Origin of the sequence: Streptomyces sp. NPDC097617, assembly GCF_044761485.1 — a bacterium.
GTDB lineage: Bacteria > Actinomycetota > Actinomycetes > Streptomycetales > Streptomycetaceae > Streptomyces.
The window spans coordinates 178,233-234,368 of the sequence record NZ_JBIWCL010000010.1 but is presented as its reverse complement, the minus strand read 5'-3'; the positions used below and the strand labels follow the sequence as shown (position 1 = coordinate 234,368).

Sequence of the window (56,136 nt, the reverse complement as noted above, 5' to 3'; positions counted from 1 at the left end):
CCGTGTCCCGGGCGGTGTGCCGTGCCGTGTCCCGGGCGGTGTGCCGTGCCGTGTCCCGGGCGGTGTGCCGTGCCGTGTCCCGGGCGGTGTGCCGTGCCGTGTCCCGGGCGGTGTGCCGTGCCGTGTCCCGGGTGCCCGGGAGCGGGCGGGTCCTCAGACCCGTACGAGGCGCTCGCCGCCGGGTTCGGCGTGGGCCTCGGCCAGGGTCTCCGGGCCGGCCATGAGGATGGAGCGCTGCAGGCGGCGCAGTGCCACGGAGGGCTCCAGGCCGAGCTCGCGCACGAGGGTGGCGCGCAGACGCTGGTACACGTCGAGGGCTTCGCCGCGCCGTCCGGAGCGGTGCAGGGCGAGCATGAACTGCCCGTGCAGGTTCTCGTGGGTGCGGTAGCGGGTGACCAGGACGGTCAGCTCGGCGAGGAGTTCGCGGTGGCGTCCGAGTCTGAGGTCGGCCTCGATCCGCTGGTCCAGGGCGCACAGCCGGGTCTCCTCCAGCCGGCGGGTCTCCATGTCGAGCTGGACGCCGCCCTGTACGTCGGCGAAGGCGGGTCCGGACCACAGGGCCAGGGCCTCGCGCAGCAGCCGTGCGGCGCCGGGGAAGTCGCCGGCGTCCATGGCGCGGTAGCCGGTACCGGCGAGGCGGTCGAACTCGCGTACGTCGAGGGTTCCGCCGCCGCTGCTGAGGAGGTATCCGCCGGGCAGGGTGACCAGGATGTCCTTGGCGGTGCGCGCCGCCCCCGCCCCGCCCTCAACCGCACCCGTACCGGTGCTGCCGGTACCGGTGCTGCCGGTGCCGGCGCCGGTGGGGTCGGTGGTGCCGGTGGTGCCGCGTTCCAGGGCGCCGGCGATGAGGGCGCGTAACTGCAGGACGTACGTCTGGAGTGTCGTGCGGGCGCTGCGCGGCGGTTCGCCCGCCCACAGCTCCTCTATCAGTGCCGATACGGGTACCACCTGATCGGCATGGAGGGCCAGGAGGGCCAGGACCTGCCGGGGCTTGGGGGCGGTCGGCGTGATGGAGATCCCGTTCTCCCGCACGGCCAACGCGCCCAGTACATCGATGTCCACGCCGTACTCCCCTGTCCTTGGATGAGTACAGCCAGTAGAAAACAGGACCGGCGGTTTGTCAATATCAAACCGGTCGTGCTGTTTTGATGGTCGGTCATGTCTGACACATCTTCAAAACTGTGCGCTGGCCTGGGAGTTCGGGTGATCACGGGTGGCGTCGTGCGGCTCCAGGGAGACTCGATCGTCCCTCGATGAGGGTCACAGGAGTGCGGTGGACCCTACCTGAAAGAGACCGTTCAGTCTGATTCGGTGGTTCCGGTCGGCGGTGCGGGGGAAGCCCTGTGCGACCCCTGCGGCAGCAGGGCCTCCAGGGCCGGTGCGGCTGCGAGGCGCGGCAGCATCAGGGTCCAGAACCGGGTGAGGGTGTGGGGGGCGGTCCACTCCCGGTCGTAGGCGCCCAGGACCTCCAGTCCCACCGTGGCGGCCACCACCCCGCGGGCCGCGTCGCGCGGGACGAGTCCGGGGGCGAGGGCGCCCTCGCGGGCGGCGTCCGCCATGACCGCCTCGACCCACAGGCGCCACTGGCGGCGCAGGTCCACCCCGCCGCTCCAGGAGGGGTCCGCGCACAGCCCGAAGCCGGCCCGCACCACCGGCTCCCGTGCGAGCAGGGCCATCAGCGCGTGGCTGGAGTCGACCAGCACCTGCAGGGATGCGGCGCCCGCGGCGGCGGCCTCACCGGCGGCGGTGGCGGGCGGTGGTGCGGCGGCGACCGTGATGCGGCGCAGCCACTGCGCGGCGCGGTCCTCCACGGCGCGGGCGAGCGCGTCCTTGCTGGCGAAGTGGAAGTGCAGGCCCCCGGCGCTCACCCCGGCCCGGCGGCTGATCGCGGCGATCGAGGCGGTGACGAACCCCTCCTCGGCGAACACCTCCGCGGCGGCACGGACCAGCGCTTCCCGCGTACGAGCGGCACGTTCCTGCTTGACCATGGAGTCTCCACAAACCGCCAACGCGGTTTGCCCAAGGGGGAGTAAAGATCGTTTCGGTCACAGTCGGCGGCGGCGCCGGAGTCCCGCTCGCGTCCCGGTGGAGGCGTCCGGCCCCACCGGCCCCCGCCGTCCCGGCCGCCGGAGGGCCACCGGGAGGCCGCCGGGAGGCTGCCGGGAGGCTGCCGGGAGGCTGCCGGGGGGCGGGGGCGGGGCCGAAGCGGCCTCAGGACAGTGCCGGTTGGGCTTCCTGCGCCGCCCCCGGACCCGGCCCGCGCCGCATCTCCGCGCTCACCCGCTCCCCCCGGTCGGGGGCGATGTCCAGACGGGCGAGCATCGCGGGCGTCGCGATGGAGGGGCAGATGTGCTGGTAGACGGCGGCGACCCGCTGCTCGATGTCGGACCGGTCGTTCAGGGTCTGGGAGTAGATCTGCGCGCCGGTCCAGCACGCGGACAGGATCCAGGCGGTCTCGGCGGGGTCCACGTGCGGCAGCAGCTCGCCCTGCTCCTTGGCCCGGACCAGCAGGGTCCGGGTGAACTCGATCCAGCCCGGTACCGAGCCGCCGCCGAAAATGTCGCGCATGCCCGGCCCCAGGGAGAGCCGGGCACCCGCGCTGAGCATGGGCTCGCGCTTCATCCGGTACGCCAGCACCATCGCGACGTCCACGAGTTCCTGCAGCTTGCTCTCCCGGTGGGGCACCCCGCCCTCGGCGAACTGCTCGTCGAGCACGCCCTGCGCCAGCTCCTGCTTGGAGGAGAAGTGGAAGTACAGGGCGCCCTTGGTGACGCCCGCCCGGGAGAGGATGTCCGCGATGGTGGCCGCGTCGTAGCCGCGCTCGTCGAAAACCGCCGCCGCCGCTTCCAAGATCGCGCGACGCGTACGTACCGCACGCTCCTGCCGTGCCACCGGTGCCTCCGTTGTGCTCGGTCCGATAGGGCCGGATCCACCGCGCGGATCCACCGCCCCATTAAAACCAACCAGAAGGTCCGATTCTTTTCAAGCAGGCCAGGCGCCGCCCCGACGTGATCAATCAGCCACCGGCGCCGCGGCCCCCAGCACGACAGGCAACTCCCGCAGCCCGTTGGAGAGGAACGACTGCACCCGCGGCAACTCCCCGGCCCCCGCCACCGCCGCGTCGGGGAACCGCTCGAAGAACCGCCGCACCGCGACCGCGCACTCCAGCCGGGCCAGGGCCGCACCCAGGCAGTGGTGGGTGGCGAACCCGAAGGACAGGTGCTGCCCGCGCGTGCCGCGCGTGATGTCGAAGCCCCCCGCGTCCGCGCCGTGCACGGCCGGGTCCCGGCCGGCCGACCCGAAGGACACCAGGATCGGCTCGCCCGCCGGGATCACCACCCCCTCACCCATGTCGATGTCCTCCACCGCGAAACGCAGCAGCCCGTAGGAGGCCGGCGGCTCGATCCGCAGCGCCTCCTCGACCACGTCCTCCCACGAGGCCAGGCCCTCCCGCGCGAGCGCCAGCTGCGCGGGAGCGCGCAGCAGCTCGTGCAGGGCCGTGCAGATCAGGTTGACGGTGGTCTCGTACCCGGCCGTGAACAACAGGATGAGACTGTCGACGAGTTCCTTCTCACTGAGCCCCACCCCCGCCCCGCAGCCGCCCCCGCCATCGCCATCGCCATCCGTGCCGGCGCCGGTGCCGCTGTGGGCGCCGGTGTGGGCGCCGGTGTCGGTGTGGGTGCAGGCGCCGGTGTGGGTGCAGGCGCCGGTGTGGGTGTCGCGGGCGGCGATGAGCGCGCTGGTCATGTCGTCGCCGGGGTGCGCGCGGCGGTGGGCGACCAGGTCGGCCATCGTGACGTCCAGGTCGTCCGCGTTGCGCTGCGCCTCCTCGGCGGTGATGTTGGTGTCGAAGAACGCGTTGATGATCCTGTGCAGGGGCGCCCACGAGCGTTCGGGGATCCCGAACAGCTCGAAGACGATCCGGGTGGGCAGCTCGTGCGCGAACCGCGTGCGCAGGTCCACCGTGCGACCGGGCGGCAACGCGGCCAGGCCGTCCAGGAGTTCCCCGACGACCTCCTCGATCCTGGGGCGCATACCGGCCGCCCGGCGGGCGGTGAACGCGGCGGCGACGGGCCTGCGCAGCCGGGTGTGCTCGCTGCCGTAGGCGGTGATCATGTTCTGCACCGAGACCCAGATCGCGAGCGGCCACTCGGTGCCGACCTCGCCGTCGATCCAGGCCGGCCAGTGGCGGTAGGCGTCCTTGGAGACTCTCGGGTCCACCAGGAGTCTGCGTATGTCGGCGTGCCGGCCCACGGCCCAGGCGCCCACACCGCCCGGCAGCAGGACCCGTGTCGCGGGCGCCTGTTCACGGATGAGTGCTGCCTCGCCGTGCACGTCCGCACCGGAGGCGTCGATCACAAAGGGGCACTGACGGTTCATCTCAAAACTCTCCAGGATGGACGGCGGCTGGTCGACGACAGGGTGCAGCGACGTGTCCACACCCTGTATTCCAAAACCGCCCATCCGGTTTTTGTTTCACCGGCGGCGGCCCCGAGTCTGACACGGCCCGCCCCGCATGCCAATGGTTTTCGGGGTCCGGCGGGCCGCGGGCCGGCCGGCCAAGTCCCCCTGGAATCCACTTGGTTGAACGGTCGACGCCCGCACCCTGTCCGACCGGCGCATATGACCGGAAGGGCGGTTCTCACTTGGGGCGGTGGCGTGCGTGTCCCGGGTGGCCGCGCCCTGTCGGATATCCGCTGGTCGGGGTCGTGACGGGGGTCCGGAAGGGGCTCCCGCGGGCCGGTCGGGCCGGTGCGGGGGCCGCATCCTGCCCGGCTGAGCCGCTTGCAAACAAAACCGGAGAGTACGTATCTTGCGTCTCGCGAGCGCAACCCGTCCCAACCGTCGAACGGCTCTGCGGGAGAAGTCATGACCATGCTGACGATCGGAAAGAACGCGCCCGTCCTGCCGCTTCCGGGGGTGGAGCAGCCATGGATGCGCTGCAACGACGCCCGTGGACTGACCACCACGGTCCCCCGGGAGTACGTCCACCGCAGCTCACTGGCCGAGGTCTTCCTGACCGGCTGCGACCGCACCGGCGAGGACACCTTCTCCCTCACCGGGCAGTGGCCGCGCGCCCACACGTTCTTCACCAGCGCCGACGGCACCAGCCACGACCCCGTCCAGGTCGGCGAGACCGTCCGCCAGGTCGGGCTCTACCTCTGCCACGCCGCCTACGGGGTGCCGCTGGGCCACAACGTGCTGCTGTGGAACCTGGACTTCACCTCCCGGCCCGAACGCCTGCGCATCGGCCGCGGCCCCAGCGACCTCGAGATGAGCGCCGTGTGCACCGACTTCGTATGGAAGGGCAACCGGTTCTCCGGCTTCCTCCAGGTCGACATCCACCGCAGCGGCGAGCTCGCCGGCTCCGGCACCGCCCGCTTCAGCTGCGTCGCCCCCGCCACCTACCGCCGGCTGCGCGGCGACCGCGGCCTCCTGGCCTCGACCCGCCCACTGCCCCGCCGCACCCCCATGGCCGCCACCGGCGCCGGCAGACTCCTGCCCTTCGACGTGGTCCTGGCCCCCACCGACCGGACGGACCGCTGGCAGCTGAGCCCCGACCTCGACCACCCCATCCTCTTCGAACACGCCAACGACCACCACCCCGGCATGGTCCTCGTCGAAGCCGCCCGCCAGGCCGCCTGCGGCCTCCACACCCCCGGCGGCTACACCCCCCGCGCCATCGCCACCGAATTCCACCACTACGCCGAACTCGACGCCCCCTGCTGGATCGACGCCACCCTGACCGCCCCCGGCCGCGTCACCGTCACCGGCCACCAGGACAACCGCACCATCTTCCGCGCCACCGTGAACGGCACCGTGAACGGCACCGCCACAGCCGCCTGAACACACACAGCAACCCCCGGGCACCAGGCGTCCGGACCCGACCGACCGGTCTCCGCCCCGACGCCGGACATTCGGACCCCACCACCGGATACCCGCCCGGGCACAGGGTCCCCGGACCCCACCACCGGATACCCGCCCGGGCACAGAGTGTCCGAGCCCGAGCACCGGATACCCGCCCCGACCACACGGAGTCCACCCGGGCACACGGCGTCCGGGCCCGACCACCGGATACCCGCCCGGGCACAGAGTGTCCGGGCCCGGCCACCGGATACCCGCCCGGGGGCAGGATCCCGGGACCCGACCACCGGGCGTTCACCCGGACGCCGGGTGTTCACCCCGGCGGCGGGCATCCAGGCCCGACCGCCCGATGCCCGCCCCACCCCTGCGCGTTCGGGACCCGACCGGCGGGTGTTCACCCCGGCGCCCTCTGATCAGGACCGGCCGACGGGCGTTCACCCGGACGCCGGGCGTCCGCCCCGACCACCATGTGCCCGCCCGGGAGCCCGGCGCCCGGCCCGACCGCCGCATGTTCACCCCGCACCCCGGACCCCGGATGCCCGCCCCGGCGCAGGGCGACCGGACCCGACCACCGGATGCCCGCCCGGGCGCCGGGAGTTGACCCGGGCGCCGGATATCCAGGCCCGATCACTGCGCGTTCGGGACCCGCCCGACCGGCCTCCGCCCCCGCAGCGGGCTGTGGGACCCGGCCACCGCGTACCCGCCCCGGCGCCGGGAGTTGACCCGGGCGCCGGATATCCAGGCCCGATCACTGCGCGTTCGGGACCCGCCCGACCGGCCTCCGCCCCCGCAGCGGGCATTGGGACCCGGCCACCGCCCGTACCCGCCCCGACCACCGCATGCCCGCCCGGGTGCCGGGCGTCCGGCCCGACCACCCGATGCCCGCCCCACCGCTGCGCGTTCGGGACCCGACCGCCGGATGACCACCCGGGAACCGGGCGACCGGACCCGACCACCGGATGCCCGCCCCGGCGCCGGGAGTTGACCCGGGCGCCGGATATCCAGGCCCGATCACTGCGCGTTCGGGACCCGCCCGACCGGCCTCCGCCCCCGCAGCGGGCATTGGGACCCGGCCACCGCGTACCCGCCCCGACCACCGGGGCGCCCGCCAGGGGGCAGGGTCCCCGGACCCGACCGCCGCATGCCCGCCCGACTGCCCGGACCCGACCACCGGGCGCCCGCCCCACCGCCCCGTGTTCGGGACCCGCCACCGGATACCCACCCCACCGCCCCGTGTTCGGGACCCGCCGCCGGATACCCGCCCCACCGCCGTGTGTTCGGGCCCCCGGCCCGCAGGGGCAGCCCGTCGGCGTGCGCTCACCCCGCGGCCACGGACCGGTACCAGGGAGCGCAGTCGGCGAACGCATCGGCGAAACGGGGCCCGGGCGAAGCCTCCAGCCCCGCCCACAACCGCCTGCTGTCGTACCAGTGATCCACCGCCAGGAGCCGCACCCCCCGCACCAGCACCGGATCGGACCGCCCGGCACCACCCAGCAACTCCAACGCCCCCCGCAGGTCCACCTCCCCCACCGGCAGCGGCAACCCCAACTCCCGGGCAACCGTCCCCACCAACTCCCGCACCGACACCGGCTCGGGATGACCCGCATGCAGCACCCCGCCCGCCACCTCCCGCCGCACCGCCAGCTCCGCCAACGCCCCCGCCAGCGCATCCACCGACGTCAACGACACACGGGCACGCCCCCCGTCCACCCAGCACGGCAACCGCGCCAACAACTGCACCAACGAAGGCACCACCCAACGATCACCACGCCCATACACCAGATACGGACGCAACACCGTCCCCCCCGCCGCCAGCACCAGACGCTCCCCGGCCAGACGGGACTCACTGGTCACCGACCCCGGCCGCTCCACCAGTTCCCCCTCCACCACACCCCGATGCACCCCGTCCCCATACACCGCAGCCGTCCCCAACTGCACGACCCGGGCCACCCCCGCCCGCCGCGCCTCCGCCAGCAGAGCACGGGTCCCCTCCACATTCACCGCCCGGCACTCCTCCCGACTCCCCCCGATCCGCGAAGCCACATGCACCACCGTGCCCACCCCCTCACACACCCCCCGCAACGACGCCACCCGCGCAAGATCCCCCCACACACACTCCGCCCCCACCGGCACCGCCGCCCGACGAACCAACACCCGCACCCCCACACCCCACCCCAACAACCGCTCCACCACCGGAAAACCCACAAACCCCCCCGCCCCCGTCACCAGCACACCCGGTCTCCCACTGTTCACCACACACCCCAATCCACCGTGTTACCGTCGCGCCGTGACGCAGGAAACGGATAAATCTCTACTCGCCGGCAAATCAGCACTGATAACCGGCGCGAGCTCCGGCATCGGAGCCGCCGCCGCCCGCGTGTTCTGCCGCGAAGGCGCCGCCGTAACCCTCGTGGCCCGCCGCGAAAACCAACTCGCCGAACTCACCGCCGAACTACAAGCAGCCGGCCACCACGCCCAATACATCGTCGCCGACGTCACCCGAACCCAAGACGTCGCACGAGCCGTCAACGCCGCCGTCACCACCTACGGCCGCCTCGACGCCGCATTCAACAACGCCGGCACCGGCGCCACCCCCAAACCCCTCCACCTCCTCGACGAAAACACCTACGACCACATCATGGACACCAACGTCCGCGGCACATGGAACTCCATGCGCCACGAAATCCGCGCCATGCTCACCAACGGCGGCGGCGCAATCGTCAACAACAGCAGCACCGCCGGCCTCGTCGCCACCCCCGTCACCGCCCCCTACATCGCCTCCAAACACGCCGTCCTCGGCCTCACCAAAGCCGCCGCCAGCGAATACGCCACCCACAACATCCGCGTCAACGCCATCGCCCCCGGCGCCACCCGCACCGAAATGATCGACAACTGGCTCAAAGAAAACCCCACCATCGAACAAACCCTCCTCAACTCCACCCCCCTCCCCCGCATGGCCACCCCCACCGAAATCGCCGAATCCGCCGCCTGGCTCTGCAGCGACCGCGCCTCCTACATCCTCGGCACCACCCTCACCATCGACGGCGGCTGGACCACCCGCTAACACCAACCACCAACCACCCAAACACCACACCAACCAACCCACCGACACACGGAAAACCCGACGCAGCCCGGCACCAAGCACAGAGATAGGGCGTGGCACAGCTGTCGTGGAGGCCGGAAGCCGACTCGGGAACGGGCGAAGGCCGGCGCCGGACGGATGCCCGGAAGCAGGACGGAGTGGCTGGTGCTGGAGACGTAACCCGGTGAAAGAGCGTCCCCGCGCCGGGCGGGGCGCGCGCGGCCTCTAGGGTCCATCACGACGACCCGCCGGGCGGCCCGTACGGCACGGGCCGGCAACGGACACGGTAGCGAGGGGCAGTTGATGGAGTCTGCGCGGCCCGGTGACCCACTGGAGATCGGCGGCTACCGTCTCCTGGCACGGCTCGGCTCCGGAGGCATGGGCGAGGTGTTCCTGGCCCGGACCGCATCCGGACGGGCCCTGGCCCTCAAAACCGTGCACCGCGAACTGAGCGCGGACACCGACTTCGCGGAACGCTTCGACCGCGAGATACGCACCAACGACCGCGTACGATGCCCCTGGACGGTATCCGTCGTGGACTTCAACCCACCGGGCGCGACCCCGCAATGGCTCGCCACCGAGTACATACCCGCACCCTCACTCGCCGACTGGATACGCAGTCGGGGGCCACTGGAGGCACCCGCCGTGCTGCGGTTGGCGCAGGAACTGGCGGCCGCACTGGTGAACGTACGCGCGGCCGGAGCGGTCCACCGCGACATCAAACCCGCCAACATCCTCCTCGGCGCCGAACGCCCCTTCCTCATCGACTTCGGAATCGCCCGCACCGTACGCGACCCACGTCACACCCGCACCGGCACGATCATCGGCACCCCCGGCTTCCTCGCCCCGGAACAAGCGACCGGCACGACCGCCGGACCCGCCGCCGACGTGTTCTCCCTCGCCGCGGTACTCGTCTACGCCGCAACCGGACGCAGCCCCTTCCTGACCGACGACGAAGAACTCGACCTACCCGCCCTGCTCTACCGGATCGTGCACCACGACCCCCACCTCGACGGCGTCCCCCGGACACTCCTCCCACTCATCCGGGACTGCCTGGCCAAAGACCCCGGCCAACGCCCCAGCGCCTCGGACATCGCCACACAACTGGCCTCCACCCAGGCGGAAGTAGAGGACGAGGATGGCTGGCGTCAGGCGACCCCGCCGCACTGATCACTGAAACCACCCACCGGGAAGTGGCGGTGCCAGGGCAGATGCCACCGCCGTCGTCGTATTCGTTGCCACCACCGTCGGGCGGGGCGGGCGGCACCGCGCCGCGGTGGGGACCGGCAGCGCCCGCCGGAGTCGCTGCACCGCCCTACTCCCCCGCTGTCCCCGCGCCCCGAAGCCGACGGACGCTCCTGACGTCCCGCGGCGCCGGCGTGACAGCAGGTGCCCTGGCCGTCGCCACGGCTGTCACCCTCGCGATATGGCTCCCCGGCCACGGCAACGACAGAAACGGCAACCGGGCCGCAGCCCGACCGTCCTCCTCCGGACCATCCACCACACCGACGGCCGCGACGGCCGGAACGCTGCCCGCCGCATGGGCCGGTACGTGGACGGGCACCGGTCCCGGAACACCCGACGCCGACGGCATCCTGCGCGCGCGGACCGGCGAATTCACCGTAACCGTCACACTGAACAGCGCAGCAGTGGGCGAACTCGTGGGCCGACAGGTCAGCGACGTCAAGGAATCCACCACCGGCCGAAACCTGGGCTGCACCGAAGCCCTCCAACTACGACAGATCCGCGGCAACAGCGCGGTCCTCGAAGCCGCCACCACCCATCCCACCGACCGTGCAGCCGTCATCGACTGCCCGCACGGCAACCTGTACGTCCTCACCATGACCGAGACGGACCGACTGACCCTCGAAACAGAAGGCGCGCAGTCCGCGGGAGCACCGTCCACCCTGACCCGCCACCCCTGACAACCACCGCCGCCCCGTCAACAGCCACTCCCCCGGCGGGACAGGGCTTTGACCTCAAGCGCACTTGATGTTCTAAACCTGGAGGCATGAACACACCGCTACGTACCGCGCTCATCATCGCCAGCACCCGCGAGGGCCGATTCGGACCCACCATCGCCCGCTGGTTCGAAACCATCGCCGCCACTCGCACCGACATCGAACTCACCACCGCCGACCTCGCCGACGCCGACCTCCCCGCCCACTGGACTGCCCACCCCACTCCCCGCGCACGCCAGTTCACCGAGCAGCTGGCTACAGCCGACGCCTACATCATCCTTACTCCCGAGTACAACCACTCCTTCCCCGCCTCCCTCAAACAAGCCATCGACACCACCGGGGACATCTGGCACCGCAAACCCGTCGCGTTCATCTCCTACGGCGGACTCTCCGGCGGCCTCCGCGCCGTGGAACAACTACGCCCCGTCCTCGCCGAACTCCACGCCACCACCCTCCGCGAAACCCTCAGCTTCCACCAATTCCCCTTCGACCAAGACGGACAACCCCTCAACCAGCAGGCCTCCGAACAAGCCGCAACCACCCTCCTGACCGACCTTCACTGGTGGGGCAGCGCCCTACGAAACGCCCGCGAACACCACCTCACTCCCACCGCATAGCAACCACACACCCCGGCGCCGGGACTCCACCCGCAGACAAGCGGACCGAGGATCCGGCCCGCCCAGGGGGCCATACACGTGTGGGCAAGGCGGTCGGAGGGCGCTTCACGGCGTCCGGGACGATGCGCCCCCGCATGCCGATCATCAGGTTGGCGAAGGCGTCCCCACCGAGCTCCCAGTGTTTTCCACGCATGGTCGAGGACCACCCGGTCAAGCCCTCTCCATACGTCTGCGAGGGTTGCGGCGGCCGGGTGGTTTTCGTTCTGGTGAATGAATTGCGCGCAGAGGATCAGGGAGGCTCCTGCGGTGGCAGCCGAGAGTCCATGACAGCCAGTGAGAATTACGGGGACCAGGACTCCCGGGAGACCGAGGGGACCGGCCCGGCCTACTGTCCATCCGAAAGAAGAGTTCGAGGCCGCAGTCGCTCTTACTTTCGACAACGGCGGATTCGTCCGATGCATGACCATCGGTCTGAGGTGGGTCAGAAGCTGCCATCCCGGAGCATCGCAGCAGCGGACATCGGTCCACCGTCCGGCGCAGCGGAGCAGGGAATGGGGTGTGGGGGTGGTGTGACCGATTTTCGATGCGCTCCGCGGGAACAGCGTGTGTCCTCCGGCGATGACTTCGGGGCCAATAGCATGGCCGACGACCCGGGCCGCCACACCAACCACTGGAGAGACGACTCGTTGAGCATCATGAACCAGGCAAGTGTGGTCGTCGGCAAGTGCGACGACGGCGTGCACCATGGCTGACCCGTCCCGCACGGCCCGCGCCCGTGCCGCCCTCAGGGCTCTGGCCGTGACGGCCGTTATCGCGCCCCTTTCCGTACTGTCCGTGGGGTGTTCCGACGTGAAGGAACTCGGCTACACACCGGCGCGGATGGACCCCGATCCGGCCCGCGCCAAGACCAAGGCCATTTCCGCGCGTCTCCTCGAGATGACCGGTGTCAAGGGCACGGTCACCCAACCAGGCCCCACCGTCAGCCGGTGCAGCGAATACGGGGACGATTTGTTCTCCCTCTCCCACCCGTGGTCCATCTATGAAATCAGTGACGCCCAGGTCGAGACGGGCATGAGTACCCTGCGTGAAAGGCTCACCGCGAGCGGCTGGAAGATCACCAAGGACGGCAAGGCCAAGAGCCAGGCCCAAAGCCCGGAAATCTACGCCGAGGACAACGCCGAAGGCTTTGCCGTGCTTGTCACCGGCCACAAGCAATCGACAACCGGCGGCCCGATGCTGCTCTTCAAGGTCGTCTCCCACTGCTACCGCGCCGAGTCCGCCGCCAGCCTCGACGGCGTGTACTGACGACTGGGCCGGCCCCGCCGCACGGACCGTACCCACCGCACGGACCGTACCCACCGCACGGACCGCACGGACCGCACGGACCGCACGGACCGCACGGTCGGCGGGGCCCAGTCATCAACGGCCTTCACGGCAAAGTCCGCAGGGGCCCGACAGCACCACGGACCACGACGGATCCCTCGTACCCCCTCACCTGGTCTACCCTCGGTCAGATGATCGAGTACGTGAACCAGCTCGGCTCCGGTGCCCCCTCGACCGGACCGGCCCCCGTCGGCACCGACGCCCTCGTGTGGTCCCTGGACACCACCGCCCAGGTCCTCGGCGGCCACCGTGTCCAGGACGCAGACACCGTGCTCGACGCCGGTGAACGCGAGAAGGCCGCACGCATGCGCCTGCCCGGGCTTCGCCACCGCTACCTCGCCGCGCACCTCGGACTGCGCATCCTCCTCGGCGGGTACCTCGAGCTCCCCCCGCAGGCCGTCCCCCTCACCCGCGAGGACTGCCCCTGCTGCGGTGACGCCCACGGCCGCCCCGCCGTCACCGGCAATCCCCTGCATTTCTCGCTCTCCCACACGGGTGACATCGCCTACATCGCTGTCGCGGCGCTGCCCGTGGGCGTGGACATCGAGATGACGCCGAGCCCCGAGACCGTCACCGACGTCATCCGCTCCCTCCACCCCGACGAAACCACTGAGCTCAACGCCCTGACGCCGGCCGAACGCCCCGAGGCCCTCGCCCGGCTCTGGAGCCGTAAGGAAGCCTGCCTCAAAGCGAACGGCACGGGCCTCGCACTCGGTCTCGTCCACCCGTACGTCGGCACCCACCCCACTCCCCCGCCCCTCGCCGACTACACCCTCTTCGACCTCCCTGCGCCTCACGGCCACGCCGCCGCCCTCGCCCTCACTCACCCCGTTAGCGCCTCGGGGCCCGGCACCAGCTGACCAACCGCCGGCATTCCATCAGCGTCTACATCGGCGTCGGAATCGGCCGACCGAGCTCATGACGGCAGGCCGACGGCGGCAGCAACGCCGACCCCGTCGGCCACCCCTTCTGCCTTGTCACGCCACTGAAGTGAACAGCCGAGCGCCATCGGTGACCAGCGGCGACACACCAGAGCCTCGGCCAACGGTCGGCGGCTTCCAAAATATTCTGGTCGACGAGTAAACGCACAGCCCTGTCACGGGTGTTCAGCGGTGTCGGAGTCGGCAGGGGATCTGCTGACATTACGCGGTCGGCAGGGGATGTGGTCCGGTATGTGGGAATCGGTGGTGCTTGCGGGTCTGGCCGCTACGGTGAAAATCGCTCTCCAGGTAGTGGCGTGGCGACGGGAGTTGGCCCGTGAACGTGAACGGTGCCGACTGGTACTCGAAGCGGTGCGCCTGGCGGGTCACGGTGTCCAGGTGGAGGACCGCCGCTCGGACGGGGGCCTCCTGATCGTGCGGGGCGATGGATTGGCCGCCTCGAACGGCCAGGAGGGGGAAGCACAGTGAGTGGTGGGACGGGCAGTGTCCGGGCCGGTGCGCATGAGCCCGCGCGGGAGGGAGGCTCCGAGGTAGCGGAGAGCGGAGGCGCTCCCGCCGACTTCGACGTGTTCTTCACGACGCATCGCCCGGCTCTGCTGGCACGGGCGGTGATGCTGTGCGGCAGCCGTCAGGACGCGGAGGACGCCGTCCAGGACGCCTTCCTCGCCGCGCTGGAGAACTGGGACCGGATCAGCGGCTACGAGCAGCCGAACGCGTGGGTGAATCTGGTGATGCGGAGAAAACTGTGGCGCGTACTGCGGCTGCGGCTCAAGGCCAAGCGCGCGGCGCTGGACGTGTCCCTTCCCCGCCAGGCGCTGCCGGACGAGACGGCGCAGGCTCGACGGGTACTGACCGCGATGGCCGCCCTGCCGCCGCGCCAGCGGATGGTGCTGGTGATGTACAGCCTCTACGCCATGACCCATCAGGAGATCGCCGATGATCTGAACATCTCGCCCTCCACGGCACGGGGAAACCTCCGCAAGGGGCGCGACAACCTCAGGCGCATGCTCGGTCTCGACCCAGACACCAACCCCCTGGGTGAAGTGCCCTTGGTGGGTACCGGCGGCCCCGCTCCCGGGGACCGGCTCGCCGCGGCCCTGAGCGCCACCGACTCCTGGCTCTGCTCGGCCTTCGAAGAGGACGAACAGGCACAGCGGCAGGCCCGAGCGGATCTCACGGGCCGGCGAGGCGAAGGCACGGGGCGCGCATGACAAGGTCGAAGCCGACGGCGACCATGTCGCGCGCCCTGCTCGGCTGCGCCCTGCTGGTCGGAGTCCACCTGGTCGCCGTCGCCGTCCTGGCCGTCCAACTGCTGCTGGTCGTCGCCATCCTGAGTGCGCAATCCTGGCCGATCGCCCTGTTGGGCACCGTCACCCTGGTCCCCGTCACCACTCTTGCCTACGGGCTGCTCGCCGGTACGTCCGTCGTCGTGGCCGAAGGTCCCCGGATCGTGCTGACCCCGCAACAGCAGCCCGAACTGTGGGCCCTCACCGTGCAACTCGCCGACGAGCTGGGCACTGCCCCACCCGCGACTATTCGCCTGGCCGACACCGTCAACGCCTACGCGAGCGAGCGCGGCAGGCTGCTGGGCCTGATCGGGGGTCCCCGCACCCTGGACCTGGGTCTGCCCCTGCTCCTCGGGCTCACCAGGGACGAGCTGCGCGCCGTCGTGTGCCACGAGCTGGGGCACTACGCGGGCCGGCACACCCGGCTGGCTGCCGTCAGCCACCGCGGCAGCTTCGCCCTGGAACGCACGGTCCTCTATTTGGACGTCCTCAATACGGACCAGACCACCTTCAAACCGCCCGTGCGGCTCCTCCTGAAGCTCACCAAGGCGTACAACGGCTTCTATCTGCGCCGAACCCTTGCCGTGCGGCGCAGTCAGGAGCTCGAAGCGGACGCCGCCGCGGCCCGGATCGCCGGGGCGCAGACGTTCGCGCAGGCCCTGCGGACCGGACATGCCCTGGCACCGATCTGGGACGGGCTGAGCGGGAACCGGGACCGGCCGGAGGAACCGTGGGCGCCGAAGGACGCAACGATCGGCGTCGGGCCGATGCCCCGACCGGTGCTGCCCGAGGGCGTGTTCCGGGACTTCGCGGACCGGCTCGCCGATCCGGCGGGCGGTCCTTTCGTCGACGGCAGGCGAGCCACGACGTTGAACGTCGTCCCCGAGGACGGGCTCGGCAGTCACCCACCGCTGGAGATCCGGCTGGCGGCGCTGCGGCGCGACGGCGACCCGGACGGCGCCGCCGACCGGCCGACCGCGGGCCCGCGCCTTCCCGCCGCAGGTGTCCTTCTACGGGACCTCCCCCGGCTGGCCGAGGAACTGCAGGCGCTCATGCGCCCGGTCGGGGGCACGGTCCCCGATCCGGCCGGCAGCACCATGTCCATGGAACCGCCCCGGTTCAACAGGGCTTTCCTGCGCTTCAAGGTCAAGACGACACTGATCGGCATGGTGCTGGTCGTGGCGGCGAGCGCCTTCGTTCATACCGTCATCCACCCGCCCCGCACCGATCCGCCACCGTTCCGCCCGCCCACCGGCACGCAGGGCGGCTGGCCCGTGCGATCGCCCGCTCCGCCGACCCCGCCGACCCTTCCGACGTTCATGCTGCCGACTCTCCCGCCGCCCGGCCGGATCACGCCCCTGCCGCTCCTGCCCGTCGAGTAGTCCGTCGAAGCAGTCCGCATTCCGCCGCTGCGCCCGGAGCCTCCCGCAGAGGCTCCGGGCGCAGCCGGTAGGTCAGGCCCTGTCGGGTGACATGGCGCCGATCATCTCTGCCAGAACGGTCCGCCGGTCCTCCCCCGGGCGGGGGCGCAGCGGGCGGGCCAGGCGTGCGCTGTCGTAGTGCCAGCGGTGGTCGAGGTCCTGGGGTACCTCTCCGGTCACGCGGAACTCCGCCCGGGTGCCGAGCAGTTCCGTGAGGTCCTGCGCCAGGTCGTGCCAGGACACGTGGCCACTGCAGGCGTTGGCCACGCCGTGCACGGGCCGGTCCACGCATTCGACCACCGCACGGGCCAAGGCGGCCGCGTGCACCCAGGCGGCTCCGTACCAGCCGTGTCCATCGGTACCGGGACGTGGCAGGTCGATCGGGCGACCCTGGCCTGCGGCCTGGTAGAGCGTGCCGAGTGCGCCCCAGCGCAGCTGTTCGCGCAGCCGGTCGTGCGCGCCCCAGACGATCGGTGAGCGTACGGCGCTCGCGCCCCCGCGTCCGTCGGTCCCCGCGGCGCGCAGCACCATGGCCTCGCAGTCGAGCTTCGTCCTCCCGTACGGGCTCACGGGCTCGTGGGGCGGTGCCTCCTCGGCGACCCGGTCCGTCCCGGGGTGCCCGTAGGCGTCGACGCTGCTGACGAAGACGAAGGGGCCGCGCCGCCAGGCGTCGACCATCGTCTCCATCGCCGCCCGGTCCACGTCGTGCCGGGTGAAGGTGCAGGCGGCGTGGACGATCGCGTCCGACTGTGCGACGGCGTCCCGCAGTCCGGCCAGGTCGGAGAGGTCCCCCTCGATGACGTCGACACCCTCGGTGGCGATCAGATGGGCGGACTCGGGCCGGGCCAGCGCCAGCACGGGGCGGCCCTGCGCGGCGAGTTCACGTACGACGAACGCGCCCACGCCGCCCGTCGCGCCGGTGACCAACACCGTGCCCGGGCGGATGTCCCGGGTGCGGGGAGCCGGCCTGCTCGCGGCCTTCGCGGCGCTCTGCTGCGCCGCCCGTTCGTCGAGGAGCGCGGTCAGTGCCCGCGGCGTACGGGCCTGGAGCACATCGAGGCCCGTGACCGGCAGCCCGAGGTCCGTGCGCAGCCGTTCGGCGAGCTGCACGGCCTTCAGCGAGTGCCCGCCGAGGGCGAAGAAGTCTTCGTCCGGCGACGGGGCGACACCGAGCACAGCGGTGAAGGTGTCCTTGACGGCTTCGGCCCGGGGACCGGACGGGGCACTCGGCGCGGACGGCTCGGGCAGCCCGGGCAGCCCGGCGTGGTCGAGCGGACCGGCAGCCGAGCGCGGCAGCGCGTCGAGCAGTGTGACCGTGGCGGGCACGGCCTCGGGCGCGAGCGACCGGCGCAGCAGGCCCAGCAGTTCGTGGCCGGACGCGCCGACGCTGTCGTGCAGGACGGCATAGGCCAGGGGCGGTCCCTGCTCGGGCTGGACCACCGTGGCGTCGGCGACGCCCGGGTGCGCGCGCAGAGCCTGCGCGGCAGGGTGGTGGTCGCCGTTCAGGGCGCCTTTCGCCTCGGCGCTCTCCAGGGCACCTTCCCGGTCGTCTTCCGGTACGGCGCCGTCCGGTACAGCACCGTCCGGTACAGCACCGTCCCGCGGTCCGGAGCTGTTGTCGTTCGGGCCGGGGAGAAGCAGCGTGCTCAGCGGGCGTTCCGGGTCGGCCGCGACCGCGTGGAGGAGGGCCGCATAGTCCCGTAGGGCCCCCTCCGCCACGGTGTCGTCCAGCGCGTTCGGGTCGTACTGGACCAACGCCCGTGGCTGTGCGGTCCCGTCGCCCGGCACCAGGCCGTAGGACAGGGTGAACTTCGCGCCGTCGGAGGGAACATCGACGTACTCGGCCGACGTACCCGGCAGCCGTAGGACCGTCGGCTCTCCGAGGACGTCGGAGGTGACCCGGACCAGCGCGGTGCCGTCGGCGCCGCGGGCTCCGGCGCCCAGGCGTTCGAGGACCAGGTCGAAGGGGATGTGCCGGTGGCGCTGGGCTTCGAGGAGCGCGTCTCGCACGCGTCGCAGCAGCTGGGCGAAGGACGGGTCGCCGGAGGCGTCCACCCGTACGGGCAGGGTGTTGACGCACAGGCCGACCAGGCCGCGCATGGCGGTTCCGCTGCGGTGAGTGCCCGCCACGCCGATGACGAGGTCGTCGTCGCCGGTGAGGCGGTGCAGTGCGGCGAAGGCCGCGGTGAGCGACACCGCGAAGAGCGTGGCCTGCCGCTGGGCGCCCAGCGCCCGCAGGGCGTCGGGCACGGCGGGCGCCAGAGGAACGCTGCGCGCGGCCCCGGGACGCGCGGCCGTCTGCGGCGCTGCCGACGCCGGGCGGGGCAGGCGCGGTGGGACGGCGTCAGCCAGCAGATCGCTCCAGCGGTTCAGTTCCGCCTCGAAGCCGGGCAGGGCCTCGTGCTCGCGGCGCGCGTGGTCGGCGTACTGCGGCGGCGCGGCCGGCGTGTTGCGGCCGGTCCCGTCGGTGGCCGCCGTGTAGAGGACGGCGAGTTCGTCGGCCACGGTCTCCAGTGAGGCGCCGTCCACGGCGATGTGGTGGAACGTCAGCAGCAGGGTGTGGTCCTGCGGGCCGTGGCGCAGGACGAGCGCCCGTACGGCGTCGCCCGCCGCGAGGTCGAACGGCTGGGCCGTCTCGCGTCGCAGCAGCCCCGGGGCGTTCGTCGGCTCGGTGTCGACGACGTGTACGGGGACCGTCCGCGGCGTCGGGAGCACCTCCTGGTGGGGCTCGCCGTCGCGCTCCGTGTAGCGGGTACGGAGAATGGCGTGCCGGGCCACCAGCCGCGTGAGGGCGGTGGCGAACGCGGCCACATCGAACGGACCGCGCACACGGGTGGCGAACGGTACGTGATAGGAGTCGCCCGCGCCGCCGAGCCGCTCCATCAGCCACATGCGGCGCTGGGCTCGGGAAAGGGGCACCACGCCTGCGGCCGCCGGGGCGGTGGTAACGGAGCCGGCGGTGTCCCGCGGTGCGCGGCCGTCCTCACCGGCGCCCGCACCGGTGGCGGGCTCGGCCGTCGCGCGCCGCGCGGTTGTGGCACGGGCCCGGCGCAGCAGCTCCTGCTGGAGCTGCTCCTTGCGGTTGCGGGCCGCGGAGTCGGTGTCAGTGGACATCGCTGTGCTCCGGGGTCTCGGGGTGGAGGTCTTCGTGGGCGGCCAGGAGGACGCGTTCGACCAGCGCGGCCTGCGCGGCGACGGTCGGGGCGGCGAAGAAGTCGGCGAGGGAGAGCTCTACGCCGAGTTCCTCGCGCAGGTCGTCGGTGACGGCGAGAGCGAGGAGGGAATGGCCGCCGACGAGGAGGAACTCGTCGTCGGCGCGGGTGACCTCGATGCCCAGTGCCTGGCTCCACACCTCGGCGACGGCCTGTTCCAGTGGCGTCATCCGCGCCTCCGGCTCCTCGGCGGGCCTGCTCTCGGCGGCGTGCGCGCGACCGGCATGCGCGCGTCCGGTGAGCGCGCGCCGGTCGACCTTGCCGGCCGGGGTGAGGGGCAGCCGCTCCAGCACGGTGACGGTGTCCGGAACCAGGTGGGCCGGCAGGACCGCGGTGAGCCGCTCGCGCAGCGCCGCTCCGTGCGGTACGGGGCCGGGCGCGGCGACGACGAAGGCGACGAGGCGCGCCTCGGGAGAGCCTGCGCCGTCGACGGTGACGGCGGCGTCGTCCACGTCCGGCTGCTCGCGGAGGGCGTGTTCGACCTCGGCGGGTTCGATGCGGAAGCCGCGCACCTTCACCTGGTCGTCGTTGCGGCCGTGGAACTGGAGGATGCCGTCGGGCCGGAAGGAAACGATGTCGCCCGTGCGGTAGAGCCGGCCGTCGGCTGCGGCCTGCTCGACGAACCGCTCGGCGGTAAGTGCGGGCAGGCCCGTGTACCCGTGGGCGAGCCTGCTGCCGCCGATCCACAGTTCGCCCCGGTCGCCGTCGGCGACCGGGTGGCCGTCGGCGTCCAGGACGTGCGCCGTGGCACCGGAGATGGGCCTGCCGATCGGTACGGGCCCCTCGCAGTCCTGCGCGGTGACCCGGTGGGCGGTGGCGAAGGTGGTCGTCTCGGTCGGCCCGTAGCCGTTGACGAGTTCCAGCCAGGGGAAGGCGGTGAGCACCTCACGGGCTTGTGCGGCGGCCATCGCCTCGCCGCCGACAACGACCGAGCGGAGCTGGGCGAAGACACGGGAGCGGCGTGCGGCGAGCTGGTGGAAGAGGGCGGTGGTGAAGAACGCCACGGTCACGCCGTGCCGCTCCACGTGCTGGGCCAGGTCTTCCAGGGAGGGCCGCTGCTCGGTACAGACGACGACCGCGGCCCCGTTGGCGAGCGCCACCCAGACTTCGAACGTCGAGGCGTCGAAGGTCATGGGCGAGTGGAACAGGACGCGGTCGCGGCCGGAGAGGGTGACGTAGTCCGGTCCGGTGACCAGCTCGGCGATGGCCCCGTGCGGCACGAGGACGCCCTTGGGACGACCGGTGGAACCGGAGGTGAACATGATGAACGCGGGGCTGTCCGGGTCGGACTCGTCGAGCGGCCGACCGGTCGTGAGCGGCTCCTCGGGCAGGGCGAGGACGGGCCCGGGCAGGGTGGCCGCGTCCAGCAGCTTCGCGTCGCCGACGGTGAGCGTCACCTCCGCGTCGGCGATCATCGCCTCGGTGCGCGGGCGGGGCTGGGCGGGATCGAGCGGTACGCACACGGCTCCGGCCAGCCACAGACCGAGCTGCGCGACGATCGTGCGGGAGGAGCGCGTGGTCAGGAGCGCCACCCGGTCGCCACGCTCGACTTCGTGCTCGCGCAGGTATGCCGCGAGGGTGCGGCCGGCCTGGAGGAGACGGCTGTAGGTGAGGGTGGTGTCGCCGTCCACGACGGCGAGGGCGTCGGGGGTGAGTTCGGCGTGCCGCGCCACGAGCGCGGGCAGGGCGGTGGCCGGTGCCGACGACGGTACGGGAGCGGTGGTCCGAGCAGTGTGCGGCGGTACGGGGGTGCCGCGCGCCGGGTCGGCGGGCAGCGGGGTGATGGTGGTCATGTCAGGCTCCTTCCGGGCGCGCGGTCAGGCGCTGGTCGAGGAGGGCGGCGAAGGCGCGCAGGTTCGTGCTGCGCAGCAGCTCGGGCGCGCGCAGGCGCACTCCGGTCTCGCGTTCGACCGTCGCCAGCAGCCGTGCGGCGACCACGGAGGTGCCGCCGGCGTCGGAGAAGTGGTCGTCGAGACCGGTCTCGGGCCGGCCGAGGAGGTCGCGCACGGTCGTCAGCACGAGCCGCTCGGTGGCGGTGGCTACGGCAGCGGCATCGGCATCCGCCCCGGCAAGGTCGTCCGTAGCGGCCGTCATGGGCGACTCGGGGGCATGGGCATGGGCCCGGGCCGCCAGGGCGGGCCGGTCCACCTTGCCGTTGGCGTCGAGCGGGAAACCGTCCACGATCCGTACGGCGGTGGGGACGGCCTGCTCGGGGATCCAGGACCGGACCGCGGCGAGGAGGTCCCCGGCTGCGGGTTCGGCGCCGTCGGCGAGCCGAACGTGTGCGACGAGGCGACCGTGACCGGAGCTGTCGCGCAGCACGGTGACGACGGCGGTGCGCACCCGGGGGTCCTGCTCGAAGGCGGCCTCCACCTCGACCGGTTCGATCCGCACCCCGCTGATCTTCACCTGGTCGTCGAGGCGGCCGAGGAAGTCCAGGCTGCCGTCGCTGTTCATCCGTACCCGGTCGCCGGTGCGGTAGAGCCGGTCGACCGCGGGCGTCCCCAGCTCCGGCGCGGGCGCGGTGAACCGGCGTGCGGTGAGCTCGGGGTCGAGGTACCCGAGCGCCAGGCAGTGGCCGCCGACGCGCAGTTCGCCCTCCTGCCCGCGGGCGACGGGGCGGCCTTCGTCGTCCGTGACGACGAGGGTGACGCCCGGCAGCGCGGTGCCGATGGGCGGCGGGGACTGGTCGCCGGCCTCCGGGTCGGTGCCGCGCATGGTGTGGGTGGTGGTGACGACGGTGGCTTCCGCGGGGCCGTAGGCGTTGTGGACGGTCGCGGTGACGTCGGCGGCGGGGCGACGGCGCATGCGGTCGCCGCCGACGACGAGGTGACGCAGCTTCAGGTCCTGCGGCCACGGCCGGTCGAGGAGCGGTTCGACGGTGGGAGTGGCCGCCACCGCGTGAGTGAGGCCGGTGTCACGCCACCAGTCGGTGAGCACGTGCGAGTCCCAACGGGTGTCGTCCGGCGCCGGGACGAGGGCGGCGCCGGAGGTCAGGGCCGCCCACAGTTCCAGCAGGTGCGGGTCGAACGCGACACCGATGAGCAGGGACTGGCGGTCGCCCGGTGCGAGGCCGGTCTCGGACCGGTACCAGTCGAGGGCGACGGAGAGCGAGGACTCGGCCACGGCGACCGCCTTGGGGCGGCCGGTGGAACCGGAGGTGAGGACGGCGTACAGGGCGCCTTCGGGCGCGCGCCGGGTGCCGCGGACCGAGTCCGCGAACGCCGCCACGGCGACGGCGGGGGCGTTGACACCGTCGGTGGGCAGCGGCAGCGGGAAGTGCTCCCCGCTGCGGTGTTCCTCGGGCAGGACACCGGGGTCGCCGATGAGGCAGGCGACGTCGAGGTCCTCGGTGACGGCCTGGATGCGGCGTTCGCCGGGCCGGGGGCCGAGCGGCAGGTAGACGGCGCCGAGCCGGGCAAGGGCGCAGGCGGTCACCACCAGGGCGGTGGACCGGTCGAGGCAGACGCCGACCAGGTCGCCGGGCCGGACGCGGTCGGCCAGATCGGCGGCGACCAGCGCGGCCGCGGCGTCGAGGTCCTGGTACGTCCAGATCCGCGTGCCGTCGATCACTGCCGGGGCCTGCGGGGTATTCCGGGCCCAGTCCTCGAAGTGGGCCAGCACACGGGTCGGTTCGGCGGTGGGGCCATGGGCGACGCTCGGCACGGAGCCGGTGTCGAGGCCCGTGGCGAGGCCGGTGTCGAGGCCGGTGTCGAGGGGCATTGCGGGGACGGCGGGCGCGGCCGGGGACTGGATCATCACGACTCCGTGGAAAGGGTGGTGGTGGCGAGGGCATCGGCCTGGTCGGCGAGCACGGGGTTGCGGAAGAGCACCCGCAGCGGCGGGCGGGTGCCCAGCCGGGGCTCCAGCCAGGCGGCCAGTTCGGCGGCCAGCAGGGAATGGCCCCCGCTGTGGAAGAAGTGGGAGCGCGCGTCGAAACGGCTGTGGCCGAGGACCTTGCGCCAGCCTTCCGTGAGCAGGGCCGTCATCGGATCGTCGGACACGGCGGTGGCCGCGGGCTCGGAATCGTCGTTCCCGGGCCCGGAGCCGGTGCCGAGGTCGGAGCCGGTGCCGGAGCCGGGCTCGGGCGTCGCGGCGCCAGCGGCGTCCTCGGCGTCGAGCGCCGCCGCTCGCCGGGACAGTGCCGTACGGTCGGGCTTGCCGCCGGCGAGGGTCGGCATGACGTCCAGCCGTGCCCACCGGGCGGGGACGAGGGGACCGGGCAGCCGGCCGCTCAACTCGGCGTGCAGCGCCTTCTCGTCGAAGGCCTCGCCGTCGGCTCCGCCTTCGAGGAAGCCCACGAGCCTCGGCCCGCCGGGGCGCTCCCGGTCCAGTACGACGGCGCAGGACCGGCCGCCCAGAGCCGCGGACGCGGCCGCCTCGATCTCCTCCAGCTCGATGCGGTGGCCGCGCAGCTTGATCTGGTTGTCGCGCCGCCCGAGGAAGTACAGCAGACCGTCCAGCCCGCGGTAGCCGAGGTCGCCGGTGAGGTAGACGCGCTGCCCGTCGAGTGCGTCGACGGTGACGAACCGGGCGGCCGTCGCCTCATCGTTGCCCGCGTAGCCCTCGGCGAGACCGGGGCCCGCGACGGCCAGTTCACCGACCGCGCCGGACGGCAGCGGGCGGTGGTGCGCGTCCAGGACATGGATCCGCTCGCCCGGGAGCTCGGTGCCCAGCGGGATCTCGGCGCCCTCGGCGAGGGCGTCGCGGGAGACCTCGTGGACGGTCGAGCTGATGGCCGCCTCCGTGACGCCGTACACGTTGAGCACGGTGGCGTCGGTGTCGGTGAGGACGCCGCGCAGGGCCTCGACGGGAAGGCGCTCGCCGCCGAGGACCAGGAGCCTGGGCGCCCAGCTCTCGTCACGCAGTGCGGGACGCAGGTCCTCGCGGGTGGCGAGGAAGTAGCTGGTGGGCAGGTTGGCGACGGTGACCCGGGCGGACACCAGCAGTTCGGTGAGCTCCGCGCCCGTGGGCACCTCGTGCTCGGGCAGGACCAGGCACGCACCGGCGTACAGGGTGGGCAGCACCTCCTCGAGCGCCACGTCGAAGGACGGCTGGGCGAACATCAGGACCCGGTCCGCGGTGGTGAGGCCGAACCGGTCGGCGGTCGCCGTCAGGTGGTGCACCAGCGCCGCGTGGCCGACGGCGACCGGCTTGGGCGTCCCGGTGGAGCCGGAGGTGTGGATGACGTAGGCGGTACCGGGGAGTTCGGCGGTTCCGCGCGCGGGAGGCAGGACCGGGGCGTCGATCCGGGCGGTCGGCAGGCCTTCCGGCAGGGCCGGCGCGCCGTCGCCGGTGAGGACGAGCGCCGGGGCGAGCCGCTCCAGCAGCAGGCCGAGCCGGGCCGGCGGATCGGACGGGGACAGCGGGCAGTAGACGGCGCCGGTCCGCAGGCAGGCGAGCAGGGCGACGAGCGAGTCGGCCCCCCTGGGCAGGACCACGGCCACGGGTCGGCCGGGCGTCACACCGGCGGCGCGCAGCCGCTCGGCGAGCGCACCGACGCGCTCGTCCAGTTCGCCGTAGGTGAGCCGGCGGGCGCCGCACAGCAGGGCCGGCAGCGACGGGTGCCGCCCGGCCACGGGATCCAGCGGATCGCGGTCGGCCGGGACGGGCACGGGCTCGGCGGCCGGCTCCACGGCGGTCGGAGACAGGTCGGCCAGCGGGGTCTCGGGGCTCTCGAGGTAGGCGCGCAGCAGGTCCAGGAAGCGACCGGAGATCAAGCGGGCGACGTCCTCCCCGAACAGGTCCATGTCGTAGTCCCAGACCAGGGTCATACCGGGCGAGCCGTGGCGCGTGGTGACGCCGCGCCGGTCGTCCGGGAGCAGGACCACGTCGAGGTCGAAGCGGGTGGTCCCGGTGTTGAAGCCCTCGAAGAGGGTGATGTCGAGGCCGGGTACGTCGATCTCGGGCAACGGCGCGTCGTGGGCGCTGAACATGACGGAGAAGAGGGGGTTGTCGGCGCCGGAGGTGTGCATGCCGAGCGCCCGGGTCAGCTCCTGGACCGGCACGTCCTGGTGCGGCAGAGCCCGGATGAGGGTGTCGGTGACCTCGTCCATGGTGTCCTGGGCGGGGGCGGCGCCGTCCAGGACGAGCGGCAGCGGGATGGTGTTGACGAACATGCCCACGGCGTCCTCGTAGCCGAGGGGGCGGTTGCCGACGGCGGTGCCGATGACCATCCGGGAGCGGCCGCTGTGCCGGCGCAGGAGTTCGGCGAACAGCCCGAGGAGCGTGGAGAAGGGGGTGAGACCTCGTGAACGGGCGTGCCCGCGCAGGCGTTCGGCGAGATCGGCGCCGATGGTCTGGCGCAGCTGTCCGCCGTGGTGCTTGCGGCGGGCACCGGGGCGGGTCAGGCCCGGCAGCGGCAGGTCGTGCTGCCGGCCCTGCAGTTCGGCCCGCCAGAAGTCGAGGGATTCGGGGGCGTACGCGGCCTCGGTCCGCTCCAGGACGTGGTCCGCGTACGAGGACGCGGGCGGGAGCTGGAGGGTCTCGCCGAGGACGTGGGCGCGGTAGACCCGGAAGACGTCGTCGAGCAGGATCGCGAAGGAGTGCCCGTCGTGGATCAGGTGGTGCTCGACGTGGATCAGCCGGTGGTGGCGCTCGGCCAGGCGCACGAGGGTCCAGCGGATCAGAGGTGCCTCGAACGTGTCGAGCGGTGTCTCGGCCTCGGTGCGCAGGAGACGGGCGAAAGCGGCCTCGGGGTCCTCCTCCGTGCTGAGGTCGATCGTGCGCAACCTCGGCGCGCACTGTCGCGCGACCCGCTGCGCCGGTACGGACCCGGTGGAGGCGACGAGTTCGAGCCGCAGACCGGGGTGGCGTGCCAAGGTGGCGTCGAGTCCCAGACGCAGCGCATCGGTGTCGAGCGTGCCCCAAAGGTCCAGCGAGGCGGTGAAGTTGTAGGCGCGACTGCCGGGCTGCATCTGCTCGTGCAGCCAGACGATCTCCTGCGAGGAGGAGAGAGGAAGCATGGGCGATCCCTGAGGTTGTCGGGTCGGTATCCGGTGCCGGTCACGGTCGCGTCCGGCGGTCGTGCGAACGGCTTCGCGGGTCGCGCGGTGCCGCTTTCTCCGTGGGGGGATGCCATGGGGGGAAGCTGTGGTGTACGCGGCGGTACGGGGTGCGAGGTACGCGTGAGCCCCGGTGCGCGGTGGCCGAGGGTCCGTGACACGCCCGGGGGCGCCGCGGTCGCATCGGGTGCCGGGAGTGCACGCGTGCGCGTCACCGCCTCGTTCCCGGGACGCACGGTGGCGATGCCGTGCCGCCGCCGTGGGACGGGGAGCTGCTGCGACGCAGCGTCGGCGGTCGGCGGGTCTGCGGGGTCACTGCACGGTGTGCTCCGAGGGCCGCAGCGCGTGGGTGAGCGCGTCGAACGCCCGGTGCGCGGCCTCGTCGTCGAGCACCGCCCGGTCCCACACCATCCGCAGGCGGATCTCCGCTCCCTGGGTGACGGAGACGGCGAAGGGACCGCGGACCGGTCTGCCGTCGACGTGGACCTCCCGTCCCTCGACACCGGCCAGTACGAGGGGCGGGCGACGGCTGTCGTCGTCCACGGTGAGCAGTCCGTCGAGCCCGCCGGTCCAGCCCGAGCCGGCGGCCCGCGCGGCGCTCACGACGGCGTCGAACGGTACGTCGGCCCGGTCGAGGTCGTCCCACCACGCGTCGGCCAGTGCCTCCGGGTCGGTTCCGCTGCCGGGTCCGTTTCCGTGCCCGGTGTCGGCGGGGAAGACGAGGGTGTTGAGGAAGCAGCCGATGACGGGCTCCGCTCCGGTGGGGCGGCCGCCCCACGGGTAGCCGAGCGGGACCGCGCGGCCGGGACCGTACAGTTCGCGGGCCGCGGAGCGGCAGGCGTCGAGCAGTCCGGGGAAGGACACGCCGCCGTCGTGGGCGGGCAGCCGGGCCTGCGCGGCGCCGCTGGGCCGTGCGCCCTCGGGCACGCGGGCCGGACTGGGTGCCGGAGCGTGGGCATGCAGCGCGCGCAGCCGGCCCGCCCAGTACGCGGCGGCTTCGGGCGTCTCCGCCTTTTCCTCTGCGGCGAGTTGGCTCAGCACCGCGTCCCGGTAGGCGGCGAGTTCGGTGTCCGTCTCGCCCGGTGCGACGCGGCATTCGGTGGTCTCCTCGCCGTAGGCGGCGCCGAGTTCGTCGACGATCCGCGCCAGCGAACGGCCGTCGCAGACGGCGTGGTCCAGGGCGACGGCGAGGATCTCCTCCTCGCGCTCCTCATCGCGTACGAGGAAGAGCCGCAAGGGGGGACCCTGGCCGTCCCAGGAGTCCAGCGCGCGTCGGAGCGCGTCGGTGGGCGACTCCCCCCGTGCGAGGGTCGGCCGGGCCACGGCGACGTCCGGATCGGCGACGCGCAGGACGGGGGTGCCGCGGATGACGGCGGGCCGCGAGCGCAGGGCCGTGTGCCGGGCGGCGAGCCTGGATGCCGCTGCCCGCAGGCGTTCGGGGTCGATGGTTCCGTACGGGAACGCGAAGAACATCGGCACCAGGTCGGGGCGTCCCGACGGGTCCAGCGCACGCACCAGCAGGAAGCGGCGCTGTGCCCCGGTGACCGGCAGCACGGTGTCGGACCGGTCGCCGGTGAGACGCCGGTAGCGGGCGAGGTACTGACTCGTGATGCTGAGCACGTGGTCCTCTTTGTCGTCGCCGCAGTCGCGCGGATGGGTGGCGCGGCCCCTGCGGACAGGGCGGTGAGTGGTCGGTGGCGGCGGGCGGTGCCCGCGCGGGGGTCGTCCCCGGTCGCCGTACGGCTGCGAGGCGGGGGCCGCGCGGTGGCCGGGGGACGGTCAGCCGGTGGGTGCGGGGGTCGGCCGTTCGTCTTCTTCGGCGGCGGCGGTGTCCCGCTGCGCCCCCGGTTCGGCGCCGGCGTCGGCGCCACCGTCGTCCTGCGGCCCGGGGAGGTCCCGCATCCGGCGCAGCGGGGAGAGCAGCAGCGGCAGGGGTACGGCAAGGATGCCGACGGCGCACCAGGCCAGAGCCGTGCGCGACCCGTAGGACTGGGCGAGGGCTCCACCGAGGAGGGCGCCCAGCGGCAAGGTGCCCCACATGAGGAAGCGCAGGGTGGCGTTCATCCGGCCGAGCAGTCGCGGTGGGCACATCCCTTGGCGGAAGCTGACCTGGGCGACGTTGTAGACGACCGCGCCGAAGGAGACGACGGCCGACCCTGCGGCGAACAGGACCGCCCCGGCGACACCGTGCCCGGACAGGGGCCACAGCAGCGCGAACGGGCCGGTCACGAGGACGGACAGGAGCATGACCCGGGCCTGACCCAGCCGGGCTGCGAGGCGCCCGGCGCACAGGGCGCCCAGGAGGCCTCCTACGGCCGACGCGGACAGCACCAGCCCGAGCCCGCCGGCCTGCAGCCCGACGACACGGACGAGATGCACGGTCTGCGTCGCCATGAGGACGGCCGTGCAGAAGTTCGCGAGGCCGGTCGTGAGGGCGATGACACGGAGCAGCGGATGGCCGAAGACGAAGCGGACGCCCTCGCCGATCTCCTTGCGCAGGGAGCCCCCCGCGGCGGCGGGCTCGGGTGCTTCCTCGGTCCGCCCGACGCGTAGGAGGAAGAGGGCGGAGAGCACGTAGCCGACGGCGTCGACGATGACCGCGAACTGCGCCCCGACGAGCTGCACGAGTCCGCCGCCGATACCGGGACCGGTCACGTGGGCGGTGGAACGGACTGTCTCCAGGGCGCCGTTGCCGGCCATGAGCTGGTCACGGGGCAGGATCTGCGGCAAGTAGCTCTGGTGGGCGACGTCGAAGAACACGGTCGCCACGCCGGTCACGAGCGCGACCACATAGAGCTGGGCCATGGTCAGGGCGCCGATCAGGGCGGCTACGGGGATGCTGGCCATGGCCACGGCCCGCAACAGGTCCGCGCGGATCATCAGGGGCCGCTTGCGCATCCGGTCGGTGAGTGCTCCGGCGGGCAGCCCCACGAGCAGGAAGGCGGCCGTCTCCGCGGCGGTCAGGAGGCCCACTTGGAAGGCGGGAGCGTCGAGTTCGAGGACGGCGACCAGGGGCAGCGCCACCAGTGTCACTTGTGCACCGAGCTGTCCGGTGGCAGCTCCCGCGAGTAGCAGTCGGAAGTCGCGCAAGCGCAGAGGGCCACCGGGGGTGGCTCGGGATGTGTCGGACATGTGAACGACATTCACGGATCCATCGCTCAACAGTCAAAGTAAACCTGTCATTTTCGGACTTGTTTTGCTGCACTGCGGACACGGATCAGGAAATCCTGCGCGCTACCCGGGGTACAACCGCGTTAATTCCTGTCGGTTGTGTATGCAACGCGGGACAGGCGAGGCAAGGGAGGGCAGGGGGCCCAAGGGGGCGCCGAGCGACCCCACTTACCCTGAGTAACGGAATCCATCCTGACCGAAAAGGCTCACCTGCGCCCTCGTCCCTGCGGAGGCATTCATTCCGTCCGCTATGCGGACGACCTGACGTCGGCCGGCTCCCCGGCAGGGGCTCCGTGAGGGGCTCCGCGTCAGCTCCGGGCGTCCCGGCCCGCCCGGTCGGCGCCGGCCGTGGTCCGGCGCGCACAGTGCCGGACGACCGAGCCCAGGTCGCCCTCCGACCGCAGCAGGCTCCGCTGGACGCGCGCGCCGTTGCCCTGCTCCAGGAGACCGGCGATTCCGGCCCGTACGAGCTCCTCGTCGCCGGAGTCGGCCAGGGCCTCGCCGACGTGCCGGTACAGCGCGTCGACGACGGCCTCGGGCGCCGTCTCCCGCAGCGTCTCGGGGTGCAGCAGCGGGCCGTCGAGTCCCGAGCGGCCCGCCTGCCACGACGCGAGCCGCAGCAGCCCGGTGCTGACCCTGGCCGGGGGCTCGCCGGCGCGCCACTCGCGGGCCGCGGTCTCCACCAGGCCGCGTACGAGCGCGGCCAGCAGGACGGGGGTCGACGCGTCGAGGCACACGTCCGCCACCCTGACCTCCACCGTCGGATAGGAGGCGGACAGCCGCGCGTCGAACCAGATCATTCCCCTGTCCCGCAGCACGCCCGACTCGACCATGGCCCGCACCTCCGCGTGGTAGCGGTCGGCGGAGCCGGTGACGGGCTTCCTGAGGGCGAGGCGCGGCCGGGCGCCGGAGCCGCGAACCGCTCCGAGCGCCGCGCGGCGGGTGGGCGCGCGGCGGGTGGGTGTTTGTCAGCGGGGACCGGGGATGCGGCCGCAGAGCACGTTGCCCGGGTCCGCCGGGTCATCGCTGATCCAGAACTGGCGCCAGAGGAGGGCGAACCGCTCACGGCCGAGGTGGCCGTCGCCATCCGGGTCGAGCAGCTCGAAGACTCCGTCCAGGTCGACCGGGCGGCCGTTCCAGGTCTCCACGAGCCTCTGGTGCTCCTCCGGCGAGATGACGCCGTCGCCGTTGCTGTCCACGGCGTCGAAGACGGTGTCGGCGGTGGCGGTGACATCCGCGACCATGGTGGGCAGGCGGTCCACGAGGGCGAGCAATTCGCCCATGTCGACCGCTCCGTCGCCGTTCGCGTCGCCCGCCTCCAGCAGCGCCGCCCACCAGCCCATCAGCAGCGTCTCCACCCGCGCCCGCAGCTCCGTACCCGGCTCCACTCCCGGCAGCCGGCCCCAGCGGCCCACCAGCGCCATGAAGTCCTCCTCGCGCAGGTAGCCGTCGCCGTCCGCGTCGAACGCGGCGAACATCCTCCTGAGCTTGTTCTCCTGAAACACGCTGGCCACGAGCGGCCTCCCTCGACGCCGATCCGAACCGCGAACCGCCGCCCACCGCTGCCGGGTGCGGCAGCGCGTAACTATAGGTCGACGACCGCCGCGGCCCCCACGGGCACGTATGCACGAAATGTCACCCCAGCGCGGTGGGCGGGTCCGGACCTGCCTCGACGCCGGGACCGACCCGACTCCCAGTCCGGCATCGGCCTGGCCCACGGAAGCAGCAACGCGCTCGTGGCCATCGCCGGCGCCGCCCTCGTCATCTTCATCACCGGCTTCCCGCTGGCCTACTACGGTGCGCGGTACAACATCGACCTCGACCTGATCACCCGCGGGTCCGGGTTCGGCTACTACGGATCGGTCCTCACCAGCATCATCTTCGCCAGTTTCACCTTCATCTTCTTCGCCCTCGAAGGCTCGATCATGGCCCAGGGCCTTGAACTCGGCCTCGGACTGCCGCTGTGGCTCGGCTACGCCGTCTCCACCCTCATGGTGATCCCGCTGGTCGTCTACGGCATGAAGGCACTCAGCAAGCTCCAGGTGTGGACCACGCCGGTCTGGCTGCTGCTCATGGTCGGTCCGCTCGTATACCTGATCGCCAACGACCCCGGCACGGTGGACCGTTTCACCGGGCGCTACCCCGGCCGCATGGTCTTCGTCCTGGTCAACCTGGCTTTCGCACTCGTCCTGATGGAAGCCGACATGTTCAGCTTCCTCAACAGCATCCTCGGCTTCTACTCGAACTGCGCCATCGCCTGGGTGGTCACCGTGGCCACCGACATCGGCATCAACAAGTACCTGCTGAAACTGTCCCCGCTCCAGCCGGAGTTCCGCCGGGGGATGCTCCACGCGGTCAATCCGGTCGGCGTCGTGGCCTTCGTCGCCGCCTCCGGCCTGTCGATCGCCATGTACTTCCACCTCCTCGGCGACACCCTCCAGCCGTACTCTCCCGTGGCCGCGGCCGTCATCGCCTTCGTCGTCACACCGCTGATGGCCGTGGTCACCAAGGGCCGCTACTACCTGCGGCGCACCGACGACGGCATCGGCGAGCCCCTGCTGGACACCGACGGCAACCCGAGCGCGGCCACCTTCGAGTGCCACGTCTGCCGCCGGCCCTACGAGCGCCCCGACCTCGCCGCCTGTATCACCCACGACGCGGTCGTCTGCTCACTGTGCCTGAGCACCGACAAGCTCGGCGACCACGTGCTGCCGGCCGGCGTGTAGACCGACCCTCTCGCAGCGGCCCGTTCGAAGCGGCCCCATTCGAAGCGGCCACCGCCGGTGCGCGCGGTGGCCCCCGTCGGGGCCCGCGACCACCTCGGTGCCCCGCCTCGGTGCGTCAGCCGCTCCAGGCCCTGCGCACCCTGCCGTCCTCCACCTCGAGGTTCAGTCTGCCCTCGAGGTACTCCATGGTCAGCATCGTGCCGGGCGCGACCGTACGTACGGTCGTCCAGCCACGTGCCAGTGCCCGGCGTTTCGCCTCGTCGGTGTCGAGCCCTGTGTAGTGCGCCGGATCGTCAGCGGCGGGTGAGGAAGCGGAAGCGGTCATGGCTCTCACCTGCCCCACCGGGGCGCTGCGCACGCTCTGCCACCCGGACCCGTCCGCCGAGCCCGCTCCCGCCGTCACTCCCCCCGCTGCTCCCCGTCCGACAGGAGCCGCTTCTGCGGTTTCCCCATCGCATTGCGCGGGACCGCGGCGATGAAACGAACCTCACGCGGCCGCTTGTGCACCGACAGATGCGTGGCGACGAAATCGGTCAGCTCGGTGCCCGTGACCCCCTCGGCGACGACGAACGCGACGATCCGCTCCCCCAGGTCGGCATCCGGCACGCCGATCACCGCCGCCTCCCTGACCTGCGGATGGTCCAACAACGCGTTCTCGATCTCGCCCGCCCCGATCCGATACCCGCCCGACTTGATCATGTCCGTGGACGCACGGCCCACGATCCGGTGCATTCCGTCCGCGTCGACGGCCGCGATATCGCCCGTACGGAACCACCCGTCCTCCGTGAAGGCAGCGGCCGTGGCCTCCGGGCGGCCCAAATACCCCGAGAACAGCGTCGGGCCCACCAACTGGAGCTCGCCGATCTCGGCTCCCGGCTCGGCGGCGATGCGCGTACGGATTCCCGTGAGTGGGGTGCCGACCGCGCCGGGGCGCACCTCACCTCCCGCCCGCCCGCTCACCGTGATCAGGGTCTCCGTCATCCCGTACCGCTCCACCGGCCGGTGCCCGGTGAGCTGTTCCAGGTCACGGAAGACCGGCGTGGGCAGGGCCGCGCTCCCCGACACCAACAGCCGGGCCCCGGACAACGCGGCCGCCGCCTGCGGAGCAGCCGCGATGCGCGACCACACCGTCGGCACGCCGAAATACAGACTTCCGCCGGCCTCCGCGGCCTCCGCGTAGGCCTCCGGCGTCGGTCGGCCCGTATGGACCAGACGGCTCCCCGTCCGCAACGCTCCCAGGACACCCAGGACCAGCCCATGGACGTGGAAGAGCGGTAGCCCGTGGACGAGCGTGTCCTGGGCGCTCCACTGCCAGGCATCGGCGAGCGCATCGAGGTCGGCGGTGATCGCGGCGGCGCTGAGGACCACTCCCTTGGGGGCGCCCGTGGTCCCGGACGTGTAGAGGATCAGCGCCGGGTCCGGGGTGTCGGAGGCCGCCGCCGGCCCTGTGGGTGCGGCAGGTGCACGGCGGGCGAAGTCCACCTCGATGAGGCGGGCTCCGGAATCACGCAGGATGTGATCGCGTTCGGCAGGCCCCGCATCGGGGGGCAGCGGCACGCACGGCACACCCGCGAGCAGTCCCCCGACCACCGCGGCGACGGTCTCGAGCGAGGCGGTCGCGGTCACCGCGAACGCACGCACCGGGGCCCGGGCGGCAAGGTCGGCGGCCACGGCCCCGGCGGCGCCCAGGAGTTCCTCGTAGGAAGCGGTACGACCCGCGACGCTCACAGCGTCCGCGCGGTCCCCGAAAGCACCCGTCAGGGCGGTCAGCATGCCGGCAGCTCCGATCAGCAACGAGCAGAAACAACCGGGCCAGCCTACGGCGACGACGCGAGCCGCTCCGCCCCCTCGACGGCCCCTTGCTGCGCCGTCCGGGAGGGAGCGGGTCCGGGGGTGGTTCCCGCCGGCCGCCAGGTCCGAAAATCGGCTCCGCGGTCTGCTGCGGGGCGGGTTGGGCGGGGCGGCGGTCAGCGGTGCCCTGGGCGGACACATCGCGTACAGCGGTGCGGGCAACGACACGCTCGCGGGCTCGTGGCCGACGCCAGGGGCCGGCCCAGGCGCAGCGTCGGGAACGGGAACGGGGACGGGGGCCCGCAGGCGGTCATCGGGCACTGCCCTTCGCCTCGGATTTCCCGGATCCGCAGGTTTCCCGTGGCGGGCTTCGGGCACGCGCCGACTGGGGAGATCCGATCCGATCCGGCACACAGGAAGGATCCGCCATGGAGGACCAAGGAGGCGCCGGAGGCGTCCCGCTCCACGACCACGACGACGAGCAGCACCGACACCGGGCGCCCCACGTCACACCTCGGTCCGGGGCGTCCCGGAAGGACGTACCGCCGCCCGTCCGTGCGGCGGACACGGACGAGGCCAGCCGCCTGGATCGGGTGGGCGACGACAGCGGCGAGTCCCCCCGCGAAAGGCGCCGCCCCGGACGCGAGCACTGACTGCCACGGGCGCGCAGCCCCGGCCCGGTGCCTACGGCATTGCTGGGCCGGGGCGGCCGACGTGAGCCTGGTCCGCGCCATTGGCCAAAGGATCGCTCGACACTACTGACCGTATGTACAGCATGTACAGCGCTGAGCAGGGGAGCCGTGGCGCGATACCTGTCTGCTCGAAGGCCGCGCTCAGGCCCCGTAGCGCATGCGCCCCAGGGCTGTCATGGGCCGGTCATGGGCGGCGACCGGGGCGGGGAGGCTGGTGGAGCCGGTGAGGTAGCGGTCCACGGCGGCGGCCGTGGCCCGGCCCTCGGCGATGGCCCACACGACCAGGGACTGTCCTCGGCCCGCGTCGCCCGCGACGAACACGCCCGGAGCCCGGGCAGCGCCCGCGGCGAAGCCGGCGTCCCGAGCGAAGTTGCCGCGCTCGTCGAACTCCAGCCCCAGCTGCTCGCGCAGGCCGCCGGCCCGCTCGGGGCCGGAGAAGCCGAGGGCCAGCAGGACCAGGCCCGCCGGTATGACCTGCTCAGTGCCGGCCACCGGGCTGCGTGCCACCGGCTCGACGGCGGTCAGGTGCAGCGCCCGCACCCGGCCCCCCGCGTCCCCCTCGAAGCTCAGGGTGGCGCAGGCGAACAGCCGCGGATCGCGGCCCTCGCGACCACGGGCCTCCTCGTGGGCGTGGGAGATGCGGTAGGTCCTCGGGTACACCGGCCACGGCTCGTCATCGGTCCGGCCCGCGCCGGGCTCGGGATTGATGTCGAGCTGGAGTACCGAGATCGCGCCCTGGCGCAGGGCCGTTCCGAGGCAGTCGGAGCCGGTGTCCCCGCCGCCCACGATGACCACGTGTCTGCCTTCGGCGGTGAGGGGTGATGCGGGGTAGTCGCCCTCCCGAACTCGATTGGCGCAGGTCAGATAGTCCATGGCCTGGTGGATTCCATGGAGCGATCGGCCGGTGACCGGCAGCTCCCGGCGCTCGCCGGCCCCGATCGCGACGACCACGGCGTCGCAATCGCTCCGCACCTCGTCCGCTCCGGCGCCCGTCGCACCGCCGACGTCGGCACCCGTGGCGAAGACCGTGCCCTCGGCCCGCATCTGCTCGATGCGGCGGTCCAGGTGCGCCTTCTCCATCTTGAACTCGGGGATGCCGTAGCGCAGCAGTCCGCCGATCCGGTCGGCCCGCTCGTGGACGGTGACGCGGTGCCCGGCGCGGGTCAGCTGCTGCGCCGCGGCCAGTCCGGCCGGGCCGGAGCCGATGACGGCCACCGTCCTGCCGCTGTTCCGCTCCGGGGGCCTGGGCGTCATGTAGCCGAGGCGCAGGCCCTCGTCCGCGATCGCCTGCTCGACGTTCTTGATGGTCACCGGGTCCGCGTTGATCGTGAGGACGCAGGCGTCCTCGCAGGGGGCCGGGCAGAGTCTGCCCGTGACCTCCGGGAAGTTGTTGGTCGCGTGGAGCCGCTCGTAGGCGGCGCGCCAGTCGCCGTGGGCGGCGTAGGCGTTCCACTCGGGTACGAGGTTTCCCAGGGGGCAGCCGGTGTGGCAGAACGGGATGCCGCAGTCCATGCAGCGGTCGGCCTGCCGCGAGACGAGCGGCAGCATCGCCTGGCCCGCGTAGACCTCGCGCCAGTCGCCGAGCCTCTCCTCGACCGGACGGGCCGGCACGGCCTCGCGGGGAATCCTGAGGAAGCCGAACGGATCGGTCACGCGCCGCCTCCCTGGATCGTTCGCGGCGGGGTACACGGCGCTCGCACCATGTCTCTGGCACGCGCGTTCTATGGCGGTTCGGCCAGGTTACGCCGCCATCCGGGCCGCGCCCAAGAGCTAGCGATACCGGTGACCTGCCGGGCACGGAAGGTAGCCGTTTCGCCTGGCACGACGGCGCCGGTGATCCGGGATCCGGGTACGGCTCCGCCGGGGCGGTACCGACCTCCGTGCAGGTGAGGTCGGCACCGAACCCGAGGGCAGGCGGAGAGGGTGGAGGGGGCGGAGGGGCGAGCCGGGTCAGTTGAGCGGTTCGAGTGTCATGAAGGCCGCTGCCGGGTTGCCGTCGTGCACCAGCGACTCGTGGGCGCCCACGTCGTCGAAGGCGAAGCCGTACGCCTTGCCGTCGGCCATCTGCCCGTGGATGATCCGGGAGTAGTGGTTGGTGACGGCGTCACGGTAGAAGTTGGCGTTGTTCGGGTCGGGTTGGCTGGGGTTGGTCAGAAGCGTCGACCGGTTGTAGCCCGCGCACAGGGTGCGGGATATCGGGCCGCGGACCTGGTCGTTGGGCGCGTCCAGGAGCTTGTAGCAGCCGAAGACGCTGTCGGAGTCCGGCTTCTGGAAGCTGGTGACCACCGTGCCCGAGCCGTTGGTGAAGTTCATGACGTTGCCCGATACCCGGCCGTAGTACTTGGTGTTCGGCTGGTCCGTGAACGGTGTCACGGTGAGCGTGGAGGAGCTGTACTTGCTCCAGACCCGGTTGATGTAGTCGTTCATGGCGCCGGCCGGGATTCCGCCCGCCTCGATGCCGTGACCGGGCGAGAGCGCGCGCAGCGGCGTGCCGTCGGGGCGGTTCTGGATCAAGCCGCCCCAGCCGGCCGAACGCAGCTGGCTGAAGACGGCGTTGTAGCCGCCGGGCTTCAGGCGACCGGCGTTCCTGACCGTGCCGTTGGCCGCTTTCACGCCCACCGCGTACGGAGCCGAGAACATGTCCACCTGGGTGCTGTTGATCCACAGTCCGGCGTCGTTGAGTGTGTACTCGGACCAGTTGAACAGGATGTTGCGGTTCGGGTCGGAGGGGTTCTGCACGGCAGGCTGCACCAGGCCGCCGGTGGTGAGCCTGAAGACGATCTTCTGGCCGACGGAGAAGTAGATCCGGCCGGAGAACTTGGGCATCCGGATCGTCTTGGTCTGCCCATGGGCCGGACCCGGGATCGAGGCGTCGGGTGCGGGGGTGGGGGGAATGGCGCCCGCGGGCCAGGGGTGGAATGCGCCGTTGGCGTCGGCCCAGCCCTGCTGGCCAGTGGTCAGCAGGGTGCCCAGGTTGTAGATGTACACGGGCTCGCTGCGGCCCGAAGTGTTCTTGATCGTGAGGGGGATGGTGGCCGGTACGGCCTCGGCGGATGCCAGCGGTCCGAAGACCATCACGCCGGCGGCGACGGCTGTCGCCGCGACCCCGGCAGCCAGCACTTTCACTAAACGGAACACGCTCTTCCTCCTTGTGGGGGACACCTGAGGGTGGGGGGGGCAGGTGCGACGCTCCGACGCCATTCATTGACGGCTGAGAGCGCTCTCAGACTCGGACTGCATTCAACTTCTGTCAATGGACCTGTCACAGCGCGACAAGCCGGACCGCCTCGGGCCGTGCACGTTTTCGGGACACGCCGAAGGGAGATAAGCCTGCCAACCGTGCACTTGTGCCGATCGGGGGCGCCATGAGGTACGACCTGTCCCATCGTCTGGTCGTCGGGATCGCCTCGAGCGCCCTGTTCGATCTCACGGACTGCGACACGGTGTTCCAGGAGCAGGGAGAGGACGCCTACCGGACCTACCAGGCGGCCCACGCGGACACCGTCCTGGCCAAGGGGGTGGCCTTCCCCTTCGTCAGGCGCCTGCTGTCGCTGAACGACCTGGCGGATCAGTCCGATCCCCTGGTCGAGGTGATCATCCTCTCGCGCAACGACCCGGACACCGGCCTGCGCGTCATGCGTTCGATCAAGGCGCACAACCTGCCGATCAGCCGGGCGGTCTTTCGCCAGGGCCGCCCATCGCACCACTTCATGCCGGCACTGAACATGTCGCTGTTCCTGTCGGCCAACGGACCGGACGTTCGTAACGCCGTCGCGGACGGACTGCCGGCGGGCCACGTACTCAAAACCGCCCGAATCGACGACGAGAGCGACCCAGAGCTCCGCATGGCCTTCGACTTCGACGGAGTGGTGGCGAGCGACGCCGCCGAGCGGATCTACCAGAGCGGCGGAATCGACGAGTTCCGCGCCTACGAGGTCCGCAACGCGACCGCGCCCCACGCCCCGGGGCCACTACGGGACTTCCTCGCGGGCATCAACCGCGTCCAGCGCCTCGAGGACGACAGGCGCCGCGAGGATCCCACGTACCGGCCCCGCCTCCGGGTGTCCCTGGTCACCGCGCGGGACGCCCCCGCACACGAGCGTGCCCTTCTGAGCCTCAAGGAGTGGGGTCTACGGGTCAACGACGCCTTCTTCCTCGGTGGTATCGAGAAGGCCGCCGTCATGAAGGCCCTCGACCCGCACATCTTCTTCGACGACCAGGTCGCCCATCTGAACGGCACGGCGCGGGGCACCCCCAGCGTTCACATCCCGTTCGGAGTGGTCAACACGCCCCCGCCCGGCGGCCGGTGCGGATCCCCGGAGCAGGGGCGCCCCACCTGACCGGGTCAAGATTCACATGGGTGATCCAGAATGCCCGGCGTCTTCGGCGGGTACGCGAGAGCCGGTCACCTGTTCGCCCTGTGGAGGTCTCCTTGCTGTCCTCTCTCTCCGACACCATCTCGACGCATCTGGCCGTGGCCGGCAGCCTCCTGCCGGTGCGGACCCAGGCCGTCTACGACACGTCCGACCCCTATGCGGTCCGGTTCGACTTCATGCCCGACGGATGCCCTCCCATCCGGTGGCACTTCGAACGGGACATGCTGTCCGAGGGGATGTGCCGCCCGGTAGGGGAAGGCGACATCAGCCTCCGCCCCCGGTGGACGGGCGGACATGAAACCCTGGTCATGGAGCTGTGGGGGGACACCCGGATCGGCTACGAATGCGCGGTGCTGATCACCGACTCGGCCCAGGTGAACTGCTTCCTCGAGCAGTCCTACCAGCTGGTGGCACGCGGGGCCGAGTCCTGGGACGTCGACGGGTTCCTCCGCAGGATCCAGTGCGCGGACTGAAGCGGATCCCGGCGGTGACCGGTGATGGTGGGGGTGCGGCGCGGTGGATGATCGACCTGCGCGGGGCGCGTCTCTGGGCCATGCTGAGGCAATCCCGCAATCCCGTGTCTTCCGTTCCGGACTGGAGTTCCGCCGTGCTCGAACGCAAGCATCACAAGGATCAGACCGACGCCGAGGCTGCGTTCGTGCTGCCGACCGGGGGCGCGCCCGGCGGTCCGCAGACCGGAACCACCCACGAGGCGGGATACCGGTCCGGCGGTGCCGGGTCCGCCACCGGCGCCCCGGCGGCCAGGGCGAGCCGCTCCTTCCGCTACCTCGCGGCCGGCGATTACTGGTTCGACCGCGACGCCGCCGTGGCACGCCCGTAGGGCGACAGCCGCGCCCACACATCAGCGCCCTACGTGTGCGCAGGTGCGGCCCGCAGCCCTTCGAGCAGCGTCGTCAGGTAGCGGTGGGCGGTGTCGATCCGGTCGGCCGGCTCGCCGCCGTGGACGTGCACGGCGTAGGCGATCCCGCACATGAGCGGGACCAGGTCTCCCGGGGCCAGGTCGGGCCGGACCGCCCCGGACCGGCGGGCCCGGTCGAGGAGGGTGGCGCCGGCCGACCACATCGCGCTCTTGAGCTCCGTGGTGCGCGGCAGCGTGTCCGCGGCCGCGGCGGTGACCGGGGCCAGTGAGGCATCGGTGACCTGCGCTTCGACGGTGCGGGTCAGGAAGGCCTCCAGGGCGCGCCACGGATCGGTGTCGGCCAGCGCCCGCCGGCCGTGGGCGGCGAGGGTCTCCAGGCATGGGGTGGCGACGGTCTCCAGCAGGGCCTCTGGCGTGGCGAAGTGCCGGTAGACGGTGCCGACGCCGAGTCCGGCGCGGCGGGCGACATCGTTGAGCTGCAGGGGTGTGCCTTCGTCGACGAGAGTGCGGGCGACGGCGATGATCCGTTCCCAGTTGCGGGCCGCGTCCTTGCGCAGGGGTGTCGTCGTCATGGGGACATGTTAATCGGATGGCCCATCCGGATGACCTCACGGCCCACCCACTCGGTCCGCACCTCGACTCCGCGCCCTCGGTCCGCACCTTCAGTCCGCGCCCCCGGTCGGCACCCCCGGTCGGCACCCCCGGTCGGCGATCTGCGCCCTCCGTATCGCCCGGCCCGGCAGATCAGGCGACTACGACCGGTGCGTACCGCTCGCTGAGGCGCCGTACGGCCGTGGCGACAGCAGGGTCGGTCGCCGCACGGAAGGGGGCCACCTGGGTGGCCCGGGCGCCGATGACGATGCCGGTCCGTCCCGTCAGGGCCTCGTCGGTGGCGGCGAGGATCGAGGACCTGGCCGCCACCGACGCCGGTCCGGAGGTCGAGCGGGCGAACCTGCGGCGCACCAGCGGCCACAGCAGCCGCAGGGCGGGAGAGACGATCCTCGGGTCGTTCATGGTCCCGTTGGTCATGTCGGTCGCGGCGCCTCCCGGGTCGGCGGCGAAGACCGATACGCCCGTGCCCTCCAGCCGAGCGGCCAGGTCGAGGGTGTGAGCGAGGTGGGCGAGCTTGGCGCGGCCGTACCAGTGGAAGCCGTAGTAGCCGCCGGGCGGCTCCACGGCGTCGAACACCCGCTTCGCGAGCCCGACCGCGCCGGAGGTCACGTTCACGATCCGGCTCGGAGCGCCGGCCGTCAGCGTGGGCAGCAGCAGCTCGGTCAGCAGGTACGGCGAGAGGTGGTTGACGACGAACGACGCTTCGATCCCGCCCGGGTCCCGTCGTTCGGCGAACATCGCCCCGACATTGTTGACCAGGACGGTCAGCGGATCGCCCGAGGTGGCACGGTCGGAGGCGATCCGGTCGGCGAGCGCGCGCACCTCGTCGAGTGAGCCGAGGTCGGCCGCGAGGAAGCGCGGCGGGTACGCCGGACTCGTCGCGTTGATCCGATCGACCGCTCGGGCGCCCCGGTCGGCGTCACGGCCGACCACGGTGACCGCGAACCCGGCAGCCGCCAGCCCCAGCGCCGTCTCCAGGCCGATGCCGGCCGTTCCGGCCGTCACCACAGCAGTCTTCTTCATGGCTCTCCCACCCTCGATTCAGATCCGGATAGAACATCCGGTTACCGCGACCGTAACACGGATCCGGATCACCTATCCGCTTCGAGTCGTCGAGATCGGAGACACATGGGGTTGACCCTGCCCCTGCGTCAGGGTTGGAGCCTTGGTGCATGACGAACCACAGCACTTCCTCGACTCGGCCCGCCCCGCCCCGCCGATCGGAGGATTCCAAGAGATCGACGGCCGCCGCGTCTTCGTGCACCGGTCGGGCAGCGGCGGACCCGCCGTCGTGTTCCTGCCGGGCGCCGGCGCGGTCGGCCCGGCCCGTACGTGCTGGCGGCGCACTCCCTCGGCGGTGCCTACGCGCATCGGTTCGCGCAGTTGTACCCGCAGGACGTGGCCGGACTGGTCTGGTTGGACGCGTTCCACCGCGACTGGGACGACTTCATGCCTCCCACGGCGGGCCTGGCCGCGACCGAGCAGATGGCGCCCGGCCCGGAGCAGCTCGAGCACATGCGCCCGGCCCTGCGCGAGATGGGAGCCGAGTTGCTCGCGGACCACCCGGAGCACCTGAGGCAGCCGCTGATCGATGCCAAGGCGAGTGCCGAGTGGCTCCACGTCGGTATCGCCGAGCGCAGCAGGTTGGTCGAACTCGCCACCGAGCTGAAGGCCGGGCCGGGCGTTCCCGACGTACCGCTGGTCGCTCTGACCGTGGTGGGCACCGACCCCGACCGGCCGGGGCGGACGCCGGAGCGGACGGTGAGCGATCTGCGCGACGGCAGGACGAGGATGGACGCCGCCCTGGTGAGCGCGGTCTCGCACGGGGAACAGCGGATCATCTGCGACACGCTCCACCACCGGCTCTGCTTCGATCGTCCCGATGCCGTGGTCCAGGCGGTCCGCGACGTCGTCGGCCGGCTGGGCCGTCCTTGAACAGCGCCTGGACTCGGCTCGACCACGCCGGATGATCCGAGGTGAACGGTGCTGACGATCAGTCAACTCGCGCGGACGGCCGGGGCGACCGTTCGCACGGTGCGCCACTACCACCACATCGGCCTGCTGCCGGAGCCCGAGCGGGATTCCTCCGGATACCGCCGCTACAGCGCGCAGGCGGCGGTGGACCTCATCCGGATCCGGACCCTCGCCGATGCCGGTGTTCCGCTGTCCCGGATCGACGCGCTGCTGCACGCGCAACAGAGCGAGTTCGCATCGGCCATCACGGACATCGACGCCGAACTCCAGCACAAGATCGACCAACTCACCGCATACCGGCGCCGGATCGCCGACCTGGCGAGCGGCGAGACGCTCGCCCTCCCCCCGGACGTGGTCGCCCTCCTGAACCGGATGCGCGGCCTCGGGATCAGCGAACGGAGGGTGCGCCTGGAGCGCGACTCATGGATCCTGCTCCAGGCGCTGGAACCGAGCTCCATGCCGCAACGGATACGCGACAAGAGCGCCAGGTTCGACGACCCCGAGACGACGCGCCTGTATCTCGCGTGCGATCGGTCCGTCGACTGGGATCCGCACGATCCCCGCCTGGACCGGCTCATCGACGATCTCGACGCGTGGGAGAGACGGCACGAACGGGACGGCGACCGGCCGAAGAGCCCGAAGCTGGTCTTCTCACGAATCCATCTCGATGCGTCACCGGCCTGGCAGCGCATCCTCGACACGCTCGCCCGCCGCGCCGAGCAGCGCCGGCGCACCGGGCACGGGGGCTGACGCGCCGCACCCATGATGGAAGATCCCACCGGGACGAGCGCCGCGGCGTCGTATCACGGGTGCGGCAGGGGTTCAGCGGGAGTCGTCGGGCGTGGGGGTCGCGGCGCGGCGGAAATCGGCGTTGATGCGCTGAGCCTCTTCGAGCTGGTCCTCCAGGATGACGATGCGGCAGGCGGCTTCGACCGGCGTGCCCTGGTCGACGAGCTCCCGGGCGCGGGCCGCGATCCGCAGCTGGTAGCGGGAGTACCGGCGGTGGCCGCCCGCGGAGCGCAACGGCGTGATCAGCCGGGCCTCGCCGATGGCGCGCAGGAACCCCGGGGTCGTGCCGAGGAGTTCGGCAGCCCTGCCCATCGTGTAGGCGGGGTAGTCATCGTCGTCCAGTCGGCCGCCGAGCGAGTCATCCGCTGTCATCTGCACCTCTTCGTGGGAACGCGTCGAAGGGCCTTGGTGCCGTACGGCACCAAGGCCCTGAAGGAAATTCAACACCATCTACCGGCCTCAGTGCTGCGCCGGCTCTCTGTTTCCGCTTCGCGCCCTGGAGACGGGCGGGAGTGCGGGGATCGGGAATGCCTGACCGGGGACCACCTTCCATTCGGGGGTCGTGCGGTACCCGGGCGCGAGCTGCCTACCCGGGCGATCCTGATGGTGTCTGCTTCCTCCATTCCTTCGCTCTTGGCTATGGAAGAAACCATAGGCACGTCACAGCCGGATGTCTACTCTGACCGCGATAGATTTTCTCGTGGTCGACGGTGAAAGACCTTCTCCCGAACGGCACAGCAGTGAGGGCCCGACCGCGTACGGCGGTCGGGCCCTCAATTGCTGTACGGCTGGTGCGCGGTCAGGCGGAAGCCGATACGGGCGCGGGCGCGCCGAGCATCGCCGAGGCCCGCTGCAACGGGGTGAGCGCGGGCTCGGGCTCGGCCGGAGCCTGCGGCAGGCCGTGGCACGTGAATCCGAGCATGGTCATGGCACGTACGACCTCGCCGGCGCTGAAGTCCCGGCGGTCCTGGCGCGTGACGACCTGGCCGACCTGCTTGACCGGGTAGGTCCTGCGTCCGATGGTCACGGACTCACCGACGACGGGCTCGGGCTTGATGCCCTTCATCGACTCCAGCACCCCGATCTTGGTCAGGTCGAACGGGAATCGGGCGATGACGCAGCGCATGATGCCTCGCAAGGGGAAGGGGACACGGAAGGGAACAGGCACGCAGAGGGAACGACTGTCACGCCGCGTCGGCGGCGGACTGCCGGACGGGCCTGCGCCGGGCGGCCGCGCCCGCGGGGCGGCGCCGGTTGCGCGAGCCGGAGCCGGTGCGCTCGCGCCGCTCGGGCGCCGGGGAGGTGATGACGACCGGGATGCCGGAGGGGGCCTGCGCGCCGGTGATCCGGCTCAGGGCCTCTTCGCCGGAGCGGACCTGGGTGGTCTGCGGGGTGATCCCGGCGGCCGCCATCAGGCGCGCCATGTCGCGGCGCTGGTTCGGCGTGACCAGCGTGACGACGCTGCCGGACTCACCGGCACGGGCGGTACGGCCGCCGCGGTGCAGGTAGTCCTTGTGGTCGGTGGGCGGGTCCACGTTGACGACGAGGTCGAGGTTGTCGACGTGGATGCCGCGGGCCGCGACGTTCGTGGCGACGAGTACGCTGACGTGCCCGGTCTTGAACTGGGCGAGGGTGCGCGTGCGCTGCGGCTGCGACTTGCCCCCGTGCAGGGCGGCGGCCCGTACCCCGCTGTTGAGCAGGTGGCTGGTCAGCTGGTCCACGGCGTGCTTGGTGTCCAGGAACATGATGACGCGGCCGTCGCGCGCCGCGATCTCGGTGGTCGCCGCGTGCTTGTCACCGCCGTGCACGTGCAGCACGTGGTGCTCCATCGTCGTCACCGCGGCCGCGGACGGGTCGACGGAGTGCACGACCGGGTCGGTCAGGTAGCGGCGCACCAGCAGGTCGACGTTGCGGTCGAGGGTGGCGGAGAAGAGCATCCGCTGGCCTTCGGGGCGCACCTGGTCGAGCAGGGCGGTGACCTGCGGCATGAAGCCCATGTCGGCCATCTGGTCGGCTTCGTCCAGAACGGTGATGCCGACCTGGTTCAGTCGGCAGTCCCCGCGGTCGATCAGGTCCTTGAGCCGTCCCGGCGTGGCGACGACGACCTCGGCACCGCCGCGCAGCGCGCCGGCCTGCCGCCCGATGGGCATGCCGCCGACGACGGTGGCCAGCCGCAGCTTGACCGAGCGGGCGTAGGGGGTGAGGGCGTCGGTGACCTGCTGGGCCAGCTCGCGGGTCGGTACGAGGACCAGGGCGAGCGGCTGACGGGGCTCGGCGCGCTGTCCGGCCGTACGGGCCAGCAGGGCGAGGCCGAAGGCCAGGGTCTTGCCGGAGCCGGTCCGGCCGCGGCCGAGCACGTCGCGGCCCGCCAGGGAGTTCGGCAGGGTCGCGCCCTGGATCGGGAACGGCACGGCCACGCCCTGCGCGGTGAGTGCGGCGAGCAGCTCCTCGGGCATGGCGAGGTCGGCGAAGGCCTCGACGGCGGGCAGCGCGGGGGTGATCGTCTTGGGCAGGGCGAACTCGCCCTGGATCGCGGCGGGCCGGCGGCCGTACCCGCCCGAGCGGCTCGGGCCGCCGGAGCGGCTGGGGGCCGAACCGCCGAAGCGGCCCCCGCTCTTGCCGTAGCCGGATCCCGAACCGGAACCGGTGCTGCTGTTACGGGTGCGGGCGAATCGGTCGTTCGTGCGCGTGCGGTTCATGCGGAACCTTCCTCGATACGGCTCATATCAAGGAATTCCCGCCGTCGTGCACTGCGCGGAGAATTGCAAGAACGGGCCGAATAGAAATGCGAAACAGGCCTGGCCGGCCGAATATAAAGGCGGGCGGCAGGTGCTGAAAATGATGGTGACACCCTGAGGGCGTGGGACCCGGGACGTGATCCGGGGTGAAACCGGTGCGGAACCGGTGTGGAACCGGGCATGGAACCCGGCGTGTCGGCCGGCGCATCGGCCGGCCGAGGAGCCGCGTACGAAGGACTGCGGATTCCTCGAAGCGGTCCCCGCGGCCGGCGCGGGGAGGCGCGAAAACGGGCGCAGCTGGGGCCCGCACCTCGAAGGATGCGGGCCCCAGCTACAAAGTGCGCGTCAGCGTCAGGCGGGAACGATGTTCTCGGCCGTCGGGCCCTTCTGGCCCTGCGCGATGTCGAAGCTGACCTTCTGGCCCTCGAGCAGCTCACGGAAGCCCTGGGCGGCGATGTTCGAGTAGTGGGCGAACACGTCAGCGCCGCCACCGTCCTGCTCGATGAAGCCGAAGCCCTTTTCCGCGTTGAACCACTTCACGGTTCCAGTAGCCATGTCATATCTCCTTTGGGGCAGTACATCGGGCTCCACACTGTGTGGAGTCCGTGTCGCCGCGATGATTGCCCCGTCCGGAAATGACCGGATAAGTAAAAGCACACCCAGGGTGCAGAGACCTGCTGGGGTACTTGAAGTTTTGGGAACCACAACTGCAACTGAGATCGACAGTAGCACGCATCGGTAGCCGGTGTGCCGTGAAGAATCTCGCATCGTCGACTGCAGGAAAAAGCCTCACGGCGTGGTTCGCCTAATTCTCATCGCGCGGGCACAGATATTGACTGCCGGGGAGGCTCAGAACGTCAACCGGAAGAGCGCGCCGCCTCCCGGGGCGGCTTCCGCCGTCAGCTCCGCGGCGTGCGCACGGGCGATCTGCCGTGCCATGGCCAGGCCCAGCCCCGAACCGGGCAGGGCGCGGGCCGCCCCGGCCCGGTAGAACCGGTCGAAGACGTGCGGCAGGTCCTGCGCCGCAATGCCCGGCCCGTGGTCGCGCACCGTCAGCTCCGGACCCCGGCCGGGGGCGCCCGCCACCAGCTCCACTTCCACGGGCAGCCCGCCCCGGCTGAACTTGGCCGCGTTGTCCAGCAGGTTCCCCAGCAGTCGGCTCAGCCGTGCCGGTACCCCGGGCACCACGAGCGACTCCGCCGGCACCCGTACCTGGAACGGCACGGCCGGCCAGTGCGTCCGCGCGGCCTGCGCACAGTGCTCCACGAGGGCGCCCAGGCGGACCTGCTCCACCAGCGGCTGTGGCTCCTCGTCGCGCGCCAGCTCGATCAGGTCGTTGACGAGCCCCGTCACCTCCCGCAGCTGCCGCCCCAGCGCCGCGGAGGCCCGGCCGCGCTGGTCCGGTGTGAGCCGGTCGGCCCGCGCCAGCAGTTCGGCGTTGGTCCGCAGTGCGGTCAGTGGGGTGCGCAGTTCGTGCGAGGCGTCCGCGACCAGTTGCCGCTGCGCGGTGACCGACTGCTCCAGCTCCCCCAGCATGGTGTTGAAGCTCCCGGCGAGCCGGGTGATCTCGTCCTCCCGACCCGGTGGCGGCAGCTCGATACGGTGCCGCGGATCTCGGGTGGCGGCGATCCGCTCGGCCGTCGCGGTGAGCCGGGTGACCGGCGCCAGGCCGGTCCTCGAGACCCAGTACCCGAGGAGTGCGGCCAGCAGCACCCCGGCCACCGCCGTCACCACGAGCCACCCGGCTGCCTCCTCGATGCCGTCCTCCACCGTGTCGGCCCGCAGGGCGACCTGGAGGGCCCGCCCCTTGGCGTAGTCGGTGGTGAGCATCCGGGCGGGATACCCGGCCAGGGTGATGTTCGTGTAGTACGGGGCCCGCTCGCCCCCGGCGACCTGCCGCGCGGCCGGGGCCACGGGGAGCAGTCCCGGGCTTCCGGGGTCCTTGGCCGGGTCGGCGGCCACCACCTCCGCGCACGCGGGAGCCGCCAGGTAGCGGCACTCCCCCGCCAGGGTGCCCGGCGCCGCTCCGGGGTTGCGCTGGGCGGCGAGCCGCGCGGACTGGGTCAGGCTGAGGTCGAGCTGCTGGTAGAGCGCGGAGCGGACCACGAGGAACGCCGCCGCGCACACCCCGACGGCCACCACGGCCACGGCGGCGGTGACGGACAGCGCCAGCCGGGTCCGCAGGGGACGGCGTCTGCGCCAGGCGCGGCCCAGCCGACGGCGGCCGCCGCTCACGCCGCGTCCAGCCGGTAGCCGACCCCGTGAACGGTGTGGACCAGCCGGGGCTCGCCCGCTGCCTCCAGTTTCCGGCGCAGGTAGCCGATGTAGACGGCCAGGGAGTTGGAGTCCGGCCCGAAGTCCCGGCCCCACACCAGCTCCAGGATCAGCTCGCGCGGCAGTACCTGGCGCGGGTGGCGCAGGAGCAGCTCCAGCAGGGCCGCTTCGGTACGGCTGAACTCCAGCGGGCGTCCGCCCCGCCGACCCGTCCGGGTCTCGGGGTCGAGGACGAGGTCGGCGAAGCCGAGCGGGGCGGCGCCCCCGGGTCCGGGCGCGGCCCGCCGGAGCAGCGCCCGGACGCGGGCCACCAGCTCGTCCAGGGCGAACGGCTTGACGAGGTAGTCGTCGGCGCCCGCCTCCAGCCCGTCGACGCGCTCGCTGACGGAGTCGAGCGCGGTCAGGACGAGGACGGGCGTACGGTCGCCCACCGCCCGCAGCTGCCGGCACACGGCGAGCCCGTCGAGCACCGGCATCATCACGTCCAGGACGACGGCGTCCGGCTCCCAGGCCGCCACCTGCGAGAGGGCCGCCAGACCGTCGGCGGCGCCCAGGACCTCGTACCCCTCGACCGTCAGTCCGTCCTCGACGGCCTCCCGCACCTCGGGCTCGTCGTCGACGACGAGGATGCGCCGCCCGCTCGTACTGCCTGTGCCGCCTGTGCCGCCTGTACGGCCCGTACCGCCTGCGCTTCCCGTACTGCCCGTGCTGCCCATGGAGCTCATGGGGCAAAGCCTGCCAAACGCTTCTGAGAGAACCTCTTAGAAGGCGGTTCGTGAGCGGATGTCCGTTTCCGGGTGAGGCTGGGACAGGGCTGCTGGTCAGGGTGCTCGGCCGGCTACTGCTTCCTGGTGAAGCCGCCGGTGTCGGCTTCGGTGAGGATGCCGAGCTTGACCACCCTGACACCTGTCAAGGGCCCGCTGATCACGGCAACACCGAGGGCCGGCAGCGCTGGAGGATCACCGTCCCGTAGTTCCCGGACCGCGCTTGCGCGGCGTGACCGCGACGCCGGTCGGCCCGTCGCCGACGGGCACCGTGCCGGTAACCCGCGCGGTTGCCGTGTCGATGACCGACACCGTGTCCGCTTCGAATTCACTGACGTAGAGGTGGGAGCCGTCGGGGCCGACGGCGAGTCCATTGGGGCCGGCACCCACCTCGATGGTGTCCGTGACGCCATGGGTACGGGTGCTGATCACCGACACGCTGTTCGACCCGACATTGGCCACGTAGACGTGGCGTCCGTCAGGGCCGGCGCCGATGCCGGCGGGCTGCACTCCGACCGGGATGCGGGCCGTGACCGTGTTGCCGCGGGTCTCGATCACCGACAGGTCGTCCGAGGTCAGGTCCGAGACGTAGAGCTGACGGCCGTTCGGGGTGAGGGTCAGTGCGGTGGGACCGTTGCCCACGGGGACCGTGTCCACGACCGTGTTGGTGTCGGTCCGGACCACTGAGACGTCGTCCGAAGCCGCGTTGGCGACGTAGAGGCGGGAGCCGTCCGGCAGCACGGCCAGGCCCAGGGGCGAGTCCCCCACCTTGACGGTGTCCGTGACCTTCCGCGTGCGGGTGCTGATCACCGAGACGTCGTCCGACCTCACGTTGGCCACGTACGCGTGCCCTCCGTCCGGTGAGATCGTGACCCTGCTGGGTTCTTCTCCCACGGCAATGGTGTCGATGACCGTCCTGGTGCGGGCCTCGATCACCGACACGGTGTCCGCCGCGGAGTTCGTGACGTAGACGTGCGAGCCGTCGGGAGTCACGGCCACGCTGTCGGGCCCGTCACCCACGCGAACATCGTCCACGACCGTGTCGGTACGTGTGTCGATCACCGAGACCGTGTCGGAGCGGAGGTTCGCGACGAAGGCAAAGGCGAAGGAGCCCGGCTGTGCGGAGGCGTTCGGTGCCGGCGCCGCGAGCGTCCCCGCTGCGCTCGCCAGCGCCGCGAGTGCCACCGTCAGAGCCCCGCCCGCTCGACGCCCGGTCCCCTGAGTCCGTGTCATGGACCACAAGCTACGGCTCGCGGTACCGGTCAGAGGCGAGGCTCGCCCCGAAGGCAACGGCACGGGTGGGGATTCGGAAGACCAGGGCGGAGGATCAGGGTGCTCGGCCGGCTACTGCTTCCTGGTGAAGCCGCCGGTGTCGGCTTCGGTGAGGATGCCGAGCTTGACCAGGCGTTTCAGTTTGGCGCGGGTGCCCTCGATGTTCTTCGGCACCAGTTGGTGGTTGAGGGCTTCGCAGACGTCCCGGGCTCGCAGCAGGCTGGTCACGTCGTTGAAGACGGCGAGGATGCGGGGGTAGTCCGGGTGCTCGGGCAAGTCCGGCGGGGCGGCCGGGAGCCGGTCGGCGAAACCGGTGACAGTCTTCCGTGTGATCGCGAGGTGTTCGAGGTGGGTCTCGGCCTCCCGCAGCCGGGCCTGCAGGTCGTCGATCCGGGTGCGGAGGTCGTCGGCCAAGGCCCGGGCGGCGTCTTCCTGGATGCCGAGCGCGTCGAGCAGGGGCTGGAGGTTCACGCGCTCACCGTCTGCGGTTCGCGCCAGGTGGGGGTGTTCTCGCCGGTGAGGCGGCGGGCCATGACCTGGGTCATGGCCCAGTAGACGCGGGAGACGGACGAGGCCGGGCGGTGCTCGTAGTCGCGGACCAGACGCCGGTGCAGCATCAGGATCCCGTAGGTCTGCTCGACTCTCCACCGCTTGGGCTGCGGAACGCCCCCCCCCTCTCCTGCGGGTCGCGCGCGACGATCTCGACGTCGATGCCCAGGCCGGCTCCATGCGCGACGACCTGGTTCTTGAAGCCCTGGTCGACAAGGGCCTTCTCGGCGGTTCCGCCGGTGTGTTCGGCGACCTGGTCCAGCAGGGCGACGCCCACGGTGTCGTCGTGCGCGTTCGCGGCGAGGACGGCCACCGCGATGACCAGGCCGAGCACGTCCACGGCCAGGCCCCGCTTGCGGCCCGTGCGGGAGGTAGGCCCACTGGCAGCCGGTCCGGCCCTGGTAGAGGATGGCGTTCACGATCTCCCGCATCGCGTAGGCGCCCTGGTGGCCGCTGACCGAGCGGTGCCGGTCCTTCCACGCCGTGATCACCGGCTCGATCAACGCCCACTGCCTGTCCGATAAGTCACTCGGGTACGGCTTGCGTTCAGTCACCTCGTCACCTCGTCACATCAGCAGATCAGCAGATCAGTGACCGGGAACCGGCGGATTCAGACCACACCCACACCACCATCAGGCGATGCCAGAACCACCCGAAGCCTCACGAACCGGCCTCTTAGAACCTTCTTAGGGCGCACCGGGAGTGTGCGGCCATGACCACACCACGACACACACCCGCGGCGCTCTCCGTCGTGATCGGTGCGGGCGGCACCGGCGGGCACATCTATCCGGGGCTGGCGCTCGCGGAGGCGCTGCGCGCCGCCGTGCCCTCAGCCGTGGTCTCGTTCATCGGGACCGAGCGGGGCCTGGAGACCGAGCTGATCCCCGGCGCCGGCTACCGCCTGCACACCGTCGACATGATCCCCTTCGACCCGGCCCTCGGCGCGAAGCGGTACCTGCTGCCCGCGGCGCTGCTGCGCTCGGCCCATCAGGCGCGCACGGTGATCCGGGCGCAGGGCGCCCAGGTCGTCGTCGGCATGGGCGGCTATCCGAGCGCGCCCGCCGTGCTCGGGGCGCGGCTGTCCGGGCTGCCGGCGGTGATCCACGAGTCCAACGCGGTACCGGGCCGTGCCAACCAGTTCGCGGCCCGGCTCACCCCGCACGTCGCCGTGGCCTTCGACCGCAGCCGGGGCCACCTTTCCGGCGGTGACCGCGCGCTGACCACGGGGATGCCGATCTCCGCGGCGCTCGCGAGCCTCGCCGAGCTCCCCCGGCCGGACCGGTCGGCCCTGCGCGCCGAGGCCCGGCGCGCCCTCGGAGTCCCGCCGGGGCGGCGGCTGGTCGTCTTCAACGGCGGCAGCCTGGGCGCCGTACGCCTGACGGGGGCCGCCGTCGCGCTGGCCGGGCTCTGGCAGGGGCGGGACGACGTACAGCTGCTGGTCAAGACGGGTCCGGCGGCGCTGCCGGGTGCCGTGGCCGACCTCACCACGTCCGGTGGGCAGCGCATCGCGCGGGCGGTGCCGTACCTGGACCGGATGGACCTCGTCTACGGGGCCGCCGACCTGGTGGTGTGCCGGGCGGGCTCGGCGACCGTCGCCGAACTCGCGGCGACCGGGGTGCCGGCGGTGCTGGTGCCCTACCCGTACGCCCCCGGCGACCACCAGACCCACAACGCGCGGGTGCTGTCCGACGCGGGCGCGGGGCTGCTGCTGCCCGACGCCGAGACCACCGCCGGGCGCCTCGCCGACCTCATCGGCCCCCTGCTGGCCGATCCGGCCCGGCTGGCGTCGATGGCCGGCGCCGCCGACCCCGGCCCGCACGCGCGGGCCGCCGAACTGCTGGCCGCGGAAGTCCTCCGCGTCGTCGGCCCCGTCCCCTCCCCCCACCTGGAGCGCATATGAACAGCTGGACCGACCGGACCGTCCTCGTCACCGGCGCCGAGGGCTTCATCGGCTCGACGCTGGTGGACCTGCTGGTGTCCCGCGGCGCGCGGGTGCGCGCCTTCGTGCACTACAAGCCGTACGCGGAGAAGGGCCACCTGGCTCGCTACCTCGCCGACCCGGACGGCCGGGACGGCTCGGTGGAGATGTGGGCGGGCGACGTCCGTGACGCGGGCCGGGTCAGCGACGCGGTGGCCGGCTGCGACACCGTGTTCCACTTGGCGGCGCTGATCGGGATCCCGTACAGCTACGCCTCGCCGGGCGCGTACGTGCAGACGAACGTGACGGGCACGCAGAACGTGGCGGAGGCCTGCCGACGGCACGGCGTGGGCCGCCTCGTGCACACCTCTACCAGCGAGGTCTACGGGACGGCGCTGACCGCGCCGATCTCCGAGAGCCACCCGCTTCAGCCTCAGTCCCCGTACTCCGCTTCGAAGATCGGCGCGGACATGATGGCGCTCTCCTTCCACCACGCCTTCGAACTGCCGGTGACAGTGGTGCGCCCCTTCAACACGTACGGGCCGCGCCAGTCGGCGCGCGCGGTGATCCCGACGATCCTGGCCCAGCTGCACGCGGGCTCCCGGGAGATCCGCCTCGGCTCGCTCGCCCCGACCCGGGACTTCACGTATGTGACGGACACGGCCGAGGGCTTCCTGGCAGTGGCGGAATGCGACCGGGCTCTGGGCGAGGTGGTCAATCTCGGCACGGGCGAGGAGATCTCCGTGGGCGCCCTGGCCGAGGCCTTGATCGCCGCCTCCGGAAGGGACGCGGAGGTCGTGGTGGACCCGACGCGGCTCCGCCCGTCGGGCAGTGAGGTCCAGCGGCTGCTGTCGGACAACTCCCGGGCCCGCGAGTGGGCCCGCTGGCAGCCGCGGGTCGGCCTGCAGGAGGGCCTGCGCCGCACATCGGACTGGATCGCGGCGAACCCCGCCCTCTTCGCGCCGGACCGGTACGCGGTGTAGGGCCCGGGCCGTTGCCTGGCGACTCCTGGGGCGACTGAGGTGGACAGGAGGCGCGCCGCTCCTATCGGCCGTCCGATGAGGTCGGGTGGGGTGTGTTCGGCCATTCGTCGCGGAGCATCCCGAACAGGACGGTGTCGTACCGGGTGCCCGCCACCAGGATCGCGTCGCGGCGGCGGCCCTCCTCGTGGAAGCCGGCGCGGGTAAAGGCGTGCACGGCGCGCTCGTTGCCGCTCCAGGTGTCCAGCTCGATCCGGTGCAGCCCGAAGGTTCCGAAGAGGTGGTTCACCAGGAGCCGCAGGGCCTCCGAGCCGTAGCCCCTGCCCCAGCGGTCGCGCTCGCCGATGGTCAGTCCGACCGTGGCCACGCGGGCGAACGGGTCCAGGTCGCGGTAGTCGGCCATGCCGATCGGTGTCCCGTCGGCCAGGTCCTCGATCGTGAAGACGGCGGACTCACGCGGGTTCAGCCGGAGCATGGTGTCGAATCCCAGGCTCACCGCCTCAGCCGTGACCGGCCCGAAGAGCGGATCCCCCGCGGCGGCCCAGTGGACCACCTCCACGTCGTTGCGCCACCGCACGTGATGTTCCAGGTCCTGCGCACGCAGTACGCGCAGCCCCACCAGTTCGCCGTTGATCATGATCGAATGGTAGGCGGGCCGCCCGAAGGAGCGGGTGCCATTTTTCGGTGGTCGCCGCCGGAGGCCGGGCGGTGAGGTTCCGGAGCCGCCGCCCTTCGTGTCGACTTCTCAGGTCCGGTGGTCGAGGCGGAGGCGAGTGCGGGGTGGGAGGGGCATTCTGGGGCCCGTACACACCTCGATCGAGGGGAAGCCTGATGACGGAACCCGGTCCGCTGCCTGAACCCGACCTCGCCGCGCGCCCGCACGCTCTGGCGGTGGAGCGGTGATGAAGGCCTCGACCGAAGCCGTGTACCGGGCGTGGACCGAGGGGTTCGACACCTGATTCGCGGAGCCGGGCACGGTCCGCATGCGCGCAGCGGTGGACGAACCGTTCGTGTTCGTCACCCGGCACGAGAACCGGATCCACCCCCACTACGGAAGGTTCCTGGCGCTGGAGCCGCACCGGCTGGTCCGGCTGACCTGGGTCACGGGCGCCCTGGGCACCGACGGCGCCGAGACGGTCGTCACCGTCGAGCTGGAGCCCTCCCGGGACGGCGGGACCCGGCTGCGACTCACCCACGCCGGCTTCTACGACCGAGCCGGCGTCGAGCGCCACACGACGGCGTGGGCCGACCACGTCCTGCCCCACCTCGACGAGGTCCTGACCGCGAACGCCCCGTCCGGCGGATCACCCGGTCGACAGGCCGAGTAGCCCCGGCCCGGCTGGATGACCACGACCGACCGGCGCGGTGCCGAGGACGGACGGAACGGCCCTCGGCGGCCGCCGTCGACCCCTGTCCGCATCAGGGGCGGGCGCCGGCGCCGAGCGTACGACGGGGCGTTGCGGGGAGTTCCGCGTCGGCGAGGACGGGCGGGGCGGGTGGGTGCGTCTCGATGGCTCGTTCGGCAGCCGTGCGGCCGCGGGCGGCGGGCTGCTCCTGGGGGTCGACGGCGGGGGCCGGTCCTTGCCCGAGCGGGCGGCGCGTAGTGCTCATCGTCCCAGTCTCGCAGCCTTCCTGACGTGCCGTCCGGGGAGGGTGGCCCACTCCCCCTGTGGCTGACGGCGTCCCCGGCGGTCGGAATGCTCCGCCGGCTCCCGCTCCCGGCCACCCGCCCGTGGTGCGGACGGGCCGCCGATGACGGCAGGGCGACGGGCCAACCCTCCGCCGCCGGACCGTGCGGCGCGCCGTCCGGCCTCCATCCGGGTCCGGACAACGATCGGCCGCTCTGCCGCACGCCGGC

General features: G+C 72.1%; 46 protein-coding genes and 3 pseudogenes. 19 read left to right on the top strand and 30 right to left on the bottom strand.

What is annotated here, in order from left to right:
* Positions 1-153: 153 nt before the first annotated feature.
* The 4 genes from ACIQZO_RS19005 to ACIQZO_RS18990 form a co-directional block, all read right to left on the bottom strand.
* Positions 154-1,062 (bottom strand): BTAD domain-containing putative transcriptional regulator, encoded by a 909-nt coding sequence (locus tag ACIQZO_RS19005; protein ID WP_403627403.1) that lies wholly within the window; start codon positions 1,060-1,062, stop codon positions 154-156.
* A 236-nt stretch (positions 1,063-1,298) separates the two neighbouring features.
* On the bottom strand, positions 1,299-1,988 hold the full coding sequence (locus tag ACIQZO_RS19000; protein ID WP_403627401.1) for a ScbR family autoregulator-binding transcription factor: 690 nt from the start codon (positions 1,986-1,988) through the stop codon (positions 1,299-1,301).
* 223 nt (positions 1,989-2,211) lie between these two features.
* Positions 2,212-2,892, bottom strand: a complete 681-nt coding sequence (locus tag ACIQZO_RS18995; protein ID WP_403627399.1) for a ScbR family autoregulator-binding transcription factor — start codon at positions 2,890-2,892, stop codon at positions 2,212-2,214.
* A 120-nt stretch (positions 2,893-3,012) separates the two neighbouring features.
* The gene (locus ACIQZO_RS18990; protein ID WP_403627397.1) at positions 3,013-4,380 is read right to left on the bottom strand and encodes a cytochrome P450; all 1,368 of its coding nucleotides are present in this window, start codon (positions 4,378-4,380) and stop codon (positions 3,013-3,015) included.
* A 489-nt stretch (positions 4,381-4,869) separates the two neighbouring features.
* On the opposite strand from ACIQZO_RS18990, the gene ACIQZO_RS18985 reads away from it, so the two are divergent.
* Complete coding sequence (locus tag ACIQZO_RS18985) at positions 4,870-5,847, top strand: ScbA/BarX family gamma-butyrolactone biosynthesis protein (RefSeq protein ID WP_403627395.1); 978 nt, start codon at positions 4,870-4,872, stop codon at positions 5,845-5,847.
* 1,335 nt (positions 5,848-7,182) lie between these two features.
* Here ACIQZO_RS18985 and ACIQZO_RS18980 read toward each other — a convergent pair.
* On the bottom strand, positions 7,183-8,055 hold the full coding sequence (locus ACIQZO_RS18980; protein WP_403627438.1) for an NAD-dependent epimerase/dehydratase family protein: 873 nt from the start codon (positions 8,053-8,055) through the stop codon (positions 7,183-7,185).
* A gap of 97 nt (positions 8,056-8,152) precedes the next feature.
* Between ACIQZO_RS18980 and ACIQZO_RS18975 the strand changes: the two genes are divergently transcribed.
* The 8 genes from ACIQZO_RS18975 to ACIQZO_RS18940 all read left to right on the top strand — a co-directional run bounded on the left by ACIQZO_RS18975 (position 8,153) and on the right by ACIQZO_RS18940 (position 16,517).
* Positions 8,153-8,929, top strand: coding sequence for an SDR family NAD(P)-dependent oxidoreductase (locus ACIQZO_RS18975; RefSeq protein ID WP_403627393.1), 777 nt, complete (start codon positions 8,153-8,155; stop codon positions 8,927-8,929).
* A 321-nt stretch (positions 8,930-9,250) separates the two neighbouring features.
* The gene (locus ACIQZO_RS18970) at positions 9,251-10,117 is read left to right on the top strand and encodes a serine/threonine-protein kinase (protein WP_403627391.1); all 867 of its coding nucleotides are present in this window, start codon (positions 9,251-9,253) and stop codon (positions 10,115-10,117) included.
* A 209-nt stretch (positions 10,118-10,326) separates the two neighbouring features.
* Complete coding sequence (locus ACIQZO_RS18965; RefSeq protein ID WP_403627389.1) at positions 10,327-10,872, top strand: hypothetical protein; 546 nt, start codon at positions 10,327-10,329, stop codon at positions 10,870-10,872.
* An 86-nt stretch (positions 10,873-10,958) separates the two neighbouring features.
* A complete protein-coding gene (locus ACIQZO_RS18960; protein ID WP_403627387.1) occupies positions 10,959-11,525 on the top strand; it encodes an NADPH-dependent FMN reductase in 567 nt (188 codons plus the stop codon).
* A 744-nt stretch (positions 11,526-12,269) separates the two neighbouring features.
* The gene (locus ACIQZO_RS18955) at positions 12,270-12,830 is read left to right on the top strand and encodes a hypothetical protein (RefSeq protein WP_403627385.1); all 561 of its coding nucleotides are present in this window, start codon (positions 12,270-12,272) and stop codon (positions 12,828-12,830) included.
* Between the two features lie 209 nt (positions 12,831-13,039).
* Complete coding sequence (locus tag ACIQZO_RS18950) at positions 13,040-13,768, top strand: 4'-phosphopantetheinyl transferase family protein (RefSeq protein ID WP_403627383.1); 729 nt, start codon at positions 13,040-13,042, stop codon at positions 13,766-13,768.
* Positions 13,769-14,313: 545 nt separating this feature from the next.
* Positions 14,314-15,060, top strand: a complete 747-nt coding sequence (locus ACIQZO_RS18945) for an RNA polymerase sigma factor (RefSeq protein WP_403627381.1) — start codon at positions 14,314-14,316, stop codon at positions 15,058-15,060.
* Positions 15,057-16,517: a M48 family metallopeptidase gene (locus tag ACIQZO_RS18940; protein ID WP_403627379.1), complete on the top strand. Its 1,461-nt coding sequence runs from the start codon at positions 15,057-15,059 to the stop codon at positions 16,515-16,517. The genes ACIQZO_RS18945 and ACIQZO_RS18940 overlap by 4 nt, the downstream gene beginning before the upstream one ends.
* A 72-nt stretch (positions 16,518-16,589) precedes the next feature.
* Here ACIQZO_RS18940 and ACIQZO_RS18935 read toward each other — a convergent pair whose 3' ends face one another.
* From ACIQZO_RS18935 to ACIQZO_RS18900, 8 genes and pseudogenes are all read right to left on the bottom strand, one after another.
* Positions 16,590-19,670 (bottom strand): condensation domain-containing protein, encoded by a 3,081-nt coding sequence (locus ACIQZO_RS18935; protein ID WP_403627377.1) that lies wholly within the window; start codon positions 19,668-19,670, stop codon positions 16,590-16,592.
* Positions 19,660-21,561: a non-ribosomal peptide synthetase gene (locus ACIQZO_RS18930; protein ID WP_403627375.1), complete on the bottom strand. Its 1,902-nt coding sequence runs from the start codon at positions 21,559-21,561 to the stop codon at positions 19,660-19,662. The genes ACIQZO_RS18935 and ACIQZO_RS18930 overlap by 11 nt, the downstream gene beginning before the upstream one ends.
* Position 21,562: 1 nt before the next feature.
* A complete protein-coding gene (locus ACIQZO_RS18925; protein WP_403627373.1) occupies positions 21,563-23,527 on the bottom strand; it encodes a non-ribosomal peptide synthetase in 1,965 nt (654 codons plus the stop codon).
* Positions 23,527-26,733 (bottom strand): amino acid adenylation domain-containing protein, encoded by a 3,207-nt coding sequence (locus ACIQZO_RS18920; protein ID WP_403627372.1) that lies wholly within the window; start codon positions 26,731-26,733, stop codon positions 23,527-23,529. The genes ACIQZO_RS18925 and ACIQZO_RS18920 overlap by 1 nt, the downstream gene beginning before the upstream one ends.
* Positions 26,734-27,084: 351 nt before the next feature.
* The gene (locus ACIQZO_RS18915) at positions 27,085-28,392 is read right to left on the bottom strand and encodes a condensation domain-containing protein (protein ID WP_403627370.1); all 1,308 of its coding nucleotides are present in this window, start codon (positions 28,390-28,392) and stop codon (positions 27,085-27,087) included.
* Between the two features lie 159 nt (positions 28,393-28,551).
* The gene (locus ACIQZO_RS18910) at positions 28,552-29,904 is read right to left on the bottom strand and encodes an MFS transporter (RefSeq protein ID WP_403627368.1); all 1,353 of its coding nucleotides are present in this window, start codon (positions 29,902-29,904) and stop codon (positions 28,552-28,554) included.
* Positions 29,905-30,251: 347 nt separating this feature from the next.
* Positions 30,252-30,818, bottom strand: a pseudogene (locus ACIQZO_RS18905) (glutamate-cysteine ligase family protein); the annotation flags it as partial.
* Positions 30,819-30,911: 93 nt separating this feature from the next.
* Positions 30,912-31,457 carry an EF-hand domain-containing protein gene (locus ACIQZO_RS18900; protein ID WP_403627436.1) on the bottom strand — a complete coding sequence of 182 codons (546 nt, stop codon included), beginning with the start codon at positions 31,455-31,457 and terminating at the stop codon, positions 30,912-30,914.
* Positions 31,458-31,640: 183 nt separating this feature from the next.
* Here ACIQZO_RS18900 and ACIQZO_RS18895 point away from each other — a divergent pair.
* Positions 31,641-32,669 (top strand): annotated as a pseudogene (locus tag ACIQZO_RS18895) (hypothetical protein); the annotation flags it as partial.
* Positions 32,670-32,784: 115 nt separating this feature from the next.
* On the opposite strand, the gene ACIQZO_RS18890 reads toward ACIQZO_RS18895, so the two are convergent.
* Both ACIQZO_RS18890 and ACIQZO_RS18885 read right to left on the bottom strand, forming a co-directional pair.
* A complete protein-coding gene (locus tag ACIQZO_RS18890; protein WP_403627366.1) occupies positions 32,785-32,994 on the bottom strand; it encodes an I78 family peptidase inhibitor in 210 nt (69 codons plus the stop codon).
* A gap of 74 nt (positions 32,995-33,068) precedes the next feature.
* The gene (locus tag ACIQZO_RS18885) at positions 33,069-34,442 is read right to left on the bottom strand and encodes an AMP-binding protein (RefSeq protein ID WP_403627364.1); all 1,374 of its coding nucleotides are present in this window, start codon (positions 34,440-34,442) and stop codon (positions 33,069-33,071) included.
* Between the two features lie 446 nt (positions 34,443-34,888).
* Between ACIQZO_RS18885 and ACIQZO_RS18880 the strand changes: the two genes are divergently transcribed.
* Positions 34,889-35,113, top strand: coding sequence for a hypothetical protein (locus ACIQZO_RS18880; RefSeq protein ID WP_403627362.1), 225 nt, complete (start codon positions 34,889-34,891; stop codon positions 35,111-35,113).
* 180 nt (positions 35,114-35,293) lie between these two features.
* On the opposite strand, the gene ACIQZO_RS18875 is transcribed toward ACIQZO_RS18880, so the two are convergent.
* Both ACIQZO_RS18875 and ACIQZO_RS18870 read right to left on the bottom strand, forming a co-directional pair.
* The gene (locus ACIQZO_RS18875; RefSeq protein ID WP_403627361.1) at positions 35,294-36,805 is read right to left on the bottom strand and encodes a glutamate synthase subunit beta; all 1,512 of its coding nucleotides are present in this window, start codon (positions 36,803-36,805) and stop codon (positions 35,294-35,296) included.
* 297 nt (positions 36,806-37,102) lie between these two features.
* Positions 37,103-38,290: a glycoside hydrolase family 64 protein gene (locus ACIQZO_RS18870; protein WP_403627359.1), complete on the bottom strand. Its 1,188-nt coding sequence runs from the start codon at positions 38,288-38,290 to the stop codon at positions 37,103-37,105.
* A 227-nt stretch (positions 38,291-38,517) separates the two neighbouring features.
* On the opposite strand from ACIQZO_RS18870, the gene ACIQZO_RS18865 reads away from it, so the two are divergent.
* From ACIQZO_RS18865 to ACIQZO_RS18855, 3 genes are all read left to right on the top strand, one after another.
* Complete coding sequence (locus ACIQZO_RS18865; protein ID WP_403627357.1) at positions 38,518-39,492, top strand: 5'-nucleotidase; 975 nt, start codon at positions 38,518-38,520, stop codon at positions 39,490-39,492.
* A 92-nt stretch (positions 39,493-39,584) separates the two neighbouring features.
* Positions 39,585-40,001 carry an SsgA family sporulation/cell division regulator gene (locus tag ACIQZO_RS18860; RefSeq protein ID WP_403627355.1) on the top strand — a complete coding sequence of 139 codons (417 nt, stop codon included), beginning with the start codon at positions 39,585-39,587 and terminating at the stop codon, positions 39,999-40,001.
* Positions 40,002-40,048: 47 nt separating this feature from the next.
* The gene (locus ACIQZO_RS18855) at positions 40,049-40,369 is read left to right on the top strand and encodes a hypothetical protein (protein WP_403627353.1); all 321 of its coding nucleotides are present in this window, start codon (positions 40,049-40,051) and stop codon (positions 40,367-40,369) included.
* 29 nt (positions 40,370-40,398) lie between these two features.
* Here ACIQZO_RS18855 and ACIQZO_RS18850 read toward each other — a convergent pair whose 3' ends face one another.
* Both ACIQZO_RS18850 and ACIQZO_RS18845 read right to left on the bottom strand, forming a co-directional pair.
* Positions 40,399-40,980 carry a TetR/AcrR family transcriptional regulator gene (locus ACIQZO_RS18850; protein ID WP_403627351.1) on the bottom strand — a complete coding sequence of 194 codons (582 nt, stop codon included), beginning with the start codon at positions 40,978-40,980 and terminating at the stop codon, positions 40,399-40,401.
* A 172-nt stretch (positions 40,981-41,152) separates the two neighbouring features.
* Entirely contained in the window at positions 41,153-42,043 is an 891-nt protein-coding gene (locus ACIQZO_RS18845; protein ID WP_403627349.1) for an SDR family NAD(P)-dependent oxidoreductase, read from the bottom strand.
* 309 nt (positions 42,044-42,352) lie between these two features.
* Here ACIQZO_RS18845 and ACIQZO_RS18840 point away from each other — a divergent pair, with 309 nt between their 5' ends.
* Complete coding sequence (locus ACIQZO_RS18840; protein ID WP_403627347.1) at positions 42,353-42,955, top strand: hypothetical protein; 603 nt, start codon at positions 42,353-42,355, stop codon at positions 42,953-42,955.
* 48 nt (positions 42,956-43,003) lie between these two features.
* Entirely contained in the window at positions 43,004-43,744 is a 741-nt protein-coding gene (locus tag ACIQZO_RS18835) for a MerR family transcriptional regulator (RefSeq protein ID WP_403627345.1), read from the top strand.
* Positions 43,745-43,816: 72 nt separating this feature from the next.
* Here ACIQZO_RS18835 and ACIQZO_RS18830 read toward each other — a convergent pair whose 3' ends face one another.
* The 9 genes and pseudogenes from ACIQZO_RS18830 to ACIQZO_RS18790 form a co-directional block, all read right to left on the bottom strand.
* A complete protein-coding gene (locus ACIQZO_RS18830) occupies positions 43,817-44,155 on the bottom strand; it encodes a MerR family transcriptional regulator (protein WP_403627343.1) in 339 nt (112 codons plus the stop codon).
* A 427-nt stretch (positions 44,156-44,582) separates the two neighbouring features.
* The gene (locus tag ACIQZO_RS18825; RefSeq protein ID WP_403627341.1) at positions 44,583-44,909 is read right to left on the bottom strand and encodes an SCO5918 family protein; all 327 of its coding nucleotides are present in this window, start codon (positions 44,907-44,909) and stop codon (positions 44,583-44,585) included.
* 58 nt (positions 44,910-44,967) lie between these two features.
* A complete protein-coding gene (locus ACIQZO_RS18820; protein ID WP_403627339.1) occupies positions 44,968-46,482 on the bottom strand; it encodes a DEAD/DEAH box helicase in 1,515 nt (504 codons plus the stop codon).
* Between the two features lie 390 nt (positions 46,483-46,872).
* Positions 46,873-47,076, bottom strand: coding sequence for a cold-shock protein (locus tag ACIQZO_RS18815; RefSeq protein WP_004986771.1), 204 nt, complete (start codon positions 47,074-47,076; stop codon positions 46,873-46,875).
* Between the two features lie 294 nt (positions 47,077-47,370).
* On the bottom strand, positions 47,371-48,756 hold the full coding sequence (locus ACIQZO_RS18810) for a sensor histidine kinase (RefSeq protein WP_403627337.1): 1,386 nt from the start codon (positions 48,754-48,756) through the stop codon (positions 47,371-47,373).
* Positions 48,753-49,520: a response regulator transcription factor gene (locus tag ACIQZO_RS18805; protein ID WP_403627335.1), complete on the bottom strand. Its 768-nt coding sequence runs from the start codon at positions 49,518-49,520 to the stop codon at positions 48,753-48,755. The genes ACIQZO_RS18810 and ACIQZO_RS18805 overlap by 4 nt, the downstream gene beginning before the upstream one ends.
* 234 nt (positions 49,521-49,754) lie before the next feature.
* Complete coding sequence (locus ACIQZO_RS18800) at positions 49,755-50,792, bottom strand: beta-propeller fold lactonase family protein (protein WP_403627333.1); 1,038 nt, start codon at positions 50,790-50,792, stop codon at positions 49,755-49,757.
* Positions 50,793-50,903: 111 nt separating this feature from the next.
* Positions 50,904-51,302 (bottom strand): hypothetical protein, encoded by a 399-nt coding sequence (locus ACIQZO_RS18795; protein ID WP_403627331.1) that lies wholly within the window; start codon positions 51,300-51,302, stop codon positions 50,904-50,906.
* Positions 51,299-51,934: pseudogene (locus tag ACIQZO_RS18790) on the bottom strand (transposase). Before ACIQZO_RS18790 ends, ACIQZO_RS18795 begins: the two are co-directional and overlap by 4 nt.
* Before the next feature lie 158 nt (positions 51,935-52,092).
* Between ACIQZO_RS18790 and ACIQZO_RS18785 the strand changes: the two are divergent.
* On the top strand, positions 52,093-53,280 hold the full coding sequence (locus ACIQZO_RS18785; protein ID WP_403627329.1) for a UDP-N-acetylglucosamine--N-acetylmuramyl-(pentapeptide) pyrophosphoryl-undecaprenol N-acetylglucosamine transferase: 1,188 nt from the start codon (positions 52,093-52,095) through the stop codon (positions 53,278-53,280).
* Positions 53,277-54,281, top strand: a complete 1,005-nt coding sequence (locus tag ACIQZO_RS18780; protein WP_403627327.1) for an SDR family NAD(P)-dependent oxidoreductase — start codon at positions 53,277-53,279, stop codon at positions 54,279-54,281. Before ACIQZO_RS18785 ends, ACIQZO_RS18780 begins: the two co-directional genes overlap by 4 nt.
* Before the next feature lie 61 nt (positions 54,282-54,342).
* Here ACIQZO_RS18780 and ACIQZO_RS18775 read toward each other — a convergent pair whose 3' ends face one another.
* Positions 54,343-54,915: a GNAT family N-acetyltransferase gene (locus ACIQZO_RS18775; protein WP_403627325.1), complete on the bottom strand. Its 573-nt coding sequence runs from the start codon at positions 54,913-54,915 to the stop codon at positions 54,343-54,345.
* A 346-nt stretch (positions 54,916-55,261) separates the two neighbouring features.
* Between ACIQZO_RS18775 and ACIQZO_RS18770 the strand changes: the two genes are divergently transcribed.
* A complete protein-coding gene (locus ACIQZO_RS18770; RefSeq protein WP_403627323.1) occupies positions 55,262-55,606 on the top strand; it encodes an SRPBCC domain-containing protein in 345 nt (114 codons plus the stop codon).
* Between the two features lie 91 nt (positions 55,607-55,697).
* Here ACIQZO_RS18770 and ACIQZO_RS18765 read toward each other — a convergent pair whose 3' ends face one another.
* Positions 55,698-55,889, bottom strand: a complete 192-nt coding sequence (locus ACIQZO_RS18765; RefSeq protein WP_403627322.1) for a hypothetical protein — start codon at positions 55,887-55,889, stop codon at positions 55,698-55,700.
* Between the last annotated feature and the right edge of the window lie 247 nt (positions 55,890-56,136).

Coding starts and splice junctions, on each gene's coding strand:
- ACIQZO_RS19000 (WP_403627401.1), bottom strand. CDS start 1,988: ATGGTCAAGCAGGAACGTGCCGCTCGTACGCGGGAAGCGCTGGTCCGT.
- ACIQZO_RS18990 (WP_403627397.1), bottom strand. CDS start 4,380: ATGAACCGTCAGTGCCCCTTTGTGATCGACGCCTCCGGTGCGGACGTG.
- ACIQZO_RS18985 (WP_403627395.1), top strand. CDS start 4,870: ATGACCATGCTGACGATCGGAAAGAACGCGCCCGTCCTGCCGCTTCCG.
- ACIQZO_RS18970 (WP_403627391.1), top strand. CDS start 9,251: ATGGAGTCTGCGCGGCCCGGTGACCCACTGGAGATCGGCGGCTACCGT.
- ACIQZO_RS18960 (WP_403627387.1), top strand. CDS start 10,959: ATGAACACACCGCTACGTACCGCGCTCATCATCGCCAGCACCCGCGAG.
- ACIQZO_RS18955 (WP_403627385.1), top strand. CDS start 12,270: ATGGCTGACCCGTCCCGCACGGCCCGCGCCCGTGCCGCCCTCAGGGCT.
- ACIQZO_RS18950 (WP_403627383.1), top strand. CDS start 13,040: ATGATCGAGTACGTGAACCAGCTCGGCTCCGGTGCCCCCTCGACCGGA.
- ACIQZO_RS18940 (WP_403627379.1), top strand. CDS start 15,057: ATGACAAGGTCGAAGCCGACGGCGACCATGTCGCGCGCCCTGCTCGGC.
- ACIQZO_RS18935 (WP_403627377.1), bottom strand. CDS start 19,670: ATGTCCACTGACACCGACTCCGCGGCCCGCAACCGCAAGGAGCAGCTC.
- ACIQZO_RS18930 (WP_403627375.1), bottom strand. CDS start 21,561: ATGACCACCATCACCCCGCTGCCCGCCGACCCGGCGCGCGGCACCCCC.
- ACIQZO_RS18925 (WP_403627373.1), bottom strand. CDS start 23,527: ATGATCCAGTCCCCGGCCGCGCCCGCCGTCCCCGCAATGCCCCTCGAC.
- ACIQZO_RS18920 (WP_403627372.1), bottom strand. CDS start 26,733: ATGCTTCCTCTCTCCTCCTCGCAGGAGATCGTCTGGCTGCACGAGCAG.
- ACIQZO_RS18910 (WP_403627368.1), bottom strand. CDS start 29,904: ATGTCCGACACATCCCGAGCCACCCCCGGTGGCCCTCTGCGCTTGCGC.
- ACIQZO_RS18890 (WP_403627366.1), bottom strand. CDS start 32,994: ATGACCGCTTCCGCTTCCTCACCCGCCGCTGACGATCCGGCGCACTAC.
- ACIQZO_RS18885 (WP_403627364.1), bottom strand. CDS start 34,442: ATGCTGACCGCCCTGACGGGTGCTTTCGGGGACCGCGCGGACGCTGTG.
- ACIQZO_RS18880 (WP_403627362.1), top strand. CDS start 34,889: ATGGAGGACCAAGGAGGCGCCGGAGGCGTCCCGCTCCACGACCACGAC.
- ACIQZO_RS18865 (WP_403627357.1), top strand. CDS start 38,518: ATGAGGTACGACCTGTCCCATCGTCTGGTCGTCGGGATCGCCTCGAGC.
- ACIQZO_RS18855 (WP_403627353.1), top strand. CDS start 40,049: ATGATCGACCTGCGCGGGGCGCGTCTCTGGGCCATGCTGAGGCAATCC.
- ACIQZO_RS18850 (WP_403627351.1), bottom strand. CDS start 40,980: ATGACGACGACACCCCTGCGCAAGGACGCGGCCCGCAACTGGGAACGG.
- ACIQZO_RS18845 (WP_403627349.1), bottom strand. CDS start 42,043: ATGAAGAAGACTGCTGTGGTGACGGCCGGAACGGCCGGCATCGGCCTG.
- ACIQZO_RS18830 (WP_403627343.1), bottom strand. CDS start 44,155: ATGACAGCGGATGACTCGCTCGGCGGCCGACTGGACGACGATGACTAC.
- ACIQZO_RS18825 (WP_403627341.1), bottom strand. CDS start 44,909: ATGCGCTGCGTCATCGCCCGATTCCCGTTCGACCTGACCAAGATCGGG.
- ACIQZO_RS18820 (WP_403627339.1), bottom strand. CDS start 46,482: ATGAACCGCACGCGCACGAACGACCGATTCGCCCGCACCCGTAACAGC.
- ACIQZO_RS18815 (WP_004986771.1), bottom strand. CDS start 47,076: ATGGCTACTGGAACCGTGAAGTGGTTCAACGCGGAAAAGGGCTTCGGC.
- ACIQZO_RS18805 (WP_403627335.1), bottom strand. CDS start 49,520: ATGAGCTCCATGGGCAGCACGGGCAGTACGGGAAGCGCAGGCGGTACG.
- ACIQZO_RS18800 (WP_403627333.1), bottom strand. CDS start 50,792: ATGACACGGACTCAGGGGACCGGGCGTCGAGCGGGCGGGGCTCTGACG.
- ACIQZO_RS18785 (WP_403627329.1), top strand. CDS start 52,093: ATGACCACACCACGACACACACCCGCGGCGCTCTCCGTCGTGATCGGT.
- ACIQZO_RS18780 (WP_403627327.1), top strand. CDS start 53,277: ATGAACAGCTGGACCGACCGGACCGTCCTCGTCACCGGCGCCGAGGGC.
- ACIQZO_RS18775 (WP_403627325.1), bottom strand. CDS start 54,915: ATGATCAACGGCGAACTGGTGGGGCTGCGCGTACTGCGTGCGCAGGAC.
- ACIQZO_RS18770 (WP_403627323.1), top strand. CDS start 55,262: ATGCGCGCAGCGGTGGACGAACCGTTCGTGTTCGTCACCCGGCACGAG.
- ACIQZO_RS18765 (WP_403627322.1), bottom strand. CDS start 55,889: ATGAGCACTACGCGCCGCCCGCTCGGGCAAGGACCGGCCCCCGCCGTC.